Consider the following 54,631-nt stretch of genomic DNA (forward strand, 5'->3'; position numbering starts at 1 on the left):
CGGCATCACCTTGACGAAATGCCGCTGCTGGCCGAGCCAATCGACGAGGATCCGTTGACCGACGGCCGAATCGGTGGCGTCGACGTGCGCCTGGATGCTGCCGTGCAGCCAGTCCACGTCGTCGTCGTCGAGGCTCTCGGGTTCCACCATTTCGGCGTTTAGACTCTTCGACAATTGATCATCCGGGTCGTACACGTAGGCCACGCCGCCGGACATGCCGGCCGCGAAGTTACGGCCGGTGCGGCCCAGAATGACCACCTTCCCGCCGGTCATGTACTCGCAACCGTGATCGCCCACGCCCTCGACCACGGCGTGCGCCCCAGAGTTGCGGACCGCGAACCGCTCGCCCACCACGCCGCGCAAGTAAACCTCCCCGCTGGTGGCGCCGAACAGGATCACGTTGCCGCCGATGATGTTGTCCTCGGCAACGTAGTCCTGCGGCGCATTGTCCGACGGTCGCACCACGATCCGGCCGCCGGACAGGCCCTTGCCGACGTAGTCGTTGGCGTCGCCGTAGACGCGCAGCGTAATCCCTTTAGGCACGAAGGCGCCGAAGCTGTTGCCGGCCGATCCTTCGAACGTGATGTCGATGGTCCCGTCCGGCAAGCCTTGGCCGCCATAGGCTTTCGTCAACTCGTGGCCGAGCATGGTGCCCACCGTGCGGTTGACGTTGCTGATCGTGGTAGAAAAACGGACCGGTTTGCCGGAATCGAGCGCCTCACGGCTCATCACGATCAACTGCTGATCGAGCGCCTTGTCCAGGCCGTGGTCCTGACGGGAGCTGCAGTACAGGTCCTGGTTCATGAACGCCGACTCCGGCTCGTGCAGCACCGGCGTCAGGTCCAGCCTGTGCGCCTTCCAGTGCGCGCGTGCCAGCGTGGTGTCCAGGGAGCCTGCCTGACCGACGGCCTCGTTAAACGTGCGGAAGCCCAACTGCGCCATGTACTCCCGGACTTCTTCGGCGATGAACAGGAAGAAGTTCTCGACGAACTCGGGTTTGCCGGTGAACCGCTCGCGGAGCACCGGGTTCTGAGTGGCGACGCCGACCGGGCAGGTGTCCAGGTGGCACACCCGCATCATGATGCAGCCCGCCACCACCAGCGGGGCGGTGGCGAAGCCGAACTCCTCGGCCCCGAGCAGCGCGGCGATCATCACGTCGCGCCCGGTCTTGAGCTGCCCGTCCACCTGGACCACGATCCGGTCGCGTAACCCGTTGAGCAGCAACGTCTGCTGGGTCTCGGCCAGCCCCAGCTCCCACGGGGCGCCCGCGTGCTTCTGCGAGGTCAACGGGGTGGCCCCGGTGCCGCCGTCGTGTCCCGAGATCAGCACCACGTCGGCGTGTGCCTTGGAGACTCCGGCCGCGACCGTCCCCACCCCGTTTTCGGAGACCAGCTTGACGTGCACCCGCGCGGACGGGTTGGCGTTCTTCAGGTCATGGATCAGCTGCGCCAGGTCCTCGATGGAGTAGATGTCGTGGTGCGGCGGCGGCGAGATCAATCCGACGCCGGGCGTGGAGTGCCGGACCTTGGCGACCCACGGGTATACCTTGTGCCCCGGGAGTTGGCCGCCCTCACCGGGTTTGGCGCCCTGCGCCATCTTGATCTGAATGTCGGAGCAGTTGGTCAGGTAGTGCGAGGTCACCCCGAACCGAGCGGAGGCGACCTGCTTGATCGCGCTGCGCCGCCAGTCGCCGTTGGGATCGCGTTCGAATCGCTTGACGTCCTCGCCGCCCTCGCCACTGTTGGAGCGGCCGCCCAGGCGGTTCATCGCGATGGCCAGCGTCTCATGCGCCTCCGCGGAGATCGAGCCGTAGCTCATCGCGCCCGTCGAGAAGCGCTTGACGATTTCGCTGGCGGGCTCGACCTCCTCCAGCGGAACCGGGGGCCGCACGTCGCCGCGGAACTTGAGCAGCCCGCGCAGCGACGCCAGCCGCTCGCTCTGGTCGTCGACCAGACGGGTGTATTCCTTGAAGATCTTGTACTGCCCCGTGCGGGTCGCGTGCTGCAGCTTGAACACGGTCTCCGGGTTGAACAGGTGGTACTCGCCCTCCCGGCGCCACTGGTACTCGCCACCCACCTCCAGCTCGCGGTGCGCGCGTTCGTCGGGCCGGTCGAGGTACGCCAGCTTGTGGCGGGCGGCGACGTCGGCGGCGATGTCGTCCAGGGTGATCCCGCCGGTCGGGCAACTCAGCCCGGTGAAGTATTCGTCGAGCACGTCCTCGGAGATGCCGACGGCCTGGAACAGCTGCGCGCCGGTGTAGGAGGCCAGCGTCGAAATGCCCATCTTGGACATCACTTTCAGCACACCCTTGCCCGCGGCCTTGACGTAATTGTTCAACGCTGTCGTGCGGTCGATCCCGTTCCCGACGCCTTCCAAGACACCGCGGTCGAGCATGTCCTCGATCGACTCGAACACCAGGTAGGGGTTGACGGCGGCCGCGCCGCAGCCGACCAGCGCCGCCATGTGGTGCACCTCGCGGGCATCACCGGATTCGACCACCAGACCCACATGGGTGCGGGTCCGTTCCCGCACCAGATGGTGGTGCACCCCGGCGACCGACAGCAGCGACGGTATCGGGGCCATCCGCTCGTCGGAATCGCGATCGGACAAGATGATCATCCGGGCGCCGCCGGCGATCGCCGCCGACGCCTGCGCACGCACCTCGTCCATTGCGGCGGCCAGCCCGGCGCCGCCCTCGTCCACCGGGTACAGACAGCGAATCACCTTGGACGACATGCCATGTGGGCGCCCATTGACCAAGGCGGCGGGGTCGAGGTTGACCAGCTTGGCCAGCTCGTGGTTACGCAGAATCGGCTGGGACAGCACGATCTGGTGACAGGACTCCTCAGTCGGGTTGAGCAGGTCGCACTCGCCGCCGGTGGTGCCCTGCAGGCTGGTCACCACCTCCTCGCGGATCGCGTCCAACGGCGGGTTGGTCACCTGGGCGAACAGTTGCTGAAAGTAGTCGAACAGCATTCGGGGACGCTGCGACAGCACCGCAACCGGGGTGTCGGTGCCCATGGAGCCGATCGGCTCGGCGCCGGTGCGCACCATCGGCGCCACCAGCAGGTTGAGTTCCTCGTAGGTGTAGCCAAAAGCCAACTGCCGCATGACAAGCCGCTCGTGGGCCATCCGCGTGTAGTTGCCCTGTGGCAGGTCTTCGAGCGGAACCAACCCCTTGTCGAGCCACTCCTGGTAGGGATGCGCGGCGGCCAGCTCCGCCTTGATCTCCTCGTCGGAGACGATGCGGCCCTGCGCGGTGTCCACCAGGAACATCCGGCCGGGCTGCAGCCGCAACCGGCGGACCACCCTGGCCGGGTCCAGGTCGAGCACGCCGGCCTCGGAGGCCATCACCACCAGGCCGCCGTCGGTCACCCAAATCCGCGAGGGGCGCAAGCCATTTCGGTCGAGCACGGCGCCGACGACGGTGCCGTCGGTGAACGTCATCGATGCCGGGCCGTCCCACGGTTCCATCAACGAGGCGTGGTACCGGTAAAACGCCCGCCGCGCGGGATCCATCGAGTCGTGCCGCTCCCAGGCCTCGGGGATCATCATCAGCACGGCGTGGGCCAGGCTGCGCCCGCCCAGGTGTAGCAGTTCGAGCGCCTCGTCGAAGCGCGCGGTGTCGGACGCGCCGGGGGTGCAGATCGGGAACAACTTCTCGACGTCGGCTTCGGACCCGAAGATGTCGGTCTTGATCAACGCCTCGCGGGCCCGCATCCAGTTTTCGTTCCCGGTGACGGTGTTGATCTCCCCGTTGTGGGCGATGCGCCGGAACGGATGCGCCAGCGGCCACGACGGGAAGGTGTTGGTGGAGAACCGGGAATGCACGATGCCCAGCGCGCTGGTCAGCCGAGCGTCTTGCAGGTCAAGGTAAAACGCCTTGAGCTGCGGGGTGGTCAGCATGCCCTTGTAGACGAACGTCTGGCCCGACAGGCTTGGGAAATAAACCGTTTCGCGGCCGGGCCCGTCTTGGCCCGGGCCCTTGGTGCCGAGTTCGTGCTCGGCGCGCTTGCGGACCACGTAGGCGCGGCGCTCCAGCGTCATGCCGGAGGCGCCCGCCATGAACACCTGGCGGAAGGTGGGCATCGCGTCGCGGGACAGCGCACCCAACGACGAGTCGTCGGTGGGCACGTTGCGCCAGCCCAGCACCTGCAGGCCCTCGGCTTCGGCGATCTTTTCCACCGCGGCGCAGGCGGCCGCGGCGTCTTTGGACGACTGCGGCAGGAACGCGATACCGGTGGCGTAGCTGCCCGCCGGGGGCAGCTCGAAATCCACGACTTCGCGAAGGAACGCATCCGGGACCTGAATGAGGATGCCCGCGCCGTCGCCGCTGCGCGGCTCGGCACCCTGAGCACCGCGGTGTTCGAGGTTGAGCAGCGCCGTAATCGCCTTGTCCACGATGTCGCGGCTACGACGGCCGTGCATGTCGACGACCATGGCTACCCCGCACGAATCGTGCTCGAACGCGGGGTTATATAACCCGACGCGCTTGGGCGTCATATGCACCTGACCCTTCACCTGGACGTTCTTCGCGACCGCTATGAGCGGCTCCGATGAGGCCGCACCCGAGGGTTGCGGGCTAAAACCCCTTCGGTCTTGTCGATAGGCTGTCCCCAGGCGGGGATGATCCGGTTAGGGATACGTCCGTGCAGCGCTGAACGGTGGCCTGGAACCGGTCTCGACAAGTCGTAAAACGATATGACAAAACCCGCCTGACATGCCAACTTCGTCCAGTCTAGCTACCAGCCGGCGGCGCCGTAAAACGCTGCGGCCAGCGATCGGCGCCTTGCCGGGATGCCGATCGGCGCCCGCTATCACCCCCGCCGTGGCGCCGGGATCGGCGGATCGGGCGCTACGTCAACCGCTTGCGCAGGTTTGCTGCGATTGCGTTAAAGCGCAGCGGCAACGCCGCCGACATTGCCCCTTGACGTGTTCAACGCCGGACGAAGGGCGTCGCGAGCACACCGCGGTAAGCCCCGCTAAGTTTGCACGGTGCCAATGAGATCCCCCGGCGCCGCGTGCGCCGATACTGGACCGATACTGGTCCGCGTCCGGCGTTGGCGGTCGTACCGTGGTGCTCGACCCCTGAGCAACTCGCGCGGTCGGTCACCCGCGTGAAGACCGATCGCCCGGCATCCGAGGAGCCCATGAACGAGCGCGAATTCTTGCGGGACCGGCTGCAGCCCGGCCAACCAGGTCCCCCCGCCGCACGCCCGGCCGGTCCCCACCCCGCGTCCCCGGCCTCTCCCCCGGTTGCGCAGAGACCGGCCCCGCCGTACCCGCCGGCACCCGCACCGCCGCATCCACCGAGACCCCCGCGGTGGTCGCCGCCGTGGCAGGCAGCTCCCCTGGCGCCCGCCGTCGCGCCGGCACTTCCCGACCGCGGTTGGCGACGCGTCCTGCGGCTGGCCACCTTTGGTCTCGTCACGCTGGGTCCGTCGGCCGCGCAGCGTCAGGAGGCTCAATTCGAAGCGGCCGTCCGGACCGTCCTGCATGGCAATTACAAGGTCGGCGTGCTGGGCAAGGGCGGGGTGGGAAAAACGTCGGTGGCCGCCAGCGTCGGATCGCTTTTCGCCGAACTGCGTCAGCAAGACCACGTCGTGGCGATCGACGCCGATACCGCGTTCGGCCGGCTGGGCAGCCGGATCGACCCGCGGTCGAGCGGCTCGTTCTGGGAACTGACCTCCGACAAGAACCTGCGGTCCTTCACCGATGTGGTCGGGCGGCTGGGCCGCAATTCCGCCGGCTTGCACGTGCTCGGCGGCGAACCGGCGTCCGGGCCGCGCCGGGTCCTCGATCCCGCGATCTACCGGGAGGCCGCGTTGCGGCTGGATCGCCATTTCACGATCTCGGTCATCGACTGCGGCTCGACGATGGACTCACCGGTCACCCAGGAGGTCCTGCGCGATCTCGATGCGCTCATCGTGGTGTCCTCGCCGTGGGCGGATGGCGCCTCGGCCGCCGCCAGGACCATGGAATGGCTGTCCGATCAAGGCCTGACCGGCCTGCTGCACAACACCATCGTGGTGCTCAACGACTCCGACGGCCACGCCGACAAACGCACCCGCGAGCTGCTGGCACGCGAGTTCGTCGATCACGGGCGGCCCGTCGTCGAGGTGCCCTTCGATCCCCACCTACGGCCCGGCGGTGTCATCGACGTGAACGGCGAAATGGGCCCGGCGACACGCCGGAAATTTCTCCAGGTCACGGCGACCGTCGTGGGGTATTTCGCGGCGCGGCCGGACCGTGCGCGGAACCGGCGGCCCGGAGGCGAAGACGGCTAGGCCTGCTCGGCGGCCCGCTTCAAGCCCGCGCTCTCCATCGCGAGGAAGGAGCGGATCCGGGACCCCGCCAGCGGCGCCGCCAGCCACGCCAACGGGCCGGTCGCGATGAACTCCAGCGTGGTGGCGACGTGGTCGCCGTTGTCGCCGATGCGGTGCACCGCCTCGAACGACAGCCCCGGCGCCTCGGCCACCCAGGTGAATTCGCGCAGCGGCTCGAGTTGCGTGACCGTCCATACCATCGGCCGCCCCTTGGGCTGAGTCACCCTGGAGCGGCTACCCACCACCAACGGGCCACCGTCCAGGCGCTCTATCTCCCGCATCGACTCGGTCCAGGACGGCCAGCGCTCGACGTCGACCAGCAACTCCCACACCCGCGCGGCGGGCGCGTGCACGATTTCGGAACGTACGTATCGCATGCTTCACCTCAACGACATCGTCGCACTACGCCCGCCAGGTGGCCCCCGCCCGCGCCGACGGGTCGGCGACGGCCTCGATTTTGGTCACCAGGCCACCGCGGACCGTCAGCACGATGGCGGCGAAAAGCCGGCGGTCGGCAAAGGCCAACACCGCCGGTGCCCCCAGCCCGGCGGGACCGCTGACCAGTGTCACTTCCGGCCCCAGATAGCGCAGCAGGTTGGTGGCCACCGCGTGGGGGCCATGGTTGACCTGCGGCGGCGGCGCCGGGTCGGCGAGGATCGTGCCCACGCCCCAAACCGCCGGATCCAGGACGGCGGTCAGCCCGGCGATGTCGCCGTTGGCACATGCGGTAATGAATTTCTCGGTGACGAGCTGGTGCTCGGCCGGGGTCACTTCGCTTAATTTCGGTTGCGCCGCAAGGAATTTGGTCCGCGCACGCCGCGCCAGCTGACGGCAGGTGCCGACGGGGCGGCCCACGGTGTCGGCGATCGCGCCGAACGGGACCCCGAACACGTCGTGCAGCACGAACGCGACCCGTTCACCGGGGCTGAGCCTGCGCAGAACCTCCAGTAGCGCGGTACGGACCTCGTCGTCGAGGGTGATCCGCTCGGCCGGGTCCGGGCGGCGCGACGCGGGTCGCTGGTCCTCAAGGTCCCGGCCGTCCGGGCGTTCGTAGCGGGCGCGGGCCGAACGCAGCTGATCGAGGCAGAGGCGGGTTGCCACCACCGTCAGCCAGCCGCGGACATCGTCGATCTCGTCGGCGCCGGCACTTGAGAAGGCGCGCGACAGACGCAGAAACGCTTCCTGCGCAATGTCTTCCGCATCGCCAACATCGCCCATCATCTGATAGGCGAGGTTGACCAGATACGGGCGGTGCCGGCGCCAGGCCTCCGTGACCTGGTCGCTGGGTGACGGCAACTGGTTCATGAATCTTCGACGATCTGCCGCCACGAAAAGTTACGCGTCCGGGCTGTAACTTTCCCGCCTTCGGCGCCGTCCTTGGAGTACCGCAGAAAATTCATGGAAGGAACCACACCATGACGATCGTCGTAACGGGGGCAACCGGCAACGTCGGGCGCCCGCTCGTCCACGAACTTGTCGCCGCGGGCGCGCGCGTGCGCGCGGTCACCCGCACCCCGACCACCGCCGGGTTCCCGTCTCACGTCGAGGCGGTCGGATCGGTGGCCGACGCCCTACCGGGTGCGTCGGCGGTATTCCTCAACTCCCGCGCACTGGGCGAGCAGCTGCCCGGCGTGGTGACCCGGTGCGTGAGCGCCGGAGTCACCAAACTGGTCGCGCTGTCGGCGATCAACGCCGACGACGACTTTTCCCGGCAGCCGTCACGGTTTCGCGGGGACCGCAACAAGGAGGTCGAACGGCTTGCCGTCGAATCGGGCCTGGCCTGGGTGAGCCTGCGGCCCACGGTTTTCGCGACCAACTTCGCCGGCATGTGGTCGGCGCAGATCCACTCCGGCGACGTGGTGTCCGGGCCATACGCGGCGGCCTCGTCCGCGCCGATCGTCGAGAGCGACATCTCGGCGGTCGCCGCGCGGGCGCTGCTGACCGACGAGCTCGTCGGTCAGCGGATCCCGCTGACCGGTCCGCAGGCGTTCACCAACTCCGAGCTGGTCGGGGTGATCGGCGCCGTCCTGGGCCGGCCGCTGCAGTACCGGGAGGTGCCGGAGGATCTGGTGCGGCAACGGTTCATCGGCCTGGGATTCAGCGCCGGCTTCGCCGACGCCTACACGGCGATGCTCGCCGAGACGCTCGACAAGCCCGCCCTGGTCACCCACGACGTAGAGAAGATCCTCGGCCGGCCGGCGATCCCGTTCGCCCAGTGGGTTTCCCAACATCGTGACCTGTTCGCCAGAATCTAGGGTAAGGAGCCCGACATGTCCGAACTACGTCCGCCGCGCTACCTCAAACCCATGAACAGGGTGATGATGGCGGTCCAGCGGCTGGGGATTCCGACGGGTCCCGCCCTGGTGCTGACGGTGCCCGGCCGAAAGTCGGGCCGCCCGCGCAGCACGCCGATGACCCCGTTTGATTTTCAAGGCGGCCTCTACGTGGTGGCCGGCTACCCGGGTGCGGACTGGGCGGCGAACGCCCGCGCCGCCGGCACCGGCACGCTGAGCCAGGGTCGACGGTCCCGCGAGGTCAAGATCGTCGAACTCACCGCCGAGGAAGCGCGCCCGGTGCTGCGACAATTCTCCGTCAAGGTGCCGGTCGGTGTGGCGTTCGCGAAGCGCTCGGGGCTGGTGCGCGACGGCACGGCCGACGAATTCGAGGCGCTGGCGGGCCGGCTCGTCGTTTTCCGATTCGAGCCGACCACCGCGGGACGATAGAAGTCATTCGGCGTTCACCAGACGATGGCGGCCATGTCGCGGTTGTCCGAACACACGCTGCGCACCGCGGCCTCGATGTCGGCGGCGGTGATGATCTGCAGGTCCTCGACGGTCACGGGCCGGCCGGCGCGTTTCTGGGCGACCACCCGGGTGTCGCGGTATCCCTCGGCGCGTTCGATGACGTTGCGGGCGAACCGGCCGTTCTGCATGGCGTCGATGCCGTGTCGCCCGCCGGGGGTGGTGTAGTTGCCGATGGTGGTGGCCGCATCCAAGAACGTCTGCTGCGCGGCGTCGTCGAGCAAGCTGGCGCGCGGCGCGGCGTAGCGGCGGCCAATCTCGACGATCTCGGCCGGCGAATAGGACTCGAACCGCAGCTTGCGGTTGAACCGGCCCGCCAAACCCGGGTTCACGGTGAGGAATTCGTCGACCTGATCCTCATAGCCCGCCCCGATGAAACAGAAGTCGAATCGGTGGGCCTCCAGGGCGACCAGGAGTTGGTTGACGGCCTCCATCCCGATCATGTCCGGCGTTCCGTCCTGGTGGCGCTCGACCAGGGAGTAGAACTCGTCCATGAAAATGATTCGGCCAAGCGACTTTTCGATCAGTTCATTGGTCTTGGGTCCCGATTCCCCGATGTAGTGGCCGCAAAAGTCCGATCGGCGGACCTCCCGAATTTCGGGATGGCGCACGATCCCCATGCCGGCATAGATCTTGCCCAGCGCCTCGGCGGTGGTCGTCTTACCCGTGCCGGGCGGTCCCACCAGCAGCATGTGGTTGGTCTGCCCCTCCACCGGCAGGCCGTGCTCCAGGCGCATCACGCGCACCTCGAGCTGGTCTTCCAGCGCCGACACCGCCTGCTTGACCGCCGCCAGTCCCACCTGTTTGGCCAGCAGCGCGCGGCCCTCGGCCAGCAGCTCGGCGCGCCGCTGCGCCGCGTCGTCGTCTTGGAGCTGCTCGCGGCTTTTCGCCGTCGAGGCGTCCCACTTGTCGGTGCGGGTGGCGATGGTTTCTTCGTCGGTCACCACCAGCTGCAGGTTCGGGTCGACCAGCGCGGCCTTGGCGGCGTCGGTCAGCACCCCGTTGAGGGTGGCCTTCGACAGCCAGATCTGGGCGCGGTCCTCGTCGTGGAGCTGGCGGTAAACCATGCCCCGCACGTACGCCAGATCGGCGACCAGCAGCGGGATGTCGGCCGGACCGATCGAGGCCGTCAACACCTCGGCCCCGAACCGCCCCGACGACGTGTTCTGGCCGACCACGTCGACGCGATCCAGCCAGTCCAGCGCCACCCGGCCCTGTCCGAGATGCGCAGCGGCGTGGGCCGCCAACGCGCAAATCGACGCGGTCACCGCCGGCATGATGATCGCCTGCGGGGGCAGCTCCTCGGCGGCGGTGAGCAACACGTCCGGCCAGCGCTGCGTGGCGTACGCCAGAAACGCCCGGGCCAGCTGATGCCATTGATAGTTGCCCCACGAATCCAACAACTCACGGTTGGCCAGCAGCGCGTCGGCCTCGGCGTACTCGCCGGCGATCGTCAGCGCCGACGACAGCGCCAGGCCCACCTGGGACGCGTCGGTCACCGTGATGCCGATGTAGGGGCCCAGCTGCAGCTCGGCGGCCAGGCTCCGGCCGATCCGCGTGGTCTCGCGGTGCAGCCATTCGCGGTGGTCGTTGAGCCGTTTCAGCGATGCCAAGTCGTTGTCGCCGCAGGCGATACGGCCAAGCCAGGCGTCGGCCATCGACGGGTCGGCGTCGGTGGCGGCAATGAACTCCGGCAACGCCGCCGCGCGCCCCTGCCGGTCCCTGATTGCCATGGCGCGGTCGAAATGCTTGCGCGCCGCGAGCAAATCACCCATCGTCTACACCATCCTCGACGCACATCGTGCGCATCAAATTCACGTTGTCGACCAGCTATGTGGCGAACGACACTGCGACTGACTCAAGGTTGACATAGCGGTTCTCGGCGCGGAACATGTCCATGTCAACCAGCCAGTTTTGGCCCGCCGCAGTGACTTTCACCATCGCACCGCTGACCTGCTCGACGGCCACCTCGAATGCATGCCCGTGTGCGTCGGGAAGCGTGGTGCCGGCCGGCGCGACGGTGATCACGGTGGCCGGCCGGGGCGCGGGCGAGATCGCGATGTCCGCGATATCCGAACCGCCACCGGGTGTACCGCCGCGGCCTGCCCTCGGCCGCGGAACGTATTCGACGACGCTGACGGTGGTGCGCGGCGCGGGCCGCGACGTGCCAACGACGCTCACCGTCGGCATCCGCACGCACGCCCAGCGCTTCATGTCGCGGGTGTGCACGCAGACCCGCTCGCCGGCGCCGGCCGTGCGAATCACGATCCGTTTGGCGATCGCGTCGTCGGCGGCCACGAATACCCTCGACAGCTCGCCGGCGTCGGTCACCGGGATCATCAGCCGGTCGCCGTTGCTCAGCTTGCCCACCAAGACACCCGACGGCCCTACCTCGACGATCAGGCGTTCCGGCAGCGCGCTGCGCCGCAGTCCGCGCAGGTGTGGACGCGGACCGCACATGTTGGCGGCCGCCGCGGCGGCTTGCTCCCCGTCGAGGCGGCGCAGGATCACGCTGGGTGGACTGTGCGCCCGCGTGGGCGTGCGCACGGTGATCGTCGCGGTGCACGTCCCGCCCGGGTACACCGTCACGTTCTGGATGACCTCGTCGACCCGCAGCGTCCATGCCTGCGCGAGCGCGTGGGAGGCGATCGCCTCGGCCGGGTAGGCATACGTCGTCATCCACCCGGCTTCCCCGCGGATGGCTTTCCACTTCTGCGTCTTACCGGACACCGCGTCCCACCCGAGCCGGCGATCGAGCTCGATCAGGTCGGTCGCGGTGGCCACCTTCGCGCGCAACCCATGACAGCGCAGCAAGCCGGCGATCCGCTGGGCCGCCGAAATGGCCGACGCCCCAAGGGTTGTGCGCCACCGCAACGCATGCGTGTTATCGATCACCGGCAAACGAATGATCAACCACGTTTCGCGCCGGCCCGCATACGGCGGGGTGCCGATTTCGGCGTCATACACCCGCGGATAGTCGCCGACGTTGCCGCACCGCGACCCGACCGAGACGACGCTGATCGAGTCGAGCTCCAGGCCCAGCGGGTGCTCCAGCATCGGCACCAGTTCGACGACGTCGATGACATTTTCGGTCTCGACGCTCACCGAGCCGGTCACCGTGGTGGCCCGGTGCGCCCTGCCGAGCAGCTGCACCGCCACCACCGCCACACCATCCTGCACGCGCACCCCGCCCCCGGATCGGTTGCTGGCCACCGTAATTGGGTCACTCCAGCTGATCGGCCGCCGGCCCCGCAGCCCCAGCACCGCCCACGACCAGGCCGGCTGGCCCCGCCACCGGACGAACACCAGCGTGGCGCCCACCGCCGCGGCCACGGCGGCGCCAAGGTAGCCGCCGGCCGCCCAGCCCGCCAACGCGAGCAAGAACACCGCCAACACGCCGACGACCCGCCGATTGCTGCCCGGACTGAAGCCGGTCAGCCGCGACCTCATCGCGCCCTCCGCAGCCGTGCCCCGATCGCCGCCACGAGCACGCCGGCGACCACGGCGCCGAGGAAGCCGAGGGCGATGTTGCGTGCCCGATGATCCGGCGGCGGCGGAGGCGTGGCCGGGGTGATCACCCGGCTCTGCGCGCCCGGGGGCATCCGGTCGCCGGCCGGGATGTTGAACGTCAACGCGGCGACCGGATCCACCAGCCCATAGCCCACCTGGTTGTCGACGCCGGCCGGTGGATTGTGCGCCGACTGCACGATCCGGTTGATCACCTGATGTGCGCTGAGCTCAGGGTATTTCGCGCGTACCAGCGCCGCGACGCCGCTGACGTAGGCCGCCGAGAAGCTGGTGCCCCAAAACGGCATGTTTTTCTCGCCCGGCTTCGAAGGCGGGTACGCGTTGACCGGCCCGCCGCCCTGCGGCGACAGACCCATGATGTGGGTTCCGGGCCCCGCCACGCCGACCCAGGGACCCGACATGCTCTTGTCGATCGGGGCGCCGCCGGCATCGACGCCACCCACCGACAGGACATAGTCGGAGAACCACGACGGCGACGAGATGACTTTGACCTGATGCCAGTCGCGCGGATCCGACGGGTCCAGCGGGTCATACATCGGGTTGTTGTCGCAGCCGGCTTCCCCGTCGTTGCCGGCCGCGGCGACGATCACCGCGTCCTTGACCGTTGCCGCGTACCACACCGCCGCGCCCAACGCCCGCTGGTCGGTGGAGGACTCCGCAGGCAGGCACGAGGTCACCGAAATGTTGATCACCCTCGCGCCCATGTTCGCCGCGTGGACCACGGCCCGCGCCAGGGTGTTCAGCGTTCCGGCCTTGACCTTCTCCTCCGAGTTGGGGTCGGCCGGGGCCGGATTGACCGGCTCGAAGGCTCGCGAGGACTGCCGTATCGAGATGATGGTCGCGTGGGGAGCGACGCCCACCACCCCGTCGGGGGCCCCCGGCGGGGGCGGCGGCACCGCGGGTTCGTCTTCGGTCTGCGGGTCGGGCGGCCCGTTGGAGGGCGCCATCGCGCCGGCCTCCGGCGGGGGCGGCGGGGGCGGAGGCGGAACGATCTGGGTGATCGTCACCGGCGGCGGGGGCGGGGGCGGCGCGACCGGGGGCGGGAGCTCCACCGGGGGCGGGGCGGCCCCGGTGGCCGGCGGCGGCCCGGCCGGCGGGGGGAACGCCGGCGTGGCCGGCATCGGCCGCGGCATCGGCAAAAGCCCTTGCGGCGCAGCCCCAATGATGGCGCCCACCACCGTGCCGTGGGCGTCGCAGTCGGACAGGCCGTCCTCGCCCATGATGTAGTCACCGCCGGGAACGGCCGGCAATCGCGGATTGGGGGTGATCCCGGTGTCGATGACCGCCACGGCCACCCCGTTGCCGGTGCTGTATTGCCACGCGCGGCTGATGTTGAGCAGGTCGAAGCCGGGCGCCGTTTGCGACACGTCGGGGGTTTTCACGGTGATCGGCGCCGAGCAGCTGTTGGCGCGCCGCATCGGCTGATCCGGCCGCGGTGGCCCGTCGGGAGGCACCGCCGCGGGATCCACTATGGGCGGCGAAATCGCTTGGGCCGCAGGAATGTTACCCGTAACCGCGATCAGGGTCAGGGCTGCGAAAACCGCGGCGGCGCGGGTACACACCGACATCAGTGGCGAAGCCACGTGAACAGCCCTCCCAAGGCCGCGGCCGCCGGCAGCAACACGATCATGGCCAGCACCTCAAGCCATTCCACCGTCAGCCGGATCAGCGGCCGGAACCGTGTCGCGGGCACCAAAAGCGCTGCGGCCAAACCCAATGCGGCGAAGGCGACCACCAGCGCCACCGGCCATATCAGCGCGGTCTCGAGATTTCTCGGCCCGGCGAGCGCGTACTTGACGACGCCGGCGCACACCGCCGCACATGCCCCGCACACCAGCGCGACCGCCTGGTATCTGGCGGCGAAGCCGCGGCCCTGGGTGATGAAGATGCCGACCACGAGGCCGGCCACCACCAGCGCCAGCCACGCCCAGCGACGACCCGGCGTCAGGACCCCCCACACCGCGACCGGCAGCACGGCCGACACCCCGACGCACAGGCCCGCCTGCACCGCGTTGACCAACCGCGCCGACGCGGCGATCGCGGCGCCGCGGGCGGTGATGTCGGTGAGTTCGTCGTCCTCGTCTTCGGTTTCGTTCCCGCTGACCGGGGAGACCGTGTCGACGGGCATCCCCTCGCGGCGCGCGAATAGGTCGCGTCCCGTGATCGATCCGAAGTGCGGAGGCCGCACCCGCGCCACCCAGAGCGCGATCGTCGGCGCCATCCGCACCAGCACCAGCAGACCGAACAACACGCAGATCGCCAGCACCTGTACCGACACCGGCCGAAACATCCGGGCGGCGGCCACCGCGGCCGCGATTCCGCACACCGTCACGACCGCGGTGGCCGCCGCCGTCTGCCACCGTTTCCGTGTCGCCATGCTGATCGCGACGGCACCCAGGATCACCACCACGAGCCCGATCAGCGCATGGGGTGCGCCCAGCCTCCCGGGCGGCGCGCAGCCACCGGCCACGGCGAGCAAAAGCACTGTCAGCCAAGCGAATCCGCTGAACATGTCGCGCCGCTCGGGCCATCCCCAAAACACCACCACCGTCGCGACGGCGAGCAGCACACCGACACCGCCGGCGACGGCGGCCGGGACCGGGCCGTCGGTGAACGTGCGTTCCCGCAACGTCAGGGCCACCACCACACCGACCGCCATGGCGAGCACCACGATCGCGGTGTGGGCGGCGGTCAGCGCCGTGACCGGCGCGAACATTCGATCGCCGCCGTCGCGGCCCAGCCACTTGCCCATGGCCGCCAATGCCGTCGACAACGATTCGTACTGCGGCTCAAAGGATTCGCCGTCGACCCTGGGCACCAGCACCAACGTGTCACCGTCTTGCACGCCGAGCTCGTCGAGGCTCTTGTTGATGTCCAGGCGCACACCGTTGACCTTGTGCAGCTCGTAGCTGCCCGGCGGCAGCGCCACACCGTCGAAACCTTTGCGCTTCAGGTCGTCGCTGAGCAGCTCGACCATGCCCTCGAAGAATCCCTCGACCGGTGTTCCCGCGGGGAATACCTGAGAGCACAGGTGTTTGTCGTAGGAAATGTTGACCGCACACCGCGCCGGGAAGGCGACCTTATGCGGCTGCAACCTCTCGGTCACTGTTGTGCCCTCTCGGCACCGGCCTCCGGAACATATTTGTCGGCCAATCCCGCGGTAATTTCAAACAGCCGCAACCGCGACTTTTTTCTTAGCTCGTGGACCGTGTCGATGATCCCGCCCTTTGCCAGGTGCGGATCGAACGGCATCACTTCCACGGTCGCGCCGACCTTGGTGAACCGCTCGGTCAGATAGGCCAGCGCATCCTTGTCGACGGCGCTGCCGGTGTGGTTGATGATCACGGTGCTGTGCGAAACCAGCTCGTGATAGCCCTGCGCACTGAGGAAGTCGATGGCGCGCAGCACCGGCCGGGATCGGTCCGCGGTGATCCCCGAGACAAACACCAGGGTGTCGGTGTTCTCCAACACGGTCTTCATGACGGGATGTTCGAGGTCGGGGGCGGTGTCGACAACCATGACGTTGTGGGTTCGCCGCAACCGCGCCAATACCCCGGCGAACATTGCCGGCACCAAGGGCCTGGGCTGGTCCGACGTCCGGTTTCCGGCCAGCACGTCGAGCCCGACCACGTTTTGCCCCAGGTGTTCTCTGATGTCCGCGTAGCCCTGGACGTCGGTGTCGTTGATGATGGCGGTGTAGTCGCCGGGCGGCGACTCGTCGATCCGGTCGGCCAGGGTGCCGAAACCCGGAACCGCGTCGATCGCGATCACGTTTGTCGGGCGGCACTCGCGGAAGACGCCGCCGATGCACGCGGTCATCGTCGTCACACCCACGCCGCCCTTGCCGGAGACCAGGGTGATCACAAATTGCCGCCGGATATGCCGCCGAATGCGTGCCCTTAATTCACGATAATGCCGTTCGCCCGGCGATTCACCGAGATTTATCTTGTGGAACGAAATGTTATAGATGAATTTTCGCCAGCCGGAACCCGGGGGAATTTTTCGGGGGGCGGCTAAATCGGTAATACGCATAGTGTCCGATACCGAATCCCGGTGGCGCACCGCCGGCGGATCCCCCCGCCCAAGCCTCTCTTCATCAAACATATTGGGGTCATTCCAAGGGGTCGTCACGACCGCGATGCTAACACGATTGACGATAGGTCGTTTACGCGATCACTAATCCGTGAAGTGCATTACAAGCGCGTTAGGCTTTGCTATTCCCAAGATTGGTTGTAACGGCCGGTTTAACCGCGTCCGTCAGACCACGCGCCGGTAGGAGTACCACTCTTCGCCCGCCGGCAGATTTCGGATGAGCCGCTGCACCGCCACGCCGATGTCGCTGCGGGAGCCCGGCGACAGGACCTGGTAACGGCGATTGCCCGAAGTCACACCTTCGACGCATAGCCGGCCGGCCGGGGTGTCGACGATGGCCACGGCCGACTCCCCGATCGCAAGACGGGCCGTCTTCTCCGGGCCGACGCCGGCCTGTAACGCCACGATCGCCGCATACGCCGAGCGCGCCGGATCGGTGGCCATGGTGACGATCTGCAGCTGGTCGACATCCAGGCGCTGGTTGATCAGAAACGATTTCAGGCTATCGGCGTCATGCACCGACGCCAGCAGCTCCTCGGTGTCCACGGTGACCGGCCGCAGCGGCGCCGCTTCGGCGACGCCGCACAGCCGCTCGACTTGACCCACCACCAGCTCGGTGGCCGCGGCCTCGTCGCCGGCGGAGCCGGCCGGGTAAAGACGCACCAGATCGCCATGGCGCTCCAGGACCACCCACCAGCTGGCGAACCGGCAAATGGCCGCGCGCGTCGGCTCGCGGCCGGGCACGTTGATGTGCAGCAGCAACCCGAGGTCGCGCCGCAAGAGCACGGTCATCCATTCCCGGATCATCGGATCGGCGTTGCCGGCCTCATCGAGCGCGCCGCACGCCGTCAGCTCGGAAACCACCGGGTGCCGCAGCGCCAGGTCGGCGGTTTCCAGCCGCGGCAGCAGCGGCCGCAAACCGAGCTCGGGGCATAGCTGCTCCACCCCGGTCACCGCTTGCAGCATCCACAGGCCGTCGATTGTCGTTGTCAGCACGCCACTTTCACCTCAAGCGGGTCGTCGGACACCAAAGGTGGGGCACTCGCGGGTATCGGTGCCCCACCTCGGTCGCGGCCCGGTTGGCGCCGCCGGCGCCGCGGGTTGTGGAATTTCAGAACAGGCCGTGAATTTGCTGGTCGGTGCTGATCGCGGCGTCCAGCACGTGGTTGGTCGTCTGACCGTGCTGGCGCACGGTGTCGATGAGGCCCTGCAGTCCCGACAGCATTTGGTATTGAGCGTCGAAAAATCCCGTGGCGCCATGGCCGGCGAAAAACTCTTGCAGCGCATTGGTCTTGTTCGAAACGTCGGTGTGAATGGCGTGGAGTTGGCCGGCGCGGGAACCCACGTCCGACGCGAAGTCGGCGACGGCGCCGGGGTTGTAAGTGATGGGATCGTCCATGGCGAAGTTCCTTTCAGGAATGAAATATCGGGAGAATCACTAAACGTTTTGGGCAGCGCCGCCGAACAAGGATTGAAACGCGGTTTGCGCGTCGGCCTCGTGCCCCTCCATCAATGCCGCGGCCTGCGCCAGGCCCTCGGCCAGACGTGTGCCGCCCGTCAGGATTTTGCTCAGGTCATTCGAAACTTCCATGGCGGTGACGTGGGAGGCGATGACGCCCCCACCGGACCAGGTCGCCGGGTTCATCACGTTTTCCTGGTTAGCCAGATAGCCCTGGGCGATCGAAAGTGCGTGCTCCATGTTCGCCTGAATGTCATGGGCGGTGCTACGCAGCAACTGCGGTGTCACCTTGATTGTCACTGTGATTACTCCTTATCCGATTAGGCAGGTCCCCAATTGATTCCCGTTTGGTCCCGGGGGCATGCGTCGAAGTGTATGGGCGCTATTCCGTTGTGTCGATTCACCCGTTGAGCAGGCCGTTTCAGGCTCTTTCGTCGACGACGCGCACGGTGGCGGGCTGCTCGGATTTGTTGTGGGATCCGCGGTGCCCGCCGGCCGCGTGGCCCACCGGCATGCCACCGATCCCGGTACCACCCGTCGTGGTCGTCGTCTGCGGGCGCACCGACTCGGCGCCCAACGCGCCGCTGGGACGCAGCCCCACCGGTCGGCCGCTGCTTACGGGCTCGAAGACGCTGACGGGACGGGTGAAGCTGGTCGCGGGCACGCCCGCGCCGCCGAGTGACGCGCCACCGCCGCCGGCCGCCCCCGGCGCCGCGGAAATCCCGCCGACCGCCGACACCGCGGAGGCCGGCGTGCCGGCGCCCGCCCCGAGTCCGGCGCCGGGGCTTGCGAACATGCCCATCATCGAGGATGCCGGCTGCAGCGCGCTCATCGGCGCCTGCATCAGTCCCGCGGGTGCTTGCAGCACCTGCGGGACGGTGCCCATCATCGACTGCACCGGCTCCATGAACTTGCCGACCTGCCCGCCCACATCCTCGCCGGCCGAGGTCGGTGCGCCGGCGCCGTTGGTGACCGAGGACACGCCCTGGTAGGCCGCGCGCATTCCGTCGCCGGCGGCGGCATCGCCCGCCGCCTGGCCGATCGCCGAGGCCGCCTCCGCCGGGGCCGCCGGCGAGGCACCCATGGCCGCCACCGGCGGGGGGATTGCCAGGCTTTCGGCCAGCCCGGCCAGAATCCCGCCGTAGCCGGCGCCGACCGCGGAGTTGTTGGGCCACATCACGCCGAAATATTCGGTGTCCAGCGAGACGATTCGCGGGGTCAGCGTCCACAGCACACTCGGATTGGCGATGTTGTCGGCCGCCGATTCGTCACGGTTGGCGTTGCACTCCGGAGCCGGACGCATGCCGGCATAGGCCGTCTGGTACGCCGAGATTGCGGCCGCCACCACCGCCGGCTTCACGTCCACCCAGCCGGCCAACCCGTGCAGCGAGGCGTTGAGCATGGTGGCGCTGGCGGCCGAACCCGCCGACCCCGCCCCCAGCCAGCTTGCGGAGGTCACGGCGGTGTTGCTCATCGACGCGCTCGCCGAAGCGTGATGGCTGGCGCCCAAGGCGATCCACGCCGCGTGATTGGCCAACATCGTGGCCACACCGGTCCCGGTCTTGATCAGAAGATCGTTCGCTTCGGGTGGACGCGCAGCCCACCCCGGGTCAGGCATAAGCGCCGCTTACAGCCCTAGCGCCAAGCCGCGCGCCGCTTCGGTGGCGGTGTAGACGCACGACGCGACGCTCTGCGTCCCGGCGAACAATCCGCGCTGAAGGGAGTGCTCCTGGACCACGCCCAGGTAAGCGCCGCCGCAGGCGCTCAGCGCGGTGTTGAACAGCGCCGAGTCGGGGTCATTTCCCATCGGCGTCGTGCCGACCAGCGCCGGCGCGGCCGCCGCGGCCGCCGACTCGATTTCCGCGCTGATCGCCGATTCGGCTCCAGCCGATGCCAAGACAGCCTCTGGCTGTACGGTCCACGACATATTTCCTCCGAACGTTCTCGCAGTCGCATGTCCTGCGAATGATCGGCCAGTCTAATGCCTGCTAACCGATCGCGTATTCACAAGTTTTATCCGCTGGGCCCGCCGGCTTCAAATTCGTCTCGTGGTCACATTCGGGGAAGCTACACGTGCGTCGCTTGCGTACCTACTGCCACTCGCCGCGCAAAGATCGCTATTGCCACTTCTACAACGCCTGTCGCGCCTTTGCTCAACCCCGGGATTAGCGCCATCGAATGTGAAAATGTCCGTTTTCGCAGACCTATTGCCGCGGAACGCATTCGATCGCGTGCTCTATTGCACGGCCATGGACGGCAGGCCGACCAGAATCCCCTCGACATCGGTGTCGTCGGTGACCAGCAGTCCACGCCCGGGGGGTAGCGCCTGGGCGCGAACAAACCTGTTGATCTTGTTTTGCGGATCGTTGTCCATATAGAGCTGGGCGACCTTCGCCGAGGTTTGATACCTCCACCACGGATCCATCTGCAGCGTCGCCCAGTTGGTGCTGTTGCGCGTCGTGAAGACGTGCAAACCGATCTGCCGGGCGCGTTCCATCAGCTTCCACAGCGCCGCGCCGGCCGGCGCCGTTGCCGGGTAGCTCTGCGTTTGCGCCGGCCGCAGGTCTTGGACATCGTCGATGAGCACGAAGTGGCGCGTCCCTTCCCACGGCTTGAGCGCACGCAACTCCTCTTGGCTCAAGCCTTTGGGAGGCAGCCGCGGCAGCAAGATGTCCTGGGCCAGTTCGGTGATCACCCGATCGATCTCGTCTTGGTCATAGGCGTAGGCGCGCACGTAGCCCGGGGCGTGCAGATCCCGTAGTCCGTGCGGGGCGGCTTTGGGATCGATGAGCGTCAGTTGCGCCTCCTCCGGGCTAAACCGGCTCATCACCGCCTCACCGATGGCCACCAGCGACAGGCTCTTGCCGCAGCCTTGCCGGCCCAAAATCATCACGCCGGGGCTCTCCGACAGCCTGATGGGAACCGGACCCAGCTCGTGGCGCTCGCCGATCGCGAAAGCGATCGACAGGTCGTCGGCGGCATGGGCCTCCAGGATCGCCTTGAGCTCCACGCGCTCCGGCAACCGCTGCAGGACCGCGTGCTTGGTGATTCCGGCGACCTCGGCGATGCGGGCGCCGACGTCGGGGGTGTCCACCACCGTGCGGGTGGCCGGATCGACCATCGCGGGAAGGCCGACCAACAACTCGTGCAACGAGTTCGTCAGACCAAAACCGGGACGGTTCAACGTCCGACGGGCCGCCTCGCGGGACTCGATCGCGACCTCCCCCATCTGGCTCTCGCCCGGTTCGGCCAGCCGCAACTGGATTCGCGCGGTCGCGTTCTGCAGCAGCTTCTGGCGCTGCCCGTGAATCCAGCCCCCCGCGCTGCACATCACATGCACGCCATACTCGGGACCGCGGCTGCTCAACGAGATGATGCGGTCACCCAAGACCGTGTCTTTCGTGTACAGGTCGTCGTAGTCGTCGACCACCACGAAGACGTCACCGAACGGGTCGTTGGGGTCGGTTCCCCCCAGCCCGTCGCTGCCAGCCCCGAACCGACGCTCGCGGAACCCGTCGAGATCGATGTTGGCGCGCCGGAACGCGTCCTCGCGCGCGTCGATCAACGCGTCCATGCTGCTCAGGATGCGTTCGATGCCCTCCGTGTCCTTGGGCGACACGATGTCGGCGATGTGCGGCAGCGACCCGATCTGGGCCATCGTCGCGCCGCCGACGCAAAAGAACGTCACCCGCGACGGCGTGTACATCATTGCCGCCGAGCACATCAGCGTCATCAAAGCGGTCGTCTTGCCGCGCTGCTTGGCCCCCACCACGATGATGTTGCTGCGCAACGCATCGATGGAATGCACCACCTGCTTGGACTCTTCGGGGATGTCCATGATGCCCACCGGGAACACCAGTCCCGGGTTGCGGCCGTAGTCGACGTGCCACGGCTTGCCCCGCCACCCGATCACCAAGGCGTCGACGGGCTCGGGGTTCTCCAACGGCTCCAACCATGGCCGGCGCGGCGCTCGGTGCGGCACCTGTTGCAGCGACTCCCGCAACACGTCCACGATCTTCTTTCTCTTGAAACCGTCTTCGTGCAAAAGGAATTCGTCGGGTTCCTCGTCCGCGGCCGAAGCGGCCTCCAGCGCCGCGGCGTCGGCCTCGTCCAACGGCTGGTACTGCCCGTTGTAGAGCCGGGGCTGCGTCAGGGTCATGTCGACGGTCCTGACCACCTCCCTTCTCTTCGGAACGACGAACGGCGCCGACAGATAGAAGCAACGGAACGGCTCCAGGTCGCGCGGGCCCACCTTCAGCAGCGCGAAACCGTTCTCTTTCGACGGCAGATGGTAGGCGGCGTCGGTACCGATCACCTCACGGCTGTCGTCGCCAGACTCGGCGCGCAGAGCGATCCGAAAGGCGATGTTGGACTTGACCTTTTGCAAAGACGACAGGTCCAGCCGTTGGCCGCCCAGCATGAAGAACACGTTGGCGCCGCGGCCCTCCTGACCAATGTGAATGATCAGATTGATCCACTTTTCGTGGTTGGCGAACAACTCGAGATACTCGTCGACGATGACCAGCAGCACCGGCACCGGCGGCAGATCGCGCCCGGCAAGCCGGATCTCCTCATAGTCGTTGGCGTCGCGCGCACCCACCGAGGTGAAAAGCTCGTAGCGCTGCTTGATTTCACCGTCGATGACCCTGCGCATCCGCTCGGCCAGGTGCCGCTCGTCCTTACCGAGATTCGACAGCGCCGCCACCACGTGGGGGATGCCCAGGATGTCCTGGGCCGCCGACTCGAACTTCATGTCGACGAAGATGACGTTGAACGTCTCCGGTGAATGCGTCAACGCGATCCCGTACACCAGCGACAGGAAGAACTCCGACTTGCCCGAGCCGCTGGTGCCGATGACCACCGAGTGAAAACCGAAGCCGCCGAAGTCTTTAGCGCGGATGATGATGTTCTGCAGCTCGCCGTTGGGTTTGGAGCCCACCGGGATCTCCGCCCACCGCTCGTCGCCGCGGCCGCGCCGTTCGGCCCACAGCCGGTCGACGTCCAACTCGCGGGGGTCGCTGATTCCCAGCGAGCGCAGCAGTTCCGTCGCGCCGCTGGTCGAATCGGCGATCTCGCTGCTGGTGGTCGGCGACCACCGCGCCATCGCGCGCGCATACCGGTAAGCCCGCGGGATTGACAGCTGGTCGGCGTGGGCGAAGAACTTGCCGCCGGCCCGTAGCAGCGGCGCCGGACGCCCGTCGTCGTCCTCGACATCACCGCCGTCCCGGTGGGCTTCGGCCGAACCGTTGGACGCGGCATCGACCGCGGTCGTGTGCCGCTCGCTCATCTCGTAGAGCTGGTCCTTGTCGAATCCCACACCGATGCCGACCCGAGAGGCGATGCGCAGCACCGTGATTCCCGCCTTGCCGACCTGGCCGACCACACTCTCCCATGCCTCGGGGCTGCCGGTGTTGTCGTCGACGATCACCCAGTGCGGGCCCAGATCGGCCGCGGCGGCGCCCTGGCCGGTCTCCAGTGTCGAGCCGATCGTGGTTGGGCTGGCAGTGGCCAGTGGCGTCCACTGGCCACGCTTGCCCTTCATGTGTAGCTCGGCGCCCAGCGCCTGCTCCAGCTCCTCGGGCGTGGCGAACACCAGCCGTCGCCACCCGCACGCGTCGAACAGCTCGTCGTGCAGGTTGTGCGGCAGCCACACCATCCACGACCACAGCTCGGGGTTGCGGGTCACCACCATCAGTTTCACATCGTGCGGGTTGTGAAACACCGCCAGCGAGCACAGCACCGACCGCATCAGCGACCGCACCCGGTTCAAATCCTCACCGACGAAGCTGAACCCCGGCGCCGACCGCAGGTTGACCACCTTGGCGATATCGCGAATCTTGCGCTGCTCCAAGATGAAATCGCGCAATGCCTGACCGGTGACGGGCTCGAGCTCCTCGTCGGAGGAGATGTCGGGCCAGGTCACCGACAACACCGAATCCGGGGCGTGCTGTACACCTGTGCCCAGCCGCACCTCCAAAAAGTCGACATCGCCGCGACCGCGCTCCCACATCCGCGGACCGCCGATGATGGCCCCTAAGCCGCGCGGATCGGAATGCACCGCCTGCTGCCACTTACGCTGCGCACACACCGCGGTCTGGATCTCATCGCGGTTGGTGTCAAGGTCGCGAAGGTAGCGGCGGCGCCCCTTTTCCAGCTCACCCCAGGTGATCTTGCGCGCCCGCCCGAACCGGCCGGAAAAGGCCAGCATGCTAAACGCGCCGATTCCCATCAGCGGGAAGAAGCCCGTCGACAGGCTACGCACCCCGGACACGTAGAGCATGACGATCGTGCCGATCAGCGCCACGATCAGCGCCGGCACGCCGATCATCACCCAAATATTGCGCGGCTCGCGCTCGGGCAGGGCAATCGGCGCATTCGGCGCTATGCGAACCGGTTTCGGCGGCGCGATCTTGACACGGTCGATAGGAAACGCTCTTTTGGACACCCGCTAACCTCCCGCTCTGGCCGATGTCGTCAGCACGGTCACCTGCCCGAGCGCCGGCACCGTGTCGCGCGCCACGAGCGCCGCTTGCCGCGACAATGCCGGCCCCGCAGCAAAAGTCCGCAATAATGGCCACGGCGCCTGCACCGCCGTCGCCGGATCAAGACCGAGCGCACGCAACGTCGAATCGTCGGAGGCGACGCCGAACCGCACGCCGTTATCGGCCACCCAGAACAACGATTCGCGCGAGTCGCTGGTGATCACACCGCTAGTCGACGTCACGAAGTTCGCCGCGCCCGGCAACACCAGCACCTGGTCGGCGACCACCGACGCGGGGTCGCGGTCGTCGCGCACCAGGTGCACGATCCGGCTGTCCATCGACGAGGGAACGGGAAGCCCACGCCCGTTATAGATAACGACTCGGGCCTGCGGATCCGTCGACGCCTTCTCCCAGCCCACGCAGGTGGTCGGATTCGCAGCAGAATCAACGAAATTCAGCCGGCCGGTCGGGTAGTAGTCCACCGGCAGTGAAGTCACTTCGGGAATGTTGACCAGCACGTCCGGGGTCACCGTCCGCGGCGTCGTCGACCCGTAGGAGTTGGCGCTGCGCATCAGATCGGCCACGAAGCCGCCAACCTTTTGCACGCCGTCGGCAGCAGCACATAGAACTGACTGCCCCCGCCGGCCGTTTGGGATTGCAACACCGCACCCACCTGCGAGCCCGGCAGCCATTTCGACGGAGTCCCCGCCTCGGGCACCTTGGGCACGCGCAGCGGCTCGGTAGCGGGCAGCCCATCGAAGAGTGCGCGCGAAATCTCCATGGGGACAGTCACTCCCGGGTCAAGCCCCAGGCTCAAAGTGACCGCCCTATCGGCGGGATTGACCTGCGAGCGCTTGCCACCCCAGATCACATACGTGGCGCTCTCAAACGTCACCAAGAGACCGGAATCCTTGGCCATCGGCGTCGCACGGCCACCGGTGAGCTGGCCGGCAACCGAGGTCACCATGGGCTTATCGGCCGTGCGCGGCCGCCCCGCCGTATCGCACACCGCCCACGCCGACACGGCGCCCCGGTTCACCGGCATCGCCGCCGGCGCGCCCGGAATACCGACCAACGGCCCAGTTGGATATTTCGCTATCTCGGCCGGCTTCACCCACGTTGGCTGCCCGGCGTTTCCCGTCGCCAGCCGCGCCGAAGTCAAATTGAGCGCCGGATACAACCGGCCGTCGATACGCGCGTAGATCGCCCCGGAGTCACGGTCGCCGATAATCGCCGAATCACCCACCACACCAATGGGTTTGAGCACATTAAGCAGCACCATCCAACCCGCACCGATGGCCACCAACACCACCGACAATGCCAGCGCCGCGGTCTGCTTGCGGTCGTCGTGTTTCATTCGCACGGAGAAACGCGTCGTGGCTGCCCGCAGCCGCCGGTTGTAAAACAGATGCCCGGAATTCTGGTCGCGGTTCGACAAACTCAATGGCATTGCTCAGTAGCCCCTGGCTTCGCGGCGTGGACCGGCCTGTTGGATCCGATCGGCCAAGTTCGACGCATCGGCGGCGACGCCGTAGTGACCCCGCGCGTAGTTGATGAAGGCACACGCCTGCGCTACCAGGTCGTGAATGCTCGTCGACGTCCCAGGCTGGTGATACGCCGCGAACGTCGGAGCGATGAACTGCCAGGCGCCCTTGCTCGGCGTGCCCTTCGCCGCATTGGAATCCCCATGATTTTCAGCGTTGGCGTCGTAGTTCGACTCGCGGCGAGCAACCAAATCCATGCCGCGCTCCCACCGTGCACGCGCCGCGGGGTCGTGAATACCCTTGATGTCCAAGGCTTCCCGGATCGCGGCCAACACCGCGGCACGCCCATTGCCGCCACCTGCCCGGCCGCGCCGCCCCGCGGATGCGTGCGACCGCAGGTACTGCAGCCGCCGCAACCGCAGCGCCAGCAGCCGCGCCCTCGCCCGCGCTCGCACAACGTGGCCGTGCTGCGCGCGCAACCGCGCGGCCGTCCGAGCCATCGCCTCACGACGCCCCATCGGGGTATCGGCCGCGGGCGTCGCATCGGCCACCGCGGCGTCGAGGACCCGGCGCGTCGCCATGCTCGCGTTCGCCCGATCGGCGCGGGCTTTCGTCACGATGGAGGCCAGCGTCCCATCGGTATCGGCCAGCCGATGCAGCGTCTCCGCCGAGGCCCGCGATCGCGTCGCCGCCCGCGTGGGCAACCCGCCCGCGTTTATCGCCCGCCGTATCCGGTCGGCGCGGGCGCGTGCCTGCGCCGGCGTGGCCCCGATGTCGTGACCGGCATCGGTGCCAGCGAACAGACCGTGGCCCCGGGACAAAGCGGCCACCGCCTGCGCCATCAGAGAATCACTCAACGGTTCCCCCACCGTAATTCCGATCGAAATCAGCCTGCGCTTCTTCACGCAAGGCCTCGAAGACCATGTTCAGCCGGTCCATCAACTCGCGACTCGTGTAGGACGTCATCACGTGCGGGGCCAACGAAAGCCCGGTGAGCCGCCCATCCGAATTACACACCGCATAGATGTCACCCACATCGGCGGTGAAAGTCACCGACTCCTGGGCGGCCAGAACCTCCTCCCACTTTTCGAAATTCGCCTTTAAATCGGCCAAGACCTGGTCGACTAGCGCCTTATCCGCCGCCGCGCCCGGGCGCACCGCATCCGTACCGGACACCTCAGCCACTACTCCCACACCTTCTGGCCCGTCGGCCGTCATCGCTGCGGCCGCAGCAATAGCATGCACCAAACGGCGGTTCGTTCGTCTGGCGATGAGCAACTGAATGGCGTCGACCGCGCCGCGCCGGTAACACGTGCGTGACTATCTCGGCAACAACCGTTGCGCGGCAAAGGGTTTCAGCGATCTGTGCGTGATCCGCGCCGGCCTTGGCGGACGGCGGCCGGCTCGCTAGGCCGCAGGCGACCAAGCCCGCGCCTCTCCACCTAGCCGGCCGCGTTCAAGTAATGGCCACACGGCCATTACCTTAGTGCCGCCAGCAAGACCCGACCACTCACCTTTGCGGCGGCATTAGCCGCCGTCATTAGCTGCCGGTGAGCCAATTAGTTCTCGAAATACAATTCATCCCGGGGAGGGCTTCGGGAGTTTCTGCCGGTGAGCGTCCTGGATCAGGAATCTTCGACGATCGGCGTCGGCTACTCCTGCGCCTCGTCATCCGTCGGCATAATCACGATCCGCCGGTTAGACCTGGTGACGACGGGCGGTTTGCCATCGGCGGACTTCGTGACAGGGGCGCTCGGCGGGACGGTCAAGCGGCCCTTGACCGGCTGGCCGTTGGGTATGCCCGGGACGGTCACCCGCTTTTCGACCGGCTTGTCCTTACTTCCGCCGTCACCGCCGGCACCCAACGCGCCGGGCATCATCGGCATACCGGTCATCCCCATCGGCGCCGCCGGGGGCGGCATCCCCCCAGTCGGCGTCACCATCGCCGACTTGACCGACGCCGCGGCGGGTGTCGTGGGGGGCGAGGATGTCGGCACGGGTGGTGGTCCCAGATAGCCGGTCGGCGTGGTCCCACCAGCGCCGACGCCACCGCCGCCGGAACCGCCAAAACCGGAATCGCCGCTGGTGGCACCGTCCAAGACGGCTTGGTCGCCGGCCATGTCGGTCAACGCGGCCTCCGGCGCCATGCCCGCTTTTCCGGCCGCGCCCAGCAGCGGCTGCAATGCGCTCGTGCCGGCCTGCATCGCCTGCTGCGGAATCTGGGTGATGCCGCCGACCGCACCGCCGATAGCACCTGCGATACCGGACGCCAACTGGGGGATCATCTGCGACAGCTGCTGGAACTGCTGCGTCGCGTCCGCCTCGTTTGCCGGAAACTTCTGCGCGGCATCGAGCGCACGCGCCCTACGATCCAAATCGGCCTGAACGCTGGACGCTTGGTCGCCGGCCACACCGAGATTGCCGGCCGCCGCGAGCCCCGCGGCAGCCTGGTCAGGCGTCGTCGTGGGTGCTGGGGGCATGCCGTTGGGCGTCACCCCCGGCGGCATTAACGGGGTGCTCCCCAGCAGCCCATAGTCCTCTGGAAACGCCGTGACATCACGACCACCCGTCATGATTTCTCCTCAACCCTCACCCAAAGGGCTTCGCAAGCCGCTTGCCTGCCTCGACACGCCAATCGGCCGCTGCCACTTAAGCCATGTCCTAGTGGGTCGCATCGTAGAGCGCCATCGTCTTGAAAGGTAGTCATCGCAGCTTTGCCGAGACCGCCTGGTACCACGCCACGTGGTAGTGCGCCAGGGATTCGTGGCCTCCAATGAGGGCGTCGATGGCCGCCAGGAGCATCCAGTCGGCTACCCGCGACAGGTCGTGTGGATCGTCCAGCGTTTTCTGGTACGCGGACTGCTGCTCCTGCTGCAGCACGTCAAGCTCGTTCTCGGTGACCCCCGTCCCGCGGGTCGCGGCTTGCGCCAAAGTCTGGGCGATCCGCGGCAACCCATTGTGGCGTCGCACGGCCTCGACCAGCGTCGGGCCAAGCTCGTCCACCTCGGGTCCGGTGCGGGCCGCACGGTCACCGGTGAGGGCGGGATCGTCGGGTCCCGGCTTGGCGATAAACCCGTTGGCTTTGTGCGCCGCGGCGGCGGTGACGGCCCCCAGCAGATCGACCACGCTGGCGTCAAATCGACGCAGCGCCGGCTCCAGCAGCCGATTCACGCCGATCGGGATCTTCACGTTTGGCGGGATCCACCCACACGCGATGTCGCTGACCAGTAGCGTTGTGCCGTCCTCGCGCAGGCCGGCGGCCCACGACAGGCCCGGGGCCTGGCGAGCCACCGCGTCGACGAGGCGCTGCAGCCTCTGCTGTTCCGCGGCCCGATTCGAGGCATCGCCGGCGACGGCGCCGGTTGCCGCCGACAGCGCCGATGCGCCAGCCGGAGTCGCCGGGCTTGCCCCGGCCTGTTCGGTCAAGGTCCGGTGGACCGTCGACATCAACGGGCCACCCGCGGAGGGTGACGACGGCGGCGACGGTGCCACTGGCGCGCCGGACACCGGCGCTGTCGGCGCCGATACCGAAGGTGCGGCAACCACCGGGGGACGGAGGTCAGAGCCATAGGCGGGTAACGGTCCCGCGGGGCTGGCCGGGGCGCCAACCACCGGAGTCGCCGGCGTGGGCATGGGTCCGCTACCGACCATCGCGGCCGCCACCGGCACAGCTCCGCCGGCCGACGCCAGCGGAGCGCTCGAGCCGGCCGAGACCGGTGCGTGGTCTACGGCAGCGGATTCGACGTCACCGGTCATGGCCGGGGCGGATACCGACGACACGACCGGCGACTGCGGTGGTGGAGCCGACGCCGACCCGGTCGCGTTCACCACCCCTTGCGACAACGAATTCGCACCCGCCGCCGCTGGCTGGCCGGTCATCATCCCCGCCATAAATGAGTTTCCCAACTGATTCGGCGAAGGCCCACCAAAAGCAGCGGCCGGCGACAGACCACCGCCTCCAGGTAGTGGCGCACCCGCCCCCGGGGCACCTGGTATATGTCCAGGCGCGGCAATCGCCGCTCCACCGCCGGTGCCACTGACGCCGGCCCCGGCATGCGCACCAACAGCGCGGGCGCCGTCAGCCTCCACACCGCTGCGTACACTAACCGCACTCTGGGTGCCTATCGGACGTGCGCCGCCGCCACCACCTTGGCCTTCGCTGCCAGCACTGTCACCTACGCTACGCGGCCTTCCAGTGTCTGTATTGATACCCTGGGTTGTAAGGAACTCCTGGGGTGACATTGCCATTCCCTCAGCGGTAAGGATTTTCTGAGTAGCATCCATGATCGCGGCGACCGCAGCCCCAGACTTATGCGCGGCGAATCCATTAGCTTCTGCAATCAGCTGCTCGATTTGAGGTGCCTTGATAGCAGCTGGCTCCTTCGAGTTCTCAATATTGGCGATTCTTTGGTTGTAGTCATCAGCAATTCCTCTTAGCCCTTCGCGCAGACTATCGATTGCATCTGCGCCTTTCTCGAAGGCATTAGCTTTTACCTTGTCTTTCTCGGCTAGGTCGAGATGGTGCTTTTCGCCTTGTTGGAAGCGGGAGACAAGGTCGTCGACTGTGTGCCCTTGATTTCGCGCCGCCAGCAATGTCCACTGGTCATGTAGTCCCTGAGCGTACTGTTCTTGCTGCTGCTGCTGCACACTCCAATGCTGAGCACCAGCGCGAAGTGTCGACGATGGCTGCGGCCACCATGCACCGATAAGAACGGCCGTGTACTTTCCCGCTGGTAGGTCTCCTGCCATACCGTAACCCTCCTTGCGGCGCATGCCCCTAGTACAAATAATCGTGGGCCAAACGCCAAAATCCGACAGATCACCCCAGGTTTGTCGCATTCCTTAGGGGCACAACGCCGCCATTATCGCGTCCGCCTGATTCGCCTCATCAACTGACTGCTGGAAAGTCGACGACGTCTTATCGAATACGCTGCTAATAGCGTCGATACTGCGGTATGCAGCAGCCAGTTTATGTGCAGCTTCTTGCTCGTGACCACCACCCAACGCTGGATTATCTGCCGCCGCGTCAATAATTCCTGCGGCATTAGTCAGCGAAACTCGCGCAATAGCGGTATCAGCCGAATTTGTGTCTGCCTTTACCGAGTGAGCCGCGAGTTGATACGCCGAGCACAGATTCTTCTTGGCGCTCGCAACCTGCTCAGGTGTGAAACTCGGCGGAGCGACTGGGGTTGCCGAAACCTTGCTAGCCCCGCTGGATGTCGGCCGAGTGAGGTCGATGATGCCGATAACGAGTGCGGCAGTTGCAATCAGGATGCCAAGTACCGCCAGCGCGATGGCGACGCGGCTATTCGACGCTCGGCGGGTCGCATCCGTCGGTGGTATCCACTGCGCCGCAGGGGGCGGGTGGGGAATCGTCACTTCAAAAAGGCTAATCGCCGACCGGCTGCGATGTCACTTCACGCAACTCCCGCGGGGAAGCGCCGCTGCCATGGTGGCGACTACTCGCCCCGCTTTATCAAGCGTCATCTGATAAAGCGGCGACGAGACATCTGTACCACTGCCAACAGTGTTGGAGATGCGATAGGCCGAAGCCAGCACCCTCGCCAGCATCGCGGTCGTAACGCTCAGCGCTGGATTAGTACCGCTGCATCCAACACGCCCCGCCGCATTAGCTAAGTCAGCCCGTTGCTGTCCGATGGCGGTGCCCGGTGGTCGCCGGCCGCAGGGTCTCGGGGTCGACCCACTCCCCCAGCCAGTATTCACCGCGGTGACGCGCGGTCATGCCGTCGCGCTGCAGCGCATCACCGTGGCCGGACACCACGTCGGAAATGCTGAACAGCGACTCCGATCCGTCCTCGAAATAACGGCGATGGTCGTGGACCGGATTCACCGAGTTACCGGGCGCCTCGGCTTTGAACCGGGTGGAGCCGTAGCCGTCAACGGAAGGGTCTTCTCCTAGCCCGCCCCACGTCAAACCGATGAGACCCGGCCCCGTCACCTGATCGGGCAACCAGGTCACCGCATCGCCCGAGGCCGCCCCGACGTAGAGATGCCCACCGGGGGACAGATGAAAGTCGGCCGCCGAATGCGCCAGGTCGGTACCCGGAGAGCCGACCAGCACCACATCGTTGCTGTGCATCCCATAGCCCGCCGCCGCATCCGCAACGACGGTCGACCCGTACGAGTGGCCGACCACGGTCATGTGTGCCGGGGCACCTTGGTGGGTGACCGCCAACGCATTCACGTCGGAGGCCAACAACTGGCCACCGGCACGGGCCATGTTCGGCTCCCACAAACCCGGGTCGAACCACGAGTCCGGGGCGTCATAACCCACCCACATCACCACCGCAGTCTCCTTACCCACATCTGCGTGGGCGGACTCCCGGAACAGGTGCGCCCCATCGAGGTTGGCCAGCGTTGCCTCACGCACACCAGTGCCCGAGCCCTTCACCAAAACCGCAGTGTTGGCCGCCGTGTCGGGGTTGCCCATCGCGATGGCGGCAACGCCCTCGCCACCGAAGGCCTCGGGCTCATACCTCAACAGGAATACGTCCGGGCGTTTGCCGGTCCGCTCGTTCACAGCGACCGCTGACGTCTTCAGGCCTTCGCGGGTGCGGCGGGCATTGGCGTAGCGGGCGATAGCCGCTGCGGTCGCCCCGTATTTGGCCGGATCGCCCAGCACGTCGTTGACGGAGACGCGGCACTGCTCGGCGAGGTCTTCCACGCGATGCAGGTCGTCGTTCATCACGGCCGTGTTGACCCGGCTACGCACGACGACGGGAATACCGTTGAGGTTGCCCAGCTCCGGTGGATGGTCGTCGATCAACCGGCCTTGCTGCTCCGCGTTGAGCGTTCTCCACCACCTGTTGACGTCCTCGGCGTTCGTTCCCACCGACGGAAGCGGTAGCGGCTCTTCGGGATTCGCCGACCATTCCGGTGCGTCCACCGCCTGGAGAACCGTCGCGTCGTATCCGTCGGTGCGCAAGGTGACCAGCGACCTTTGCAGGTATGCCGAGTAGCCGCCGCGTATCGATTGCAGCTGGCCCAGGGCTGACTTGGTGTCACGAATGGCGTCGTCTTCACAGGCACGGATGAACGCCTCGAGTGCCGCTCTGTCGCCTGCGCCGAGCTGGGGGTCTTTTTCGAGATGCAACGCTTGGCCAAGTAGGTCGTCGAGCCGCTGCAGTTGACTCTCCAACGTCGAGATAGCCACTTCGCTGGTGCGTTGCGCCTCGGCCAGGGCGGCCGCGACGTTTTCCAGGTCGACCGCGATCTTGGGCAACTGTAGGGACTGCGCACCGAGCGCCCGGGCCGTGCGCTGCACTTCGGCGGAGTCGTTGATCGAGTGCTCGCCATTTTCCCGATTCCACGACGCCTCGAAGCGACGACGCGCCTCGTCGAACGCCTTGTTGGACTCGGCGGTGCACCGGCCCGCGTCATGAAACACCCGCGCTAAATCGGAAATCTGGGCCGGACGCCCGGTTTGCAGGCTTTTGTCGATCGCCCAGGGGTGACCGCCGGCTTCGGCTATTAGATGCGGAATGCTGATGTATCGGAGCTGCATCGCACCGCCCGCATTTCTGCGGCGTTGCGGTCGTCCATGTCGGTGAACTCATTGGCGGCGTAATGCGCCTTGCGGCCGAGTTCGGTCAGTGTTTCCCGGTGGCCCTGCAAGGTTTTGACGTGCTGGGCGTGCGCCGAAGTGACGGCGCCGTGAAAGCTTTCGGCTGCGGGAAAGCCGCCGAACATCCCCGACAGCAGCGGTCCTCGCGACAGCTGATCGGCGCCGTCTTGCGCATGCCCGCCCGCGCGGTGAGACTCGTTCGCGCCCGAGTGCAGCAAGTCAGCGTCGACGAACATCGCTGCCCCTTCCTCGGCCGTCAAGGTCTCGATATTCGGCGGCCATGAGCGACGCCGTCCCGGCGCGTTCTCTCGCCGCCCCGCCTGAGTTGCTGACAAAGCTAATGACGGTGTACTTGCCGGTCAATTCAGTCTCTTTCCCCGCGGCACCGGTATTGACGATCCTCATAAGTTGCTGGCCCCGTCGGCCAAACCGTCGCCGTCGGTGTCGGTCAGCCGGACGTTCCACTTGCCGTCGCCGTCGGTGTCGACGTACTCGGTCACCCCGTTCTCCCCGGCGCACAGCACCCGGTCCGCAATCCCGTTGCCGTCGGTGTCGAGCAGTCGGTCGTCGGCGTGGCCCCGCCCGTCGAAATCGACCAATGGACCGCCGGTGTGCTCGACCCCGTCGAGCCCAAACCAGCGCAGCTGCCCACCCCGGTCGACGGCTACGGCCCACGTCCCCGTTCCGTCATCGGTGAAGTAAGCCTCCGGCGTGCCGTCGTTGTCGAGGTCGAGCACGGCATGATCGGCCATTCCATCGCCGTCGAAATCCGCCAGCGCGTCGTCGCGCAACCCGTCGCCATCGAAATCGAGACCAATCGCGTCGGGCCGGCCGTCGCCGTCAAGATCGAGGTCCGGTTGACCGTTCCAGATGGCCGCCACGCCGTTGTCTCCGGCCAAGCAATAGTCCATGCGTACTCGGACGCTTAACCCACCACTACGGGTTCCCGTGCGATCGCCACCAGGCAACCAGCTCCGCGCTGGCCTCTTCGGTGGTCAGCGGCCCGCGGTCCAGCCGGAGTTCTTTCAGGTAGCGCCACGCTTCGCCGACCTGCGGGCCTGCCGGGATGTCGAGCAGTTCCATGATCTGGTTTCCGTCCAGATCGGGGCGTATCCGCGCCAGATCCTCCTGGGCGGCCAATTCGGAGATCCGCGCCTCCAGCCGGTCGTAGCTGGCCTGCAGCCGGGCGGCCCGCCGCTTGTTGCGGGTCGTGCAGTCGGCACGCACCAGCTTGTGCAGCCGAGGCAGCAGCGGTCCGGCGTCGGTGACGTAGCGGCGCACCGCCGAATCGGTCCACTTGCCGTCGCCGTAGCCATGGAACCGCAGATGCAGATACACCAGCTGCGAGACGTCGTCGACCATCTGCTTGGAATACTTCAACGCCCGCAGCCGCTTTCGGGCCATCTTGGCGCCGACCAGCTCGTGGTGGTGAAAGCTCACGCCGCCGTTCGGCTCGTGCCGTCGGGTGGCGGGCTTGCCGATGTCGTGCAGCAGCGCGGCCCAGCGCAGCACCAGATCCGGGCCGTCATCTTCTAGGGCGATGGCCTGCCTCAAGACGGTCAGCGAATGCTGGTAGACGTCTTTGTGCTGGTGGTGTTCGTCGATGGCCATCTGCATGCCACCGACCTCGGGCAGCACCACCTCGCCCATGCCGGTCTGCACCAACAGGTCGATGCCGGCCACCGGGTCGTCGCCGAGCAGCAACTTGTCCAGCTCGGCGGCCACCCGTTCGGCGCTGATCCGGGCCAGCTGCGGGGCCATCTCTTCGATCGCCTCCCGCACCCGCGAGGCGACGGTGAAGCCGAGTTGTGAGACGAACCGTGCGGCGCGCAGCATCCGCAGCGGGTCGTCGCCGAAGGACACCGATGGCGCCGACGGGGTGTCCAACACTCGCGCGCGCAGTGCCGCCAAACCGCCCAGCGGATCGAGGAATTCGCCCGGCCCGGTCGGCGTGATGCGGACCGCCATCGCGTTTGCCGTGAAATCGCGGCGAACCAAATCGTCGTCGAGACGCTTGCCGAAACGCACCTCGGGATTGCGCGACACCTGGTCGTAGGTGTCGGCGCGGAACGTGGTGACCTCCAGGCGGTGCTCGCCCTTGCCGACACCGACGGTGCCGAATTCGATTCCCGTTTCCCACACCGCGTCGGCCCACTGCCCCACGATTTGTCGGACCTGCTCGGGTCGGGCGTCGGTGGTGAAGTCCAAGTCAGGACTCAGCCTGCCCAGCAAGGCATCCCGCACCGAACCGCCGACAAGATACAACTCGTGGCCCGCGGCATCGAACATCGAGCCCAGCTCGCGCAGCAGGGGGGCGTGCCTGTTCAGGGCGACCGCGGCGGCGGTTAATAGGTTGGCATCGTCGGTGGCTTCCGGCACGTTCGATCAGCCTAGTCGGACGGGGATCGCGGCCGCTCACATGTAAAGGGGCGCTCGCGGCGTTGAGTGTGCGCTCATGGCTTCGGGTGTGTATCCAGGGTGGGGATCTCGCCGATTTTCCGCCATGGAAGCACGTTGGAAGCACACGCGATGCTGCCCAGGCATTTCTGAATCCAGGTGCGCGCGGCGCCGTAACGCCCCGGGCCAGCGGCGAGTATGTCCTGAAGACCGTGCCGTGCCAGCTACTATCGCTTGGGTGTCGGACGGCGAACAAGCCAAACCACGTCGGCGCCGAGGAGGGCGCCGGGGTCGTCGTACTGCCGGCGCCGCCGACAACCCTAAGGACGACCAAGCGACCGCCGACTCCGCACCGACCAAACCGCGCCGATCGCGCTCTTCCCGCCGCACGGCGGAGCGGCTGCGCACTGTGCACGAAACGTCCGCCGGCGGGCTGGTCATCGACGGTATCGACGGCCCGCGCGACGCGCAGGTCGCGGCGCTGATCGGGCGCGTCGATCGGCGCGGACGGATGCTGTGGTCGTTGCCCAAGGGCCATATCGAGCTCGGCGAGACCGCCGAGCAAACCGCCATTCGTGAGGTCGCCGAGGAGACCGGGATCCGGGGCAGCGTGCTGGCCGCGCTGGGACGCATCGACTACTGGTTCGTCACCGATGGCCGCCGGGTGCACAAGACCGTGCACCATTATCTGATGCGCTTCTCCGGCGGCGAGCTGTGCGACGAGGATCTCGAAGTGGCCGAGGTGGCCTGGGTGCCGATGCGGGAACTGCCGGCGCGGCTGGCCTATGCCGACGAACGTCGGCTGGCCGAGGTGGCCGACGAGCTGATCGACAAGCTGCAGAGCGACGGTCCCGCCGCACTTCCGCCGTTGCCACCCAGCTCACCCCGGCGCCGCCCGCAGACGCATTCGCGGACCCGGCATTCGGACAAGCCCGTTACGGGCCGGAAGAACGGTCACGGGCCCGGGCCGTGACCAAGCCGCGACTTCGCCGGGCCGGCCTGTTGCGCCTTGCCGCAGTGGTCGGGATCGTGGCCGGTTTTGCGGTGCTCACCGGGCCGGCCGTGCCGCGCGTCGCCGCGGGCGAGCCCGGATCGACGCCCTTTGTCCGGATCCGCATCGACCAGGTGACCCCGGACGTGGTCACCACGACGAGCCAACCCGTCGTCACGGTCAGCGGAATCGTGACCAACGTCGGTGACCGCCCAGTCCGCGACGTCATGGTCCGGCTGGAGCACGCTCCGGCGGTCACCGCCTCGGTGGGCCTGCGCACCTCCCTGGACGGGGGCACGGACCAGTACCAGCCGGCCGCGGACTTCCTCACGGTGGCACCCGAGCTGCAGCGCGGGCAAGAAGCCGGCTTCACCCTGTCCACCTCGCTGCGCTCATTGACCAAACCGTCCCTGGGCATCGAAAAGCCCGGGATCTACCCGGCCCTGGTCAACGTCAACGGAACGCCCGACTACGGCGCCCCCGCCCGGCTCGACAACGCACGGTTCCTGCTGCCCGTGGTCGGCGTGCCACCCGACCACGCCGACGACCTCGACTCCGCCGTCGCGCCCGACACCTCCAAACCCGTGTGGATCACCATGCTGTGGCCGCTGGCCGACCGGCCCCGCCTGTCCCCCGGCGTACCGGGCGGCACGATTCCGGTTCGGCTGGCCGACGACGACTTGGCCACCTCACTGGCCAACGGCGGGCGACTCGACATCCTGCTGTCCGCGGCCGAGGTCGCCACCAGCCACGACGTCGATCCCGACGGGGCCGTCGGCCGCGCGCTGTGCCTGGCCGTCGACCCGGATCTGCTGGTCACCGTCAACGCGATGACGGGCGGCTACGTGGTGTCCAATTCACCCGACGGCCCCGCTCAGCTACCGGGCACCCCGACGCATCCGGGCACCGGTCAGGCCGCCGCGACCGGATGGCTGAACCGACTGCGGGCGCTGGCCCACCGGACCTGCGTGGCGCCGCTGCCCTATGCGCAGGCCGACCTGGACGCCCTGCAACGCGTCAACGATCCGGGGCTCAGCGCGATCGCCACCGACGGCGTCGGCAGCATCGTCGACCGCATTCTGGACATATCCTCCACCCGCGGGGCCACCCTGCTGCCCGACGGCCCGTTGACCGGCCGCGCGGTCGACCTGCTGGGCGCCAGCGAGAGCACCGTCGCCATTGCCGCCGCCGACTTGTCCGCCGAGGATCCGAGCGGCGACGGCCCCGCCAGCGTCGACACCGCGCCCAGGCGGTTGTCCCCGCATGTGGTGGTGGCGCCGTTCGACCCGGCCGTCGGCGCCGCGCTGGCCGGCGCCGGCGACAACCCGGCCGCCCCGACCTATCTGGATCCCTCGCTGACGGTTCGGCTCGCGCACGACTCGGACGTCGCCCGACGCCAGGATGCCCTTGGCTCCATCTTCTGGCACCCCCTGCAGCGCGACGACGCGCCGCGCACCCAAATCCTGGTTCCCCCCGCGACATGGAACCTGCAGACCGACGACGCGCAGGTCATCCTGACCGCGCTGGCCACGACCATCCGTTCCGGCCTTGCGGTGCCGCGACCGTTACCGGCGGCGATCGCCGAGGCCGCGGCCAGCAACGAGCCGCCGGAGCAGGCGGGCGTCGTGGACGGCTCGGGCGCCGCACGCGGCCGGTTCAACGACGACGTCACCGCGGACATCGCCGGCCGAGTCGCCCGCCTGTGGGGTCTGACCTCGGCGCTGAGCACCGACGAACGCACCGGGCTGACCGGTGTCCAGTACACCGCGCCGCTGCGCGAGGACATGCTGCGCGCGTTGAGCCAATCGGAACCACCCGATACCCGTAACGGGCTGGCTCAGCAGCGGCTGGCGGTGGTGGGTAGGACGATCAACGACCTGTTCGGCGCGGTCACGATCGTCAACCCGGGCGGCTCCTACACCCTGGCCACCGAGCACAGTCCCCTTCCGCTGGCGCTGCACAACGGCCTCGCCGTTCCCATCCGGGTGCGGCTGCAGGTCGACGCTCCCCCCGGGATGACCGTCACCGACGTCGGCCAGATCGAATTGCCGCCGGGATACCTGCCGCTGCGGGTGCCCATCGAGGTGAACTTCACCCAGCGGGTCGCCGTCGACGTGACGCTGCGGACCCCGGACGGCCTGCGGCTGGGCGAGCCGGTGCGCCTGTCGGTGCATTCCAACGCCTACGGCAAGGTGCTGTTCGCCATCACGATGACGGCCGCCGCGGTGCTGGTGCTGCTGGCCGGGCGGCGACTTTGGCACCGCTTCCGCGGCCAGCCCGATCCCGCCGACCTGGACCGTCCGGACCCGCCCCACCCGAGACCCTCCGGCATGCACGACGAGATCGACGACCGGGTCGATCAAGAGCACCGCGTCTGATGAGCCCCGCGTACCGCCGGACTCACGCACAGCCACCGCCGCGCCTTGCGCCGTCAAGGCGCCGCCCGGGCCCGCCCACCGGTCCCCTGCCTCCGGTGCCGGAGCTGGCCCGTCGGCGACCCGAACTGTCCGACGCGGCGCTGGTGTCGCGGTCGTGGGGGATGGCGTTCGCAACGCTGGTCAGCCGGATCACCGGCTTCGCCCGCATCGTCGTGCTGGCCGCAATCCTGGGCGCCGCGTTGTCCAGCGCTTTCTCGGTGGCCAACCAGCTGCCGAACCTGGTCGCCGCGCTCGTGCTGGAGGCGACGTTCACCGCGATCTTCGTGCCGGTGCTGGCCCGCGCCGAGCAAAGCGACCCCGACGGCGGTAAGGCGTTCGTGCGGCGCCTGGTCACGTTGACGACGACGCTGTTGGTGGTCGCCACGGCGCTGTCGGTGCTGGCCGCGCCGCTGCTGGTGCGGCTGATGTTGGGCCGCAACCCGCAGGTCAACGAGCCGCTGACCACCGCCTTCGCCTACCTGCTGCTGCCCCAGGTGCTCGCCTACGGCCTCACGTCGGTGTTCATGGCGATCCTGAACACCCGCAACGTGTTCGGGCCGCCGGCGTGGGCACCCGTCGTCAACAACGTCGTCGCGCTCGCGACCCTGGCCGTGTATCTGGCCGTCCCCGGCGAGCTCTCGGTCGATCCCGTTCGGATGGGCAACACCAAGCTGCTGGTGCTCGGCATCGGCACCACCTTGGGCGTGTTCGCGCAGACCGCGGTGCTGCTGATAGCGCTGCGCCGCCAGCACGTCAGCCTGCGTCCGCTGTGGGGAATCGACCAGCGCCTCAAGCGCTTCGGCGCGATGGCCGCCGCGATGGTGCTCTATGTGCTGATCAGCCAACTCGGCCTGGTGGTCGGCAACCAGATTGCCAGCACCGCGGCGGCTTCCGGCCCCGCGATCTACAACTACACCTGGCTGGTTCTGATGTTGCCGTTCGGCATGATCGGCGTGACCGTGCTGACCGTGGTGATGCCGCGGCTGAGCCGCAACGCCGCCGCCGACGACACTCGCGCCGTGCTCGCCGACCTGTCGCTGGCCACCCGCCTCACGCTGATCACGCTGATCCCCATCGTCGCGTTCATGACCGTCGGCGGCCCGGCGATCGGCAGCGCGCTGTTCGCCTATGGCCATTTCGGGGACGTCGACGCCGGGTACCTGGGCGCCGCGATCGCGTTGTCGGCGTTCACGTTGATCCCCTACGGGCTGGTGCTCTTGCAGCTGCGCGTGTTCTACGCGCGGGAACAACCCTGGACGCCGATCGTGATCATCCTCGTCATCACGGCCGTCAAGATCGCCGGCTCGGTGCTGGCGCCCCACCTCACCGGCGACCCCAAGCTGGTGGCCGGTTTTCTGGGACTGGCCAACGGCATCGGGTTCCTGGCCGGCGCGATCGTCGGTTACCGCCTGCTGCGGCACACGCTGCTGCCCGCCGGCGGCCACCTGATCGGCGTCGGTGAGCTGCGAACGATCCTGGTCACGCTTGTCGCGTCGATGCTGGCCGGTCTGGTTGCCCATGTGGCCGATCGGCTGCTGGGGCTTGGCGCGTTAACGGCGCACGGCGGTGCGGGTTCGCTGCTGCGCCTATTGGTGCTGGCAGCCATCATGCTGCCGATCGTCGCCGCCGTCATGGTCCGCGCGCGGGTCCCCGAGGCGCTGGCGGCGCTGAGCGCCGTCCGGCGCCGCGTTCCGGGCCTCGGCGGGGGCCACGGCGCGCAACCGGCGTCCCGCAAACCCACTGTGCCGGATCGATATTCTCAGCAGGGCCGCGTCACGTACCCTGAGCAGAGGAATTCGTCCCCGCCGGGGGCAAACGCGGTCCAGGAACCGATCCGGCGCAGGCCTCCGGAGCGGGCAGCCAGCGCCCGGATAGCGAAAGGACCGGAGGTGACCGACCGCCCACTGGACAGCGCCGCGTCGGGCGCTGTGCCTGGCTCGGGGTCAGGTGCCGAGCTGCCGCGTCCGGTTGCCGACGATTTCCAGCCCGACATTCCGCCCGAACCCGAGCCCGAAGCGCCGGCACCACGCCCGCCGGACCGGATGAACGGCGATCCCGCGGCCGAATCCGCCCGCGGCCCAATCCCGTTCGACGCGCCCCGCGAGCGCGGTGCGGAACCGGCGGCTTCTTCAGAGGATGTTCACCTGGTTCCCGGCGCCCGCATCGCCGGTGGCCGGTATCGGCTGCTGGTCTTCCACGGCGGCGCGCCCCCCCTGCAGTTCTGGCAGGCGCTGGACACCGCGCTGGACCGGCAGGTGGCGCTGACATTCATCGACCCGGACGGAGCCCTGCCCCACGACGTGCTGCAAGAGATCCTGTCCCGCACCTTGCGGCTGAGCCGGATCGACAAGCCCGGCATCGCCCGGGTGCTCGACGTGGTCCACACCGGCTCCGGTGGCTTGGTGGTCGCGGAGTGGATTCGCGGCGGTTCGTTGCAGGAGGTGGCCGACACCGCCCCGTCGCCCGTCGGCGCGGTCCGGGCGATGCAGTCGCTGGCCGCCGCCGCCGACGCGGCGCACCGCGCCGGTGTCGCGCTGTCGATCGACCATCCCAGCCGGGTGCGCGTCAGCATCGAAGGCGACGTCGTGCTGGCCTACCCCGCGACGATGCCCGACGCCAACCCGCAAGACGACATCCGCGGAATCGGCGCCGCGCTTTATGCCCTGCTGGTCAATCGATGGCCGCTGCCGGAGTCCGGGGTGCGCAGCGGGCTCGCACCGGCCGAACGGGATTCCACGGGCAATCCGGTCGAACCCCTGGTCATCGACCGCGACATCCCCTTCCAGATTTCCGCGGTCGCCGTGCGGGCCGTTCAGGAAGACGGCGGAATACGCAGTGCGTCAACGCTTTTGAACTTGCTGCAGCAAGCAACGGCGGTGGCCGACCGCACCGAGATCCTCGGTCCGATCGACGACTCGCCGCCACCACCCGTCTCCCGTGCATCCACCGCCCGCGAGTACGCAACCTTCGCGCGCCGGCGCCGCAACGTGCTGATCGGTGTCGGCGCCGCCCTCACCGTCATCGTGGTGGCCCTGCTGGTGCTGGCGTCGGTGGTGAGCAAGATCTTCGGCAACGTCGGTGGTGGCCTCAACAAGGACGAGCTCGGGCTGAACGGCCCCTCGTCGTCGACGTCGTCGTCGGTCAGTTCGGCCCCGTCGGGCAGCATGGTCAAACCGACCAGGGCAACGGTGTTTTCGCCCGACGGCGAAGCCGACAACCCGGGCCAGGCCGGGCTGGCGATCGACGGCAACCCCACCACCTCCTGGGAAACCGACATCTACACCGACGCCGCTCCCTTCCCCGGCTTCAAGAACGGTGTCGGGTTGATGTTGCAGCTGCCGAGCCCCACCGTGGTCGGCGCCGTCGGCCTCGACGTTTCCAGCACCGGCACCAAGGTCGAGATCCGCTCGTCCACCACGCCGACGCCGTCGAGTCTGGAAGACACGACCGTGCTGACGCCGGCCACGGCGCTCAAGCCCGGCCACAACACCATCCCGGTCAGGTCCGGCGCCCCGACATCGAATCTGCTGGTGTGGATTTCCACGTTGGGGACCACCGACGGCAAGAGCCGCGCGGCCATCTCGGAGATCACGGTCCAGGCCGCGTCCTGACGGCGCTCACAGACTCGTGCCGTGGTGAAGTGCCGCGCAACAACCGATTGGTTACTGTCCGGCCGTGGGTTTCGGGGGGAACATCCAGCGGGAACGCAGCGACGCCGAGCTGCTCGCAGCCCACGTCGCGGGTGACCGCCACGCCTTCGGCGAGTTGTTCCACCGTCACCAACGACAGCTGCACCGGCTTGCCCGGCTCACCACCCGCACCCCCGAGGATGCCGAGGATGCGTTGCAGGACGCGATGCTTTCGGCGCACCGCGGCGCCGGAACCTTTCGGCATGACGCCGCGGTGGGCAGTTGGCTGCACCGCATCGTGGTCAACGCCTGCCTGGACCGGCTCCGCCGCACCAAAGCCCACCCGACCACGCCGCTGGAGGACGTCTACCCGGTCGCCGATCGCACCGCGCAGGTCGAGACGGCCATCGCGGTGCAGCGCGCCCTGATGCGGCTTCCCGTGGAGCAACGGGCGGCGGTGGTGGCCGTCGATATGCAGGGCTACTCGGTTGCCGACACCGCCGCGCTGCTGGGCGTCGCCGAGGGCACGGTCAAGAGCCGATGTTCCCGCGCCCGGGTTCGCCTCGCCGAGCTGCTCGGCTATCTCAACACCGGCGCCCGCGCCACGCCCGACCGCCCCGCCGGTCAGCGCTGACGCCGCCCGCACCGCGTCCGCGGTAGCCGCGCGTCGCCCTCAAGGTGCGCATGACGGACACTGAGGCGGATGGGTGAATCCAACAGGGATCCAGAGGATCCTGCTGACACGGGCGCCGAGCCGCCTCTGACGGCCGAGCTTCTCGCCGACCTGCAGGCCGGTCTGCTGGACGACGATTCCGCGGCCCGCGTACGCAGACGGGTCCGCGACGACCCGGAGGCAGAAACAATCCTGCGCGCCTTGAACCAGGTGCGCCGCGACGTCGCCGCGCTAGGTGCCGACCCGGCGTCGGCGCCGAAGGTCCCGCCGGAGGTCACCGCCCGAATCTCGACGGTGCTGACGTCGGGTCAAAGCCAACGGCGCGCCGGCGCCGCGCATTCGGCCCGGCCGCGCATCGGACCCGCGCGGCTGGCCGCGGGCGCGGCTGGCGTCGGGGCGCTGCTCGCGGCGATCGGCGTGGGCACCGCGGCACTGATCAACGCGCCGGGGCCCGCGCCGAGCACCCCGGTCACCGCCGAGCACATCACGGTGTCAACGCCGCCGATGGCGATCCCGTTGTCGCAGGAGGAGATCCTCGGCCTGCTCGATCACCGTCCCGACTACGGTCCGCTCGAAGGCCCGCTCAGCGACCCGCCGCGGCGCGCCTCCTGCCTCAGTGGCCTCGGCTATCCGGCGTCAACGCAGGTGCTGGGCGCGCGGCCGATCGAGATCAATGCCCGCCCCGGCGTGCTGCTGGTCCTGCCGGGAGACACACCCGACAAACTGGCGGCCTTTGCGGTCGCCCTGAATTGCAGCGCCGCCGACACCGGGTTGCTGGCCAGCACCCAGGTCGCCCGCCCTTAGTCTGGTGCCAGGTGTCGTGCCCAGCCGGTGGGAACACCCACGCCTACCCTGGCGTTCGTAGACGTAGCTTCCGTACCTGAAAGGCCCGCATGACCGCCGTCGCTTCTGCTGATGATGCCCCGGACACCGTCCACGACGTGATCATCGTCGGTTCCGGTCCCGCCGGTTACACCGCAGCCCTCTACACGGCCCGCGCCCAGCTGGCGCCGCTGGTCTTCGAGGGCACCTCTTTCGGTGGTGCGTTGATGACCACGACCGAGGTGGAGAACTACCCCGGCTTTCGCAACGGCATCACCGGCCCGGAGTTGATGGATGAGATGCGTGAGCAGGCGCTGCGGTTCGGCGCGGACCTGCGGATGGAAGATATCGAGTCGATGTCGCTGGCGGGACCGGTCAAGTCGGTCGTCACCGCCGACGGGGAGACCCACCGGGCCCGGGCGGTCATCTTGGCCATGGGTGCCGCGGCACGGTATCTGCAGGTCCCCGGCGAACAGGAGTTGCTGGGCCGCGGTGTGAGTTCGTGTGCCACCTGCGACGGGTTCTTTTTCCGCGACCAGGACATCGCCGTCATCGGCGGCGGTGACTCGGCGATGGAGGAAGCCCTGTTTCTGACCCGGTTCGCGAGCAGCGTGACGCTGGTGCACCGCCGCGACGAGTTCAGGGCATCGAAGATCATGCTCGATCGCGCCCGCAATAACGACAAGATCGAGTTCGTCACCAACGCCACCGTGGTAGCGGTGGACGGCGACGCGACGGTGACCGGATTGCGGTTGCGCGACAAGGTAACTGGCGAGGAAACCGCGCTCCCGGTGACCGGTGTTTTCGTCGCGATCGGTCACGAGCCCCGTTCGGGTTTGGTGCGCGACGTCGTGGACGTGGACGCCGACGGCTACGTACTCGTGCGGGGACGCACCACGAGCACCTCGATCGACGGTGTTTTCGCGGCCGGTGACCTGGTAGATCGCACCTACCGGCAAGCGGTCACCGCCGCGGGCAGTGGCTGCGCCGCGGCCATCGACGCCGAACGCTGGCTGGCCGAGCACGAGGAGTTGGACGCGGCCCACGAAACGCAGCAGCTGACCGTACCGACACATTGATTGGAGCACCACGATGACCGATGCCGAAAAAGCCGGGGCCACAATAGAAGTCTCCGACGCCTCCTTCTCCGCGGAGGTGTTGTCGAGCAATAAGCCTGTGCTGGTTGACTTTTGGGCGACCTGGTGTGGACCGTGCAAGATGGTCGCGCCGGTGCTCGAGGAGATCGCGGCCGAGCGGGCCGGCCAGCTCACCGTCGCCAAGCTGGACGTTGACGCCAACCCGGAAACGGCCCGCGACTTTCAGGTGGTTTCGATCCCCACGATGATCCTGTTCAAAGACGGCCAACCGGTGAAACGGATCGTCGGCGCCAAGGGCAAGGCGGCGTTGCTGCGCGAGCTTTCCGACGCGGTCCCCAACCTCACCTAGACCGGTGACGTCACGCGCTGGAACGACGGGCTGAGGACGCGGGCGATCAGGCGCAGCCCCGATCTAGTTCGCCACACCACGCCCCGCGGTTAGCCTGGGGTTTTCCCGAAATTGAGAAGCATCTGCGACAATACCGATTAGCTGGTGCGATCATTCAGCCGGTCAGTTTGTCCCGGAGGGCCCTTGGTATGTCGAGTCCGCGCCGTGAAGACGGCGACGCGCTGCGCCGTGGCGACCGCAGCGCTGCTGTGACCGAGATCCGGGCCACGCTGGCCGCCCTGGGGCTGCTGGACAATCCCGACGAAGACCTGACTACCGGCCGGCATGTGGCCCTCGAGGTTTTCGATGCCGAGCTCGATCAGGCGGTGCGTGCGTTCCAGCAGCATCGCGGACTGCTGGTGGACGGCATCGTCGGCGAGGCCACCTACCGCGCGTTGAAAGAGGCCTCGTATCGGCTCGGCGCGCGCACGCTGTATCACCAATTCGGTGCTCCGCTCTACGGCGACGACGTCGCCACGCTACAGGCGCGGCTCCAGGACCTCGGTTTCTACACCGGCCTGGTCGACGGCTACTTCGGATTGCAAACCCACAACGCTTTGATGTCGTATCAGCGTGAATACGGGCTTGCCGCCGACGGCATTTGCGGGCCGGAAACCTTGCGTTCCTTGTATTTTCTGAGTTCGCGGGTCTCGGGCGGCTCGCCACACGCCATTCGCGAGGAAGAGCTGGTCCGCCGATCGGGCCCCAAACTGTCGGGCAAGCGCATCATCATCGATCCGGGCCGCGGCGGTGCGGACCACGGTTTCATAATGCAGGGTCCATCCGGCCCTATCAGCGAGGCAGACGTGTTGTGGGACTTGGCAAGTCGGCTTGAGGGCCGGATGACCGCCATCGGCATGGAAACCTTTTTGTCCCGGTCGACCAACCGCAGTCCGTCGGACGCCGAACGCGCCGCCACGGCCAATAACGTCGGTGCGGACCTGATGATCAGCCTGCGCTGTGAATCCCAGAGCAGCCCCTCGGCCAATGGCGTCGCCTCCTTCCACTTCGGAAACTCGCACGGTTCGGTCTCCACCATCGGCCGCAACCTCGCCGACTTCATTCAGCGAGAAGTGGTGGCCCGCACCGGTTTACGTGATTGCCGGACGCATGGCCGGACGTGGGATCTGCTGCGACTGACTCGGATGCCCACCGTTCAGGTCGACGTCGGCTACATCACCAACCCGCGCGATCGCGCGATGCTGATCTCAACTCAGACCCGTGACGCCATCGCCGAAGGGATCCTCGCCGCGGTCAAGCGGCTCTATCTCCTGGGCAAGAACGACAGGCCCACCGGCACATTCACCTTCGCCGAGCTGCTAGCGCACGAATTGTCGGTGGAGCGGGCGAGCAGAATGGGCGGTTCCTAACCGCCCTGGGTGACCTTCAACGTATTTGTCGCGGCGGATCCCGCCCCGACCGGCTGTTGTAGCTGCGCGTTCGCCAACAGACGCTCCAGCGCCGCCTCGACTTCGGCTTTCCATCCGAGACCCTTGTCCAGCTCGAGCCGCAGCCGTGGGAAGTACGTATGTGGCGCCACCACAACGAATCCCACATCCTTCAAGAACTCCGCGTCGATGATGCAGTGGTCGACCGAGCAGTCGCCGACGGCCTCCAACACCGGCCGGACGTCGGGGTCCACCGCCCGCGGATCCTGCAACTCGGAAGCCGCCGGTGTGCGGCCGAAGGCCTCCAGCGCCCGGACTCCGCGCCGCATCAGTTCATCGATTACCCGGGCGATGAGCCCATGTTGCAGATCGTCGGCGGCTTGTCCGGGTTCGATACCCATCGACGTGAGCAGCACGGCGTCGGCGGACACCGGCGCGGTGGGAAACCGCTGCGCCCGCGGCACCGCCCGCGGCGGCGCGTAGAGGACATATCCCAAGCACGGCGGCTCGGTGTGGCTGGGGTCATCGTCCGGGACCGCGGTGGCGACCTGACCGCACGAGCCCCACTCCAGCATCACCATCGACAACCAGGCTTCTTTTTCGAACTCGGGGTCGGCGAGGTGGTCCTGGTCACCGAGAGTCGCCGGGTCGACCTCCCAGAAGACGCAGCGGCGCGCATGCTTGGGAAGCTGCTCGAAAGCCTCGAGCCGCAACGGCGTGATTCGAGCGGACACTAGCCTCCTGGCTTCCGTGCGGTACTGCAGCCAATTGCACCAGCAACCCCTCTAGGATAGGAGAGTTTGTCGTCATGGGGCCAGTGTTGGCCCCGCCACTCGCGGCGGGACCGTGAACCGACCTCCGCACCGCGCTACCGGCGGACAGAATGCCGAAATAGCTTGAGACACACGGGAACTCCGCCTGAGCGGGGTGGTCGTGAGGAGCCGTTTCGCGCCCGAAACCGGCGCGGTGTCACAGTGACGTAATTACATGGTATGTACGGTCATGGCTTGGGAGGCGTGATCATGTCGATAATCCGCTGGAGATCGTCGACCGAACCGAACTCCACCACGATCCTCCCCTTGCGTTTGCCGAGGCTGACCGTCACCCGCGTATCGAAGGCATTCGACAGCCGATCAGCAACGTCTTGAAGGCCGGGCATCTGGATCGGTTTGCGTCGCTGCGGGGTCGGGGTGACCGCGTCACCGCGATTTGCCAGGGTGACCGCCTCCTCGGTGGCCCGCACCGACAGACCCTCCGCAACGATCCGGCCGGCCAGCTCCTCCTGCGCCTCCGGGCCGGCCTCCAGGGACAGCAGCGCCCGGGCGTGACCGGCGGACAACACCCCCGCCGCCACTCGCCGCTGCACCGGGATCGGCAGCTTCAGCAGCCGGATCATGTTGGTGATCAGCGGTCGCGAGCGGCCGATGCGAGACGCCAGTTCGTCGTGGGTGACACCGAACTCGTCGAGCAGCTGCTGATAGGCGGCCGCCTCTTCCAACGGGTTCAGCTGCACCCGATGGATGTTTTCCAGCAGGGCGTCGCGCAGCAGATTGTCATCGCCCGTCTCGCGCACGATGGCCGGGATCGTGGCCAGGCCCGCTTCTTGAGCCGCCCGCCAGCGCCGCTCCCCCATCACGATCTGATACCGCGCGCCGCCCTGCGATCCGGTTACCGGCCGCACCACGATCGGCTGCAGGAGGCCGAACTCGTGGATGGAGTGCACCAGCTCGGACAGTGCCTCCTCGTCGAACACCTGCCGCGGCTGACGTGGATTGCGCTCGATGTCGGCGGGTGCGATCTCCCGGTACACCGCGCCCACGGCGGCGGCATCCGACACCGGCCGCCCGATCAGGACATCGGCGGCGGCGTCCCCCATCCGCGGGCCCAGGGTCGCCGGCCCTGCGTCGCTGTCCGCCGGGCCGGTCGGAATCAGCGAAGCCAGGCCCCGGCCGAGCCCGCCCTTCTTGCGTAACGGCTGCGTCATGGTCGTCCCTTCACGGATGGTGGTCAATCACGCTCGGCGAGTTCGCGGCTCGCGTCGAGATAGCTCATCGCGCCGCGCGACCCGGGGTCGTAATCGATGATCGTCATGCTGTAGCCGGGCGCCTCCGAAACCTTGACGCTCCGCGGAATCACCGTGCGCAACACCTTGGTCCCGAAGTACCGGCGCACCTCCTCGGCGACCTGGTCGGCAAGTTTGGTCCGTCCGTCGTACATGGTGAGGATCACGGTGGTCACCTCGAGCCGAGGATTGAGGTGCGCCTTCACCATTTCGATGTTGCGCATCAGCTGTGACACACCCTCGAGCGCGTAGTACTCGCACTGGATCGGGATCATGACCTCCGGGGCGGCGACGAGCGCATTAATGGTCAGCAGCCCGAGCGACGGCGGACAGTCGACGAAGACGTAGTCGAAGTCGAAGTGGTCGAGCTCGGCCAGCGCGGTGCGCAGCCGGTTTTCGCGCGCCACCATGCTGACCAATTCGATCTCGGCGCCCGCCAGGTCGATCGTCGCCGGGACGCAGAACAGGCGCTCGCTGTGCGGGCTGGGACGCAACGCGTCCCGCAACGACACCTCGCCGATCAGCACCTCGTACGAGGAGGGGGTGCCCGCTTGCCTGTCGTGGATGCCGAGCGCCGTGCTCGCGTTGCCCTGCGGGTCGAGGTCAACGACGAGGGTCTTGAGCCCTTGCACGGCCAGCGCGGCCGCGAGATTGACCGCGGTGGTGGTCTTGCCAACGCCGCCCTTTTGGTTCGCGATAGTCAACACCCGGCGGTGCCGCGGGCGGCGCAGCGGCGCGTACGTGGTGTGGAGTACCCGCATGGCGCGTTCCGCGGCCGCACCGATCGGGGTGTCGAATTCTTCGGATGTTTCACGTGAAACATCCCCCAGCGCGGTAGTCGCCGTTTCGTCGCCCGACGGCGACGGCGGTGGTCCGTCCTCCGATATGGAGGGTGTGGGAGCCGGCGGCGGTTCCGTAACCCCCGGCGGCGGAGGGGGGGCCGCAGACCGATTTGGTGGAGAACTCACCGTGTCCTCCCGCCCGTCATCCGTGCCGGCCTGTGGCGCGCCCGTTCCCCGCGTCGCGCTAACACCACGGTCGCGGGCGGACGCAAACAGTTCGCGCCACATGTCACCACCCTGACATCAACGGCGCCCGACGCCGCCATCACACGCCGGTGCGCTTCCACTTCCTCGTGCGCGCGCTCCCCCTTGATCGCGACCATCAGCCCGCCTGGCCGTAGCAACGGCATACTCCACTTCGTCAGTTTGTCCAGCGCCGCGACCGCGCGCGACACCGCCGCGTCCCTGGCGCCGAACCGATCGCGTACCCGAGGTTCCTCCGCGCGGCCGCGCACCACCTCGACCGCCAACCCTAGTTCGGCGACCACCTCAGTGAGAAACTCGCTTCGGCGCAGAAGCGGTTCAAGGAGCACGATCTGAAGGTCGGGCCGTGCGATTGCCAACGGTATCCCCGGCAATCCTGCCCCGCTGCCGATATCTATCACCCGTTCACCCGGATCGAGCAGCTCGCCTACCACGGCGCTGTTCAACAGATGGCGGTCCCAGAGCCGGTCCGCCTCGCGCGGACCGAGGAGTCCGCGTTCCACCCCGGCGCCGGCCAGCAGCTCGGCGTACCGCCGCGCGATATCGAGTCGCGGACCGAAGATCGCCGCGGCATCGCTCGGTGACACGGGCTCAACCAAAGGCGGTGGCGCGGTGCCATCCGCCGACCGCGCTCGGGCGTTGACATGTTTCACGTGAAACATCCTCGATCTTCGGTGGCCTGCCGAATTACACGGCTGTGACTCGATCGCCTAGTCGGGCAGGACCACTACCCGCCGTAGCGGCTCCACGCCCTCGCTCTCGCTGTGCACTCCGGGCACCGCGGCGACCGCATCGTGGACGATCTTGCGCTCGAACGGCGTCATCGGCGAGAGTTCTTCGCGTTCGCCGGTGTTCAGCACCCGGCGCGCCACCTTGTCGCCGAGCGCGGCCAGCTCTTCCCGCCGGCGGCGTCGCCAACTCGCGATGTCGAGCATCAACCGACTGCGCACACCGGTCTTTTGGTGTACCGCCAAGCGGGTCAGCTCCTGCAACGCGTCGAGCACCTCGCCCCCGCGCCCCACTAGTTTGTTCAGATCGTTGCTGCCGTCGATGCTTACCACGGCGCGGCTGCCCTCGACGTCCAGATCGATATCGCCGTCGAAGTCCAACAGGTCCAACAGCTCTTCGAGATAGTCGCCGGCGATCTCCCCCTCGGCGACCAGTCGCTCCTCCAGGTCGCCGGCTTCCTCAGCGCCGGCATCCGCCGCCGCTTCGCTTTCCGGGACATCCTCCACCGACGCTGGTGTGTCGAGTTCTGCATCGAAGTCGCGCTCGGTGGTGTCGGCGTCTGTCATGTCTTTTCTCCCTCGTCTCTCCCTCGTCCAAGGGTCTGTCTTCTTGGGATGACCAGCCCGGGGCCGGCCCGTAACGTAGCGGCGCGCCTCAGCGTTTGCGCCTCTTCGGCCGCGCCCCAGGCCGTGGCGTACTCGGTCCGCTATCCTGCCCGGCCGTGTTCGGCTTCTCCGGTTGAGCCTCTTCCGTTTTCGCTTCGGCCGCATCGCCGTCGGAGCCATCGGGGTTAGTCTTCGGCGGGCCGGACGCGGATCCGGACTTGGTTTCCTCGTCGCTCGCGGTGGACGAACCGTTCCCGCTCGGCGGCACCGTTTTGGGATTGCGCCTCGGCTTGGCCCCGGGTGCCGGGGCGTTGGCCGCGCGGCGCTGAATGGCTTCTTGCCGCTTGGCCTCCTCTTCCTTTTCGATCATGCCGAACACGTAGTGCTGCTGTCCGAAGGTCCAGATGTTGTTGGAAAACCAGTACAAGATGATCGCCAGCGGAAGGAACGGGCCGCCGACTACCACGCCGAGCGGAAACACATACAGCGCCAGCTTGTTCATCATCGCGGTCTGCGGATTGGCCGCCGCCTCTGGGCTTTGCCGTGCCACCGACGCGCGGCTATTGAAGTACGTGGCGATGCCCGCCAGGACCATCACCGGCGCGCCGACCGCGATCACCGCGGGACGGCTGAAGTCGGTGAACGCGTCCAACCCGGCCCGCTGCGTCATGTAGGCGCCGATCGGGGCACCGAAGAGGTTGGCGTCCAGGAAGTGGCCCACGTCGGCCGGGGTGAACATGTAGTTCCCGGTCATCCGGTTTTGCGCTACCGACAAATGCGGTTGCCCGAAACCCCCGGTCGTGCGGTTGAACGACCGCAGCACGTGGTACAGCCCGAGGAACACCGGGATCTGCGCCAGCATCGGTAAGCAGCCCAGGATCGGATTGAAGCCGTGCTCGCGTTGCAGCTTCTGCATCTCGAGCGCCATGCGCTGACGGTCCTTGCCGTACTTCTTTTGCAGCGCCTTCATCTGTGGTTGCAGTTCCTGCATCTGCCGCGTGGTGCGGATCTGGCGCACGAAGGGCTTGTACAGCAAGGCCCGCAGGGTGAACACCAGGAACATCACCGACAGGGCCCAGGCGAAGAAGTTGGACGGCCCTAGCAGAGCCGCGAACAACTTGTACCAAACCCACATGATCCACGACACCGGGTAGTAGACGATGTCGAGGCTGAAGAGATCAAACAAAAGACTCACTCTCCCGTTGCTTCGCCGCGGGGGCCCACGCTTGCCTGGCTAGGGGGCCGGCGTCTTCGGACTTTGGCCGTTGCGGTATTGGGTCCCAGCCTCCTCGATGCCATGGCCCGCATTTCGCGAGCCTGGCCACCGACAACCAGCCTCCCCGAATCAGGCCGTATTCAGTGAAGGCATCGACGGCGTACTGGCTACAGGTCGGAACGAAGCGGCACGTCGCCGGGCGCAGTGGCGACACCGTGTGCCGATAGAGCTGGATCAGGAAAATCAGCCCCCGCGCAACGAGCCTGCCCGCACGGCCGACTGCCCCGCGCGCCCGCGTCGGGATACTCACCGGTCCGACCTCGCCGATTCAAAAGCGCGTCGTAATCCGCGTCGCAGCTGCTGCTCCAACCATGCCGATGACGCCTGCCGACTACTCGGCAAGGCCCGGATCACCACCCGATCGGATCGATGGAGGTCGCCCAACATCGTTCGAGCGACATGCCGTAGCCGACGCGCTACCCGGTGACGTTCCACGGCCGAACCCACCGGCTTGGCGATGACCAACCCGACGCGTGGACCCACGGCCTCGCCGCAACCGCCGTCGCGTCGAACGTGAACGATGAGATCGGGCTGCACCGCGCGCGATCCACACTTCACGGTCGCGTCAAATTCCGTTGACCGCCTCATGCGGTTGTGTGCGGGAAGCACCGCCGAAAAACCTGACGTTGCGATCAGGCAGATAACGCGCGGCGGCCCTTACGGCGCCGGTTCGACACGATGGAGCGCCCGGCGCGGGTACGCATCCGCAACCGGAAACCATGCACGCGGGCTCGGCGCCGGTTATTCGGCTGGAAGGTCCGCTTGCCCTTGGCCACGGCGTTCTCCTCGTTGTCTCTGGCATTCCAATCCGGCCGCTACGCTTCTCTACTGCGTTCGTCCGCGGGTCGGTCGGAGGTGGGTCTTGCTGCTGGCCGGCGCGGTCCCCAAGCACGGTGGCGTGGGTCGCAGCCGTATCGCCGACGTTCGGGCGACTGTTTGAGGGTACTGACGAGCTTTCGTTGGGTCAAACTTGGTCTGCCGCAACGAACCCAAACCAAACCGGGAAAACACTCGCTCGTGGCGCCGTCGACGCGACACGTTAACGGCACCAACGCCAAACACGCGCCAAACACGCGCCTAAAGCGGATTGGAATGCGGCAGAACGGTTGGCAGCCGCACGGAAAACTGTTAGCTTCGGGCAATGCCGTTTCACACTTGGAACGGCGCTCAACGACGAAGCGAGGATGGCGGATCGACTAGCTGTTTCGGCGACCTGCACGGGGTTGTCACCAGCATGGAGATCACGAGCCGTCGCCGGTAGGCTGCGGCTCGGTTACCATCATCCTGTCCACACCTGTGTATAACTATGTGGACAGTCACCTTGTCGCCGAGCATGGTTGCACTTCGACCCGGG

Annotated in this window: 43 protein-coding genes and 2 pseudogenes (1 of these 45 cut by a window edge); 12 read left to right on the plus strand and 33 right to left on the minus strand. The window is 67.5% G+C overall.

Annotated elements, in window-relative coordinates; all coding sequences use genetic code 11:
* Positions 1 to 4,503, minus strand: partial view of a glutamate synthase large subunit gene (gltB, locus tag K3U93_RS24415; RefSeq protein WP_083012696.1) — the 5' portion only. It extends 93 nt beyond the left edge of the window; the window shows 4,503 of its 4,596 coding nt (coding positions 1-4,503); its start codon is at positions 4,501 to 4,503; its stop codon lies beyond the left edge, outside the window.
* 647 nt (positions 4,504 to 5,150) lie between these two features.
* Here gltB and K3U93_RS24420 point away from each other — a divergent pair.
* Complete coding sequence (locus K3U93_RS24420) at positions 5,151 to 6,287, plus strand: MinD/ParA family ATP-binding protein (protein ID WP_220688568.1); 1,137 nt, start codon at positions 5,151 to 5,153, stop codon at positions 6,285 to 6,287.
* On the opposite strand, the gene K3U93_RS24425 is transcribed toward K3U93_RS24420, so the two are convergent.
* Together K3U93_RS24425 and sigI are read right to left on the minus strand one after the other, a co-directional pair.
* Positions 6,284 to 6,703 (minus strand): SRPBCC family protein, encoded by a 420-nt coding sequence (locus K3U93_RS24425; RefSeq protein ID WP_071511854.1) that lies wholly within the window; start codon positions 6,701 to 6,703, stop codon positions 6,284 to 6,286. The two genes, K3U93_RS24420 and K3U93_RS24425, sit on opposite strands and share 4 nt — an antisense overlap.
* A 25-nt stretch (positions 6,704 to 6,728) precedes the next feature.
* The gene (sigI, locus tag K3U93_RS24430) at positions 6,729 to 7,631 is read right to left on the minus strand and encodes an RNA polymerase sigma factor SigI (RefSeq protein WP_071511853.1); all 903 of its coding nucleotides are present in this window, start codon (positions 7,629 to 7,631) and stop codon (positions 6,729 to 6,731) included.
* 110 nt (positions 7,632 to 7,741) lie between these two features.
* Here sigI and K3U93_RS24435 point away from each other — a divergent pair, with 110 nt between their 5' ends.
* Complete coding sequence (locus tag K3U93_RS24435) at positions 7,742 to 8,581, plus strand: NAD(P)H-binding protein (RefSeq protein ID WP_071511852.1); 840 nt, start codon at positions 7,742 to 7,744, stop codon at positions 8,579 to 8,581.
* A gap of 15 nt (positions 8,582 to 8,596) precedes the next feature.
* Positions 8,597 to 9,049 (plus strand): nitroreductase family deazaflavin-dependent oxidoreductase, encoded by a 453-nt coding sequence (locus tag K3U93_RS24440; RefSeq protein WP_071511851.1) that lies wholly within the window; start codon positions 8,597 to 8,599, stop codon positions 9,047 to 9,049.
* 14 nt (positions 9,050 to 9,063) lie between these two features.
* On the opposite strand, the gene eccA is transcribed toward K3U93_RS24440, so the two are convergent.
* From eccA to K3U93_RS25140, 16 genes and pseudogenes are all read right to left on the minus strand, one after another.
* The gene (gene eccA, locus K3U93_RS24445) at positions 9,064 to 10,902 is read right to left on the minus strand and encodes a type VII secretion AAA-ATPase EccA (protein ID WP_071511850.1); all 1,839 of its coding nucleotides are present in this window, start codon (positions 10,900 to 10,902) and stop codon (positions 9,064 to 9,066) included.
* Between the two features lie 55 nt (positions 10,903 to 10,957).
* Complete coding sequence (gene eccE, locus K3U93_RS24450; protein WP_071511849.1) at positions 10,958 to 12,577, minus strand: type VII secretion protein EccE; 1,620 nt, start codon at positions 12,575 to 12,577, stop codon at positions 10,958 to 10,960.
* On the minus strand, positions 12,574 to 14,238 hold the full coding sequence (gene mycP / locus K3U93_RS24455; protein WP_220688569.1) for a type VII secretion-associated serine protease mycosin: 1,665 nt from the start codon (positions 14,236 to 14,238) through the stop codon (positions 12,574 to 12,576). Before mycP ends, eccE begins: the two co-directional genes overlap by 4 nt.
* Positions 14,223 to 15,749: a type VII secretion integral membrane protein EccD gene (gene eccD, locus K3U93_RS24460; protein WP_083009092.1), complete on the minus strand. Its 1,527-nt coding sequence runs from the start codon at positions 15,747 to 15,749 to the stop codon at positions 14,223 to 14,225. The genes mycP and eccD overlap by 16 nt, the downstream gene beginning before the upstream one ends.
* 8 nt (positions 15,750 to 15,757) lie before the next feature.
* The gene (locus K3U93_RS24465; protein WP_139796713.1) at positions 15,758 to 16,786 is read right to left on the minus strand and encodes a MinD/ParA family ATP-binding protein; all 1,029 of its coding nucleotides are present in this window, start codon (positions 16,784 to 16,786) and stop codon (positions 15,758 to 15,760) included.
* Positions 16,787 to 16,912: 126 nt separating this feature from the next.
* On the minus strand, positions 16,913 to 17,743 hold the full coding sequence (locus tag K3U93_RS24470) for an ESX secretion-associated protein EspG (protein WP_071509282.1): 831 nt from the start codon (positions 17,741 to 17,743) through the stop codon (positions 16,913 to 16,915).
* A 115-nt stretch (positions 17,744 to 17,858) separates the two neighbouring features.
* The gene (locus tag K3U93_RS24475; RefSeq protein WP_071509283.1) at positions 17,859 to 18,146 is read right to left on the minus strand and encodes a WXG100 family type VII secretion target; all 288 of its coding nucleotides are present in this window, start codon (positions 18,144 to 18,146) and stop codon (positions 17,859 to 17,861) included.
* Positions 18,147 to 18,185: 39 nt separating this feature from the next.
* On the minus strand, positions 18,186 to 18,506 hold the full coding sequence (locus K3U93_RS24480) for a WXG100 family type VII secretion target (RefSeq protein WP_071509284.1): 321 nt from the start codon (positions 18,504 to 18,506) through the stop codon (positions 18,186 to 18,188).
* Positions 18,507 to 18,627: 121 nt separating this feature from the next.
* The gene (locus K3U93_RS24485) at positions 18,628 to 19,824 is read right to left on the minus strand and encodes a PPE domain-containing protein (RefSeq protein ID WP_083008568.1); all 1,197 of its coding nucleotides are present in this window, start codon (positions 19,822 to 19,824) and stop codon (positions 18,628 to 18,630) included.
* Between the two features lie 9 nt (positions 19,825 to 19,833).
* Positions 19,834 to 20,133, minus strand: coding sequence for a PE domain-containing protein (locus tag K3U93_RS24490; RefSeq protein ID WP_071509602.1), 300 nt, complete (start codon positions 20,131 to 20,133; stop codon positions 19,834 to 19,836).
* Positions 20,134 to 20,442: 309 nt separating this feature from the next.
* Positions 20,443 to 24,651: a type VII secretion protein EccCa gene (eccCa, locus tag K3U93_RS24495; RefSeq protein ID WP_083008571.1), complete on the minus strand. Its 4,209-nt coding sequence runs from the start codon at positions 24,649 to 24,651 to the stop codon at positions 20,443 to 20,445.
* Positions 24,652 to 24,654: 3 nt separating this feature from the next.
* Positions 24,655 to 26,138 (minus strand): annotated as a pseudogene (eccB, locus tag K3U93_RS24500) (type VII secretion protein EccB).
* A 3-nt stretch (positions 26,139 to 26,141) separates the two neighbouring features.
* Positions 26,142 to 27,014, minus strand: coding sequence for a transglycosylase (locus K3U93_RS24505; RefSeq protein ID WP_083008576.1), 873 nt, complete (start codon positions 27,012 to 27,014; stop codon positions 26,142 to 26,144).
* 7 nt (positions 27,015 to 27,021) lie between these two features.
* On the minus strand, positions 27,022 to 27,357 hold the full coding sequence (locus K3U93_RS24510) for a DUF2710 family protein (RefSeq protein ID WP_420915366.1): 336 nt from the start codon (positions 27,355 to 27,357) through the stop codon (positions 27,022 to 27,024).
* A gap of 467 nt (positions 27,358 to 27,824) precedes the next feature.
* Entirely contained in the window at positions 27,825 to 28,745 is a 921-nt protein-coding gene (locus K3U93_RS24515) for a hypothetical protein (RefSeq protein ID WP_420915367.1), read from the minus strand.
* Positions 28,746 to 28,875: 130 nt separating this feature from the next.
* Positions 28,876 to 29,619: a DUF5631 domain-containing protein gene (locus K3U93_RS25140; RefSeq protein WP_230981539.1), complete on the minus strand. Its 744-nt coding sequence runs from the start codon at positions 29,617 to 29,619 to the stop codon at positions 28,876 to 28,878.
* 184 nt (positions 29,620 to 29,803) lie between these two features.
* On the opposite strand from K3U93_RS25140, the gene K3U93_RS25145 reads away from it, so the two are divergent.
* Complete coding sequence (locus tag K3U93_RS25145; protein ID WP_139796716.1) at positions 29,804 to 30,082, plus strand: hypothetical protein; 279 nt, start codon at positions 29,804 to 29,806, stop codon at positions 30,080 to 30,082.
* Positions 30,083 to 31,014: 932 nt separating this feature from the next.
* On the opposite strand, the gene K3U93_RS24525 is transcribed toward K3U93_RS25145, so the two are convergent.
* From K3U93_RS24525 to K3U93_RS24545, 5 genes are all read right to left on the minus strand, one after another.
* Complete coding sequence (locus K3U93_RS24525; protein ID WP_139796717.1) at positions 31,015 to 31,551, minus strand: hypothetical protein; 537 nt, start codon at positions 31,549 to 31,551, stop codon at positions 31,015 to 31,017.
* 259 nt (positions 31,552 to 31,810) lie between these two features.
* Positions 31,811 to 33,697 (minus strand): putative alpha/beta hydrolase, encoded by a 1,887-nt coding sequence (locus K3U93_RS24530; RefSeq protein WP_083008580.1) that lies wholly within the window; start codon positions 33,695 to 33,697, stop codon positions 31,811 to 31,813.
* On the minus strand, positions 33,664 to 33,993 hold the full coding sequence (locus K3U93_RS24535) for a DUF2563 family protein (RefSeq protein WP_083008581.1): 330 nt from the start codon (positions 33,991 to 33,993) through the stop codon (positions 33,664 to 33,666). Before K3U93_RS24535 ends, K3U93_RS24530 begins: the two co-directional genes overlap by 34 nt.
* Before the next feature lie 165 nt (positions 33,994 to 34,158).
* Positions 34,159 to 34,668: a pullulanase gene (locus K3U93_RS24540; RefSeq protein WP_083008583.1), complete on the minus strand. Its 510-nt coding sequence runs from the start codon at positions 34,666 to 34,668 to the stop codon at positions 34,159 to 34,161.
* Positions 34,669 to 34,693: 25 nt separating this feature from the next.
* Complete coding sequence (locus tag K3U93_RS24545; RefSeq protein WP_083008586.1) at positions 34,694 to 36,136, minus strand: CCA tRNA nucleotidyltransferase; 1,443 nt, start codon at positions 36,134 to 36,136, stop codon at positions 34,694 to 34,696.
* A 256-nt stretch (positions 36,137 to 36,392) separates the two neighbouring features.
* On the opposite strand from K3U93_RS24545, the gene K3U93_RS24550 reads away from it, so the two are divergent.
* The 8 genes and pseudogenes from K3U93_RS24550 (at position 36,393) to K3U93_RS24585 (ending at position 47,541) form a co-directional block, all read left to right on the plus strand.
* Positions 36,393 to 37,127, plus strand: coding sequence for an NUDIX hydrolase (locus K3U93_RS24550; RefSeq protein ID WP_071509610.1), 735 nt, complete (start codon positions 36,393 to 36,395; stop codon positions 37,125 to 37,127).
* A complete protein-coding gene (locus K3U93_RS24555) occupies positions 37,124 to 39,523 on the plus strand; it encodes a DUF6049 family protein (RefSeq protein WP_083008589.1) in 2,400 nt (799 codons plus the stop codon). The genes K3U93_RS24550 and K3U93_RS24555 overlap by 4 nt, the downstream gene beginning before the upstream one ends.
* A gap of 161 nt (positions 39,524 to 39,684) precedes the next feature.
* On the plus strand, positions 39,685 to 43,173 hold the full coding sequence (locus K3U93_RS24560; RefSeq protein ID WP_420915433.1) for a lipid II flippase MurJ: 3,489 nt from the start codon (positions 39,685 to 39,687) through the stop codon (positions 43,171 to 43,173).
* A 64-nt stretch (positions 43,174 to 43,237) separates the two neighbouring features.
* Complete coding sequence (sigM, locus tag K3U93_RS24565; RefSeq protein WP_083008594.1) at positions 43,238 to 43,825, plus strand: RNA polymerase sigma factor SigM; 588 nt, start codon at positions 43,238 to 43,240, stop codon at positions 43,823 to 43,825.
* 69 nt (positions 43,826 to 43,894) lie between these two features.
* Entirely contained in the window at positions 43,895 to 44,668 is a 774-nt protein-coding gene (locus tag K3U93_RS24570; RefSeq protein ID WP_083008597.1) for an RsmA family anti-sigma factor, read from the plus strand.
* Positions 44,669 to 44,757: 89 nt separating this feature from the next.
* Positions 44,758 to 45,782, plus strand: a pseudogene (trxB, locus tag K3U93_RS24575) (thioredoxin-disulfide reductase).
* Positions 45,779 to 46,132 (plus strand): thioredoxin, encoded by a 354-nt coding sequence (trxA, locus tag K3U93_RS24580; RefSeq protein WP_083008603.1) that lies wholly within the window; start codon positions 45,779 to 45,781, stop codon positions 46,130 to 46,132. The pseudogene trxB and the gene trxA overlap by 4 nt, the downstream one beginning before the upstream one ends.
* Positions 46,133 to 46,320: 188 nt before the next feature.
* On the plus strand, positions 46,321 to 47,541 hold the full coding sequence (locus tag K3U93_RS24585; RefSeq protein ID WP_071509617.1) for an N-acetylmuramoyl-L-alanine amidase: 1,221 nt from the start codon (positions 46,321 to 46,323) through the stop codon (positions 47,539 to 47,541).
* Here K3U93_RS24585 and K3U93_RS24590 read toward each other — a convergent pair.
* The 9 genes from K3U93_RS24590 to rpmH all read right to left on the minus strand — a co-directional run bounded on the left by K3U93_RS24590 (position 47,538) and on the right by rpmH (position 54,053).
* Complete coding sequence (locus K3U93_RS24590) at positions 47,538 to 48,293, minus strand: acetyltransferase (protein ID WP_071509618.1); 756 nt, start codon at positions 48,291 to 48,293, stop codon at positions 47,538 to 47,540. The genes K3U93_RS24585 and K3U93_RS24590 overlap by 4 nt on opposite strands.
* Before the next feature lie 266 nt (positions 48,294 to 48,559).
* Positions 48,560 to 49,543, minus strand: a complete 984-nt coding sequence (locus tag K3U93_RS24595; protein WP_083008605.1) for a ParB/RepB/Spo0J family partition protein — start codon at positions 49,541 to 49,543, stop codon at positions 48,560 to 48,562.
* Between the two features lie 23 nt (positions 49,544 to 49,566).
* Positions 49,567 to 50,691 carry a ParA family protein gene (locus tag K3U93_RS24600; RefSeq protein ID WP_230981540.1) on the minus strand — a complete coding sequence of 375 codons (1,125 nt, stop codon included), beginning with the start codon at positions 50,689 to 50,691 and terminating at the stop codon, positions 49,567 to 49,569.
* Positions 50,586 to 51,329 carry a 16S rRNA (guanine(527)-N(7))-methyltransferase RsmG gene (gene rsmG / locus K3U93_RS24605; RefSeq protein ID WP_083008608.1) on the minus strand — a complete coding sequence of 248 codons (744 nt, stop codon included), beginning with the start codon at positions 51,327 to 51,329 and terminating at the stop codon, positions 50,586 to 50,588. Before rsmG ends, K3U93_RS24600 begins: the two co-directional genes overlap by 106 nt.
* A 48-nt stretch (positions 51,330 to 51,377) precedes the next feature.
* On the minus strand, positions 51,378 to 51,962 hold the full coding sequence (locus tag K3U93_RS24610) for a Jag family protein (protein WP_083008610.1): 585 nt from the start codon (positions 51,960 to 51,962) through the stop codon (positions 51,378 to 51,380).
* 88 nt (positions 51,963 to 52,050) lie between these two features.
* On the minus strand, positions 52,051 to 53,196 hold the full coding sequence (gene yidC / locus K3U93_RS24615; protein ID WP_083008613.1) for a membrane protein insertase YidC: 1,146 nt from the start codon (positions 53,194 to 53,196) through the stop codon (positions 52,051 to 52,053).
* Complete coding sequence (gene yidD, locus K3U93_RS24620; protein WP_083008615.1) at positions 53,180 to 53,527, minus strand: membrane protein insertion efficiency factor YidD; 348 nt, start codon at positions 53,525 to 53,527, stop codon at positions 53,180 to 53,182. The genes yidC and yidD overlap by 17 nt, the downstream gene beginning before the upstream one ends.
* Positions 53,524 to 53,886, minus strand: a complete 363-nt coding sequence (rnpA, locus tag K3U93_RS24625; protein ID WP_083008618.1) for a ribonuclease P protein component — start codon at positions 53,884 to 53,886, stop codon at positions 53,524 to 53,526. The genes yidD and rnpA overlap by 4 nt, the downstream gene beginning before the upstream one ends.
* A 23-nt stretch (positions 53,887 to 53,909) precedes the next feature.
* Positions 53,910 to 54,053: a 50S ribosomal protein L34 gene (rpmH, locus tag K3U93_RS24630; RefSeq protein ID WP_076060026.1), complete on the minus strand. Its 144-nt coding sequence runs from the start codon at positions 54,051 to 54,053 to the stop codon at positions 53,910 to 53,912.
* Positions 54,054 to 54,631: the final 578 nt, after the last annotated feature.

Source organism: Mycobacterium malmoense (genome assembly GCF_019645855.1).
GTDB classification, from domain to species: Bacteria; Actinomycetota; Actinomycetes; order Mycobacteriales; family Mycobacteriaceae; genus Mycobacterium; species Mycobacterium malmoense.

What these genes read in the sequence shown, in the direction of transcription:
- K3U93_RS24505 (WP_083008576.1), bottom strand. Translation starts at nt 27,014, where the DNA reads ATGGCGCAGGCGGTGGCCGCTTTGTCCCGGGGCCACGGTCTGTTCGCT.
- K3U93_RS24530 (WP_083008580.1), bottom strand. Translation starts at nt 33,697, where the DNA reads ATGCAGCTCCGATACATCAGCATTCCGCATCTAATAGCCGAAGCCGGC.
- K3U93_RS24485 (WP_083008568.1), bottom strand. Translation starts at nt 19,824, where the DNA reads ATGCCTGACCCGGGGTGGGCTGCGCGTCCACCCGAAGCGAACGATCTT.
- K3U93_RS24440 (WP_071511851.1), top strand. Translation starts at nt 8,597, where the DNA reads ATGTCCGAACTACGTCCGCCGCGCTACCTCAAACCCATGAACAGGGTG.
- K3U93_RS25140 (WP_230981539.1), bottom strand. Translation starts at nt 29,619, where the DNA reads ATGTCGACGGTCCACCGGACCTTGACCGAACAGGCCGGGGCAAGCCCG.
- K3U93_RS24540 (WP_083008583.1), bottom strand. Translation starts at nt 34,668, where the DNA reads ATGGACTATTGCTTGGCCGGAGACAACGGCGTGGCGGCCATCTGGAAC.
- K3U93_RS24595 (WP_083008605.1), bottom strand. Translation starts at nt 49,543, where the DNA reads ATGACGCAGCCGTTACGCAAGAAGGGCGGGCTCGGCCGGGGCCTGGCT.
- trxA (WP_083008603.1), top strand. Translation starts at nt 45,779, where the DNA reads ATGACCGATGCCGAAAAAGCCGGGGCCACAATAGAAGTCTCCGACGCC.
- K3U93_RS24610 (WP_083008610.1), bottom strand. Translation starts at nt 51,962, where the DNA reads ATGACAGACGCCGACACCACCGAGCGCGACTTCGATGCAGAACTCGAC.
- K3U93_RS24515 (WP_420915367.1), bottom strand. Translation starts at nt 28,745, where the DNA reads ATGACGGGTGGTCGTGATGTCACGGCGTTTCCAGAGGACTATGGGCTG.
- eccE (WP_071511849.1), bottom strand. Translation starts at nt 12,577, where the DNA reads ATGAGGTCGCGGCTGACCGGCTTCAGTCCGGGCAGCAATCGGCGGGTC.
- K3U93_RS24425 (WP_071511854.1), bottom strand. Translation starts at nt 6,703, where the DNA reads ATGCGATACGTACGTTCCGAAATCGTGCACGCGCCCGCCGCGCGGGTG.
- K3U93_RS24490 (WP_071509602.1), bottom strand. Translation starts at nt 20,133, where the DNA reads ATGTCGTGGACCGTACAGCCAGAGGCTGTCTTGGCATCGGCTGGAGCC.
- K3U93_RS24585 (WP_071509617.1), top strand. Translation starts at nt 46,321, where the DNA reads ATGTCGAGTCCGCGCCGTGAAGACGGCGACGCGCTGCGCCGTGGCGAC.
- K3U93_RS24535 (WP_083008581.1), bottom strand. Translation starts at nt 33,993, where the DNA reads ATGTTCGTCGACGCTGACTTGCTGCACTCGGGCGCGAACGAGTCTCAC.
- K3U93_RS24435 (WP_071511852.1), top strand. Translation starts at nt 7,742, where the DNA reads ATGACGATCGTCGTAACGGGGGCAACCGGCAACGTCGGGCGCCCGCTC.
- K3U93_RS24560 (WP_420915433.1), top strand. Translation starts at nt 39,685, where the DNA reads ATGGCGTTCGCAACGCTGGTCAGCCGGATCACCGGCTTCGCCCGCATC.
- eccA (WP_071511850.1), bottom strand. Translation starts at nt 10,902, where the DNA reads ATGGGTGATTTGCTCGCGGCGCGCAAGCATTTCGACCGCGCCATGGCA.
- sigI (WP_071511853.1), bottom strand. Translation starts at nt 7,631, where the DNA reads ATGAACCAGTTGCCGTCACCCAGCGACCAGGTCACGGAGGCCTGGCGC.
- K3U93_RS25145 (WP_139796716.1), top strand. Translation starts at nt 29,804, where the DNA reads ATGGGTCCGCTACCGACCATCGCGGCCGCCACCGGCACAGCTCCGCCG.
- K3U93_RS24420 (WP_220688568.1), top strand. Translation starts at nt 5,151, where the DNA reads ATGAACGAGCGCGAATTCTTGCGGGACCGGCTGCAGCCCGGCCAACCA.
- K3U93_RS24600 (WP_230981540.1), bottom strand. Translation starts at nt 50,691, where the DNA reads ATGTGGCGCGAACTGTTTGCGTCCGCCCGCGACCGTGGTGTTAGCGCG.
- K3U93_RS24570 (WP_083008597.1), top strand. Translation starts at nt 43,895, where the DNA reads ATGGGTGAATCCAACAGGGATCCAGAGGATCCTGCTGACACGGGCGCC.
- K3U93_RS24475 (WP_071509283.1), bottom strand. Translation starts at nt 18,146, where the DNA reads ATGGACGATCCCATCACTTACAACCCCGGCGCCGTCGCCGACTTCGCG.
- rsmG (WP_083008608.1), bottom strand. Translation starts at nt 51,329, where the DNA reads ATGTTTCACGTGAAACATGTCAACGCCCGAGCGCGGTCGGCGGATGGC.